Source organism: Acinetobacter sp. ANC 4805 (assembly GCF_022549495.1).
GTDB lineage: Bacteria > Pseudomonadota > Gammaproteobacteria > Pseudomonadales > Moraxellaceae > Acinetobacter.
Genome location: NZ_JAKZGD010000005.1, coordinates 57,672 through 115,342, shown reverse-complemented (window position 1 = coordinate 115,342; position 57,671 = coordinate 57,672). Strand labels below are relative to the sequence as shown.

Here is a 57,671-nt window from a genome sequence, read left to right as displayed (position 1 = left end):
CGGCATCTTGTAAATCACCGAGATCAACTGCACCTTTAGATACGTTTTGCAGTGGCGTACCATCAAACTCAAATACAAAGTTCATCGCCCATTCATCAACACGGTCTGCCATGAGCAAAACTTCAATGCCTTTTTTCTTAAACACTTCAAGTTGTGGTGAGTTTTTCGCAGCCGTTAAATTATCAGCAGTCACATAATAAATCGCTTTCTGCCCTTCTTTCATTCGTGCTTTATAGGCAGCAAAAGACGTTGTGATTTCGTCACTGGTTGACGTCGCATAACGTAATAATTTTAAGATGCGTTCGCGGTTACCTGTATCTTCACCTAAACCTTCTTTCAATACCGAACCAAATTCAGTATAGAAAGTTTTGAATTTCTCTTGGTCTGTTTCATCTTCCGACTTTGCTAAACCATCCAATAAAGTCAGTACACGACGTGCATTACCTTCGCGAATTGTTTTCACATCGCGGCTTTCTTGTAGAAGTTCACGGCTTACGTTCAGCGGTAAATCTGCACTGTCGACAACCCCCTGAACAAAACGTAAATAATTTGGAATCAAATTATCTGCTTCATCCAAGATAAACACACGTTTCACATACAGTTTAATACCTGCTTTCGCTTCACGGGTAAAGAGATCTTGTTTGGCTTGACTTGGAATATACAATAATTGCGTGTATTCCGTACTGCCCTCGACACGGTTATGTGCCCAAGCTAAAGGTGCTGTAAAATCATGGCTGAGATTCTTATAGAACTCAATGTACTGTTCATCTGTGATTTCATTCTTGCTACGCGTCCATAGCGCGCTCGCTGAGTTAATCGCTTCCCATTCATCTGTTTTGACCATTTGACCGCCTTTTGGTTCTTCACCTTCAGCGACCTCTTCCTCTTGCCATACTTCTTTCTGCATTTCGATTGGCAAGCTAATATGATCTGAATATTTATTGATGATTTGTTTAACTTTATACGATTCTAAATAATCAAGTGCATCATCACGTAAGTGTAAAATGATGTCTGTACCACGCGTTGCTTTTTCAATGTTCTGAACTTCGAATTCACCTGTACCGCCACTGATCCAGCGTACACCTTCTGCTACATCCAAACCTGCACGGCGTGATTCAACCGTAATTTTATCAGCAACAATAAAGCCTGAATAAAAACCGACCCCAAATTGACCAATCAACTGTGCATCCGCTTTTTGATCGCCACTCAATTTCGACATAAAGTCTTTGGTGCCCGATTTTGCAATTGTACCCAAGTTATCAATCGCTTCTTGTTGACTTAATCCAATTCCATTATCAGAAATGGTTAAGGTCTTATTGTCTTTGTCTAAGCTGACACGGACATGTAAGTCTGGATCATTCTCATAATATTCAGGATGATTAATCCCTTCAAAACGTAATTTATCGCAAGCATCTGAGGCATTCGAGATCAATTCTCGTAAGAAAATTTCAGGGTTAGAATAGAGAGAGTGCGTCACTAAATGCAATAACTGGGCAACTTCAGCTTGGAAACTATAATTCTTTGATGCTTGTTCGCTCATAAATGACTCCTTATTTGATGATACTGATCTATTTAGAATGATTTATGAATGGTGCATATCTATGATTTTTCAATCCTGAATCTTGATTTTTTTCATCCATCGATCAATAAAATACCATTAGAATGGTCCATGGCTGAACACACGCTCTTGTAACAATTGATCAAGCTGCTGTTGGCGTTGTAAATAAGCCTGTTGAATACATGCTGTACTTGCAGCACATGCATTCCTTTGTTTCAACCATTGAAACTGTCTATCCTTTTCCGCATCTCTTCCCCCCATAGGTAAAGCATGCAGAATAATCTGATACGTTGTTGCAAGCTTCACATCTGCATCATTTAAACCTTGATCGCTACAGACCTGTTTTTCAGTTTTCAATTTTGCGGTTTTACAAGAGAAACTGGCTGCATAGGCTTGCGAGAAAAATAATAAGGGGGTGAGTAATAATGCTGTGCTTATCAATTTTTTCATCATGGATCATTCACTTTTATTGAAGCTTATGTCTCAGCATACAAAACTCAAGTGTTGAAGCCTGTATCGGTTTTATATTGAAATTGCAAAAATAAAAAACCTCACACAAGGTGAGGTTCTTTTAACCTTACGCGAACTTAGAATTTATAGCTATAACCCAAGGTATAAACGATCGGATTAAGGTCTAAATCAAATTTAGTACCATTGGTTAATTTAACTTCAGGGCTAAGATCTGCATAACGCACATCCATATAAACACCCCAGTTTGTTGCATCAGCTGGTTGGAAATTAAAACCAAGCTGCCCTGCAAAACCGTAAGTATTTTTCACATCATCAGCAAGACCTTTTTCATGCCATGCGATAAAGGCTGTACCACCCACCCCAACATATGGAGTAAAACGAGTTGAGTTTTTAAAGTTATATTTTGCTGTAATTGTTGGTGGCAATTGACGAACACTCGCGACTTTATCACCATTCAATAAGACATCGTGGTTGATTGGGTTAGCAAGTAAGATTTCAGCTGAAAATGGTGTATCACCAAAAAAATATTCTACTGAAGGTGTGAATGCAATTTCATTATCGCCTTTGACTATAGCACCAGGCGCTACTGTTGTATCTGCTGATGGTGCAATAGCACTGGCACCGACCTTGACTTGGAAACCACCTGCAAATGCAGTTGATGATAACCCCAACAATGCAACAACTAATACTTTCTTTAACATTTAAACAACCTCTTTTAGAAAATTATGTTCTTGTCCAACATAATAAGCATGGGTTTTTACATTATGCAATACATATTAATTCCAACCTTTTTGATTGATTTTGTAATATATTGAATAATAAAAAAATATATTTGTTAAAATATGTAATAATTAATAATTCAGACCAATTCAATCGACTTAAACCACTATAAAACCTAGCATTTTTATCAAGATAAATTATTATTAGAATAAGATGAAGTTTTTAAAAAAATTAAATTTAGATTAATTTAAAAATATAACCACCTAAAATTAATACTAAAAATATATTATAAATAAAGATTAAAAAATAGACAAAAATTGTCATTTATTGATATTTTTTACAAAAAATAAAAATGGCTCATATAGAGCCATCAATATTATAAAACCATTGCTGCAATCCAGCCAAAAATAAGCAGAGGAATATTAAAATGTAAGAATGTTGGCACAACCGTATCCCAAATGTGATCATGTTGACCATCCACACCTAAACCTGCTGTAGGCCCCAAAGTTGAATCCGAAGCAGGTGAACCTGCATCACCTAATGCAGCAGCCGTCCCAATCAATGCGATTGTTGCCAAAGGTGAGAACCCAAATTGTACACATAAAGGAACATAAATCACCGCAAGTACAGGCACACTTGAGAATGAAGAACCAATACCAATCGTGACAAATAAACCAATAAACAGCATCAGAAATGCAGCAAGTGCATGATTATCACCAATGATATGTACGACACCATTCACCAAATGAGTAATATCACCCGTATGGGTCATTACTGAAGCAAACCCTGCCGCAGAAATCATAATGAAACCAACCAAAGCCATCATGCGCATCCCTTGCACAAAGACATCATCTGCCTCTTGCCATTTAAAGATACCAGATGTAGACAACACCGCAAAACCAACAAGTCCACCCAAAATCATCGAGCCTGAATATAACTGTGCAACTAAGGTTAAACCGATCGCAAGCAAAGCCATAAACATGGTTTTTTTAGAAATATAAGGGACATTTTCAGCTTCATGCTTTAATTCCTCAGCATCCGCTTTTAAATCATATTCTGCTTGTGTTGTTGCCCTCAGTGGCTTATCCAAATCAATAGTGGTGACGGGTGAAATTGAGCGATCAACGTATTCACGAGGCTTACGATAGCTAATGAATACGGCAACCAAGGTACCAATCACCATGCCTAAAACTGGAATCGCCATTCCGATTGGCATCATCCCCCGCTCAACATGCAGTCCATATGCAGCACCAATTTTGTTGATATTTCCCATCAAAATTTGTTCAAGGAAAATAGCACCAAAGCCAACTGGAAGAAAAATATACGTTCCGACTAAACCCAAAGTCAGCACACAGGCTGCCGCACGTCGATCTAGCTTTAAATGATTCATTACTTTCAATAAAGGCGGAACAAGCACTGGAATAAAAGCAATATGCACAGGGATTAAGTTTTGAGAGAAAATCGCAGCAATCAGTAAAATCGTTAATAAAAGATACTTCACCTTTTTTTCTTGGTTTTTACTTGCTTCCATGCCCAATAAACCAATCAGTTTATGGGCAAGCAAGTCAGGTAAACCTGACTTGGAAAGTGCCAGAGCAAAAGCACCCAAAACAGCATAGGCTAAAGCAACTTCAGCACCATCCCCTAAGCCCGCATTAAAGGCTTCCACAGTTTGAGAAAGGCTCAGTCCTGCAACTAAACCACCAATAATGGCTGAAATCACCAAAGTGAGAACAACAGAAACTCGTGCCAATGACAAAATGAACATCACGGCAATCGCAATTACGACAGCATTCATGAAAAAATTTAGGAGCAAAGAAAAGGCGATATTCTAGCAGATTCATTAAAATCTAGCTGAAAATACCGCCGAATTGCGATCTATCTTATGTGATTTTTATTCTGATTAATCCGCTAAACCATTAAACAGTCTGACGTTGTACAAATTGACGGATCAGTTCAGCAATTTTAGTTGGTTGACTTAACACCGCCCAATGATTTGCATCTAGCTCTACATACTCAAAATTCTCGACCCATTTTGGCATTGATTCAGTCACGTACTCAGGGCTTACAAAAGCATCTCGTTTCAATACGATCGCTTGAACAGGACATTGTGCATAACGTTGGCGTGGTTGCATCAAAGACGGAATAAAATTCGCACGGTACAAATTAATGCCATATTTACCATCTGCAACAATATTGGCATTCAATGGCAAATTCTGTTTCTTTTCTAAACCACTTAAAATCTTGCCCCATTTCTCTGGGCTAAAGAACGTCCAAACAGTTGGTGCAACTAAAGGTAAATGGAATGCGCCTATATACCAAGATTTGGTCAGCATTTTTAGTACATTGCTTGGTGCAGATTTAAATTTTTCACGTAAATACAGAGATGCATGGTCTAAACATGGGCCTGAAATCGTCGTATAAGACAATAAACGACCTTTTAATTTTGGCTCAGTCGCAGATTCCCAAGACTGTAAAGAACCCCAATCATGTGCCGCCATATGGAAATTACGGTTTGGTAGAACTTGATCAACCACTTCTTGTAAATCTAAAGACAAACGCGGCAAACGATAATCTTTAATACGCTTTGGAATCGAAGATAAGCCTGCACCACGAACATCATACGTCACAACATAATAGTCATCGACCAATTGCTCAATAATCGGTTCCCATACTTCCTGATTATCTGGATAACCATGTACCAAAACTAGAGGTATTTTCTTTTCATCGCCCCATGTTTTTACACAAAGTGTGTGTTGATCAGATGTGGTCACTGTTTTTACTTGTGCTTGCATAATTCTTTCCCATTTTGTTTTCAAACGGCATGATCAGTCAAAAAACAACCATTGCCAGCGATACAATAAAAATGATACTTATGGAGTATGAATAGAGTTGTCAGAAAAAAAATTGACCATGAAAGACTTTTTAAGAAAAATTCGAACCATTCCTGCCGTTTCTAAATTTATGATCAACCACTATTCTCCTTATCGTGGTGCAGGAATCGCGATCGAAACCATTGATCTGGACAATTATTTCATCCGAATTAAAATGCCACTCACGAGAAAAAACCGCAATATTGTCGGAACACACTTTGGCGGCAGCCTATATTCTATGGTTGATCCTTTTTATATGCTGATTTTGATGCATCATTTAGGTCATAAGTATATTGTTTGGGACAAAAGTGCCTCGATTAACTTTCTATCACCTGGTCGTAGTACAGTCTATGCCGATATTAAACTCAGTGCGAAGGAAATTATTGAAATTAAACAGTTAGCTGAAAACCATGAACCGATTTTACGTCACTACACGCTCAACATTGTAGATGAAACAGGCAATCGAATTGCTGAAGTTGAAAAAGTTTTATATATCCGCCGTAAAAAATCCAAAGCAACCTCTTAACTCATTTGACTCAACTAGAAATGCCTGCAACAAGAGCAGGCACTTTAGATTCAGCGGATAAGAAATTATCTTTTCTTCTCTTGGATTGCTGCGCCTGCCCCTCCTCCAATTGCACCACCAATCGCCGCACCAGTATCACCACCAAAAATTGCCTTACCGACGACTGAACCAATGCCCGCACCCACTGCACTACTTGTAGTTGAATTGCTATTACCACCTTTAGCATTAGCACCAACACCTGCACCCGCTGCCGCACCAACACCTGCACCTAAACCACCGCCGACATGATTACCTAAACCACCGCCCACAGCACCGCCAAGTGCTGCTGCACCAATACGTTGATCCGATGCACTCATATTCTGACAGCCTGTAAACATCACCGCTGATAACAATAGCGTCGATACTAAACCGATTGTTTTTTTCATGACCATACTCACTTTTATACCTTCTATTGAAAAGCATAATCTTATTTTTTACCCCAAATGGTCAGATTATGTAATTGCTCTGGGTGCATTCTTTGCTTTTTGTAATAACCGCTAACAGACTAAAAAATCATTTGACCTCTAAATGGTCACCTTGCTAGTTTGACGTCAACCTTAGAGAATAAGTTAAAGCCTTTAATCCAACAATCATGGCAGAAAGAATCCTGAACTCGCTGTAGCATTCACATTTGAAGGGTAAAAAGAATGAAAATATTTGTTGTTCTCTCGATGCTGATATTACTCAGCCTCAATCCATCAACACATGCAAATTTGTTCAATATCCAAACAGCAGCCAAAATGAACTCATTGAAAAATGTTGCTTATGGTCATCATCCTGAACAAATAATGGATATCTACTTTCCGTCTAAACCTCTAGCAGAAAAACAACCAGCACCATTAATCGTTATGGTACATGGCGGTGCTTGGAGTATAGGTGATAAAAATAATACTACAGTAGTCAAAAATAAAGTGGAGTATTGGGGCAAACGAGGCTGGATATTTATTTCTATCAATTATCGATTACTTCCTAATGCAACAGTACAACAACAAGCTCAAGATGTCGCAACAGCATTAATTTATATTCAAAACCACGCATCTGATTGGCATGCTGACCCTAAACAACTTGTTTTGATGGGTCATTCGGCTGGCGCACATTTAGTTAGCCTACTCAGCACACGTCCTGCTTGGTTAACATCACAACCGCAAGCTTGGCGTACCACCATTGCTTTAGATAGTGCTGCTTATGATATCGAAAAGATTATGCAAGCTCGACATGCTCGGTTTTATGATCAAGCCTTTGGCAATCAACCCTCAAATTGGAAAGCACTATCGCCTACGTTGCAACTACATCAAGCTTTACCTAATTTCCTTGCTATTTGTTCAACAACTCGCCCTGATCAGCCCTGTATACAGGCTCAACAGTTTGTTCAACAAGCGCAAAGACTCGGCACCCAAGCACAGCTATTGGCACTTCCACTTTCACATATTGAAATAAATCGGTCTTTAGGAAAAAATAATGAATATACCGAGGCTGTGAATCAATTTATACAAACTCATTAATTGATGTTATGTGCGTGTTAAAAAGCGAATCACTTTTACAGCAGTCATGCTGTGAAATTGCAATTTTTAAACATAAGAAAGGCACCCTAAGGTGCCTTTCTCAATCATTTCAAATTTAGAACTGATCTGAGTTTAATGCTTGACTAAATGCTTGATCAACTTCACTGAAATCATTGTGAAGTTCAAATTCAGCAGCTTCAGATTCTTGACGACGACGTTCTAAATGATACGCAAGACCCGTACCTGCTGGGATCAAACGACCTACAACAACGTTTTCTTTCAAGCCACGTAAATCATCTTCTTTACCTGTTACAGCCGCTTCAGTTAACACACGTGTTGTTTCCTGGAACGATGCAGCAGAGATGAATGAATCAGTAGAAAGCGACGCTTTGGTGATACCCATCAATTGACGTTCAAACTTCGCTGGGAACTTGTTCTGAGCCAAGACAGCTTGGTTCTCTTGAACAACGCGGATGTAATCCACTTGCTCGCCTTTGATGAAGCTTGTATCACCGCCATCAGTGATATCAACTTTACGCAACATTTGACGTACAACAACTTCAATGTGCTTATCGTTGATTTTTACACCTTGGAGACGGTAAACGTCTTGAACTTCGTTCACGATGTAGTTGGTTAATGCCACTTCACCTTTCAAACGCAAGATGTCATGTGGGTTTTGTGGACCATCAGAAATGGTTTCACCACGGTTCACATGCTCACCTTCGAACACGTTAATGGTACGCCATTTTGGAATCAATTCTTCGTAGATCTCAGAACCATCATCAGGGCTAATCACTAAACGGTTCTTACCTTTAGTCTCTTTACCAAAGCTTACAACACCTGATACTTCTGCAAGAATCGCGTGTTCTTTTGGTTTACGTGCTTCAAATAAATCCGCTACGCGTGGAAGACCACCGGTAATATCACGGGTACGTGAAGTTTCTTGTGGTACACGACCAAGTACATCACCCACACCAATCGTAGCGCCATCACGAACGGTTACAATCGTGTTTTGTGGTAAGAAGTAGAATTGTTCGCCACCATCTGTTGTATCCAACACAATTGCAGGACGTAAATCTTTACCAGAAGCAGGACGAGCTGTTACAGGTAAGATTTCAACAGTGGTCATACCTGTTGCATCATCTGTTTTAGAGGTTGCAGTTACACCATCAGCAATTTGGCTGAAACGTGCTTTACCTGCAACTTCGGTAACAAGTGGATGGGTATGTGGATCCCAAGTTGCTACAATACCACCAGCTTCTACAGCTTCACCATCTTTCAACAAGATGCTTGCACCGTAAGGAAGTTTATAGCGCTCGCGCTCACGACCTAAATCATCCGCAATACCAATTTCACCTGAACGTGAAACTGACACTAAGTGACCTTTGGCATGTTGTACAGTTTTCACGTTGTGGAAACGTACAGTACCTTTATTACGGACTTGAACACTGTTTGCAGCAGAAGTTCGGCTCGCAGCACCACCCACGTGGAACGTACGCATCGTTAACTGTGTACCTGGCTCACCGATTGATTGTGCAGCCATTACGCCAACTGATTCACCTGGGTTCACCAAGTGACCACGTGCAAGGTCACGACCATAACAACGAGCACATACACCGAAGGTAGATTCACAAGCGATAACTGAACGTACTTTAACTTCATCGACACCCGCTTCTTCAAGCTGAGCAGCAATTTTCTCGTCAATTAATGTACCACGAGGAAGTACAACTTCATCATCAGATGCACGACGTACATCTTCAGCAGTTACACGACCTAATACGCGGTCGCGTAATGGCTCGATCACGTCACCACCTTGAATGAATGGTGTCATGACTAAACCACCAGCCGTACCACAGTCAGATTCAGTAATAACTAAATCTTGTGCTACGTCTACAAGACGACGTGTCAAGTAACCAGAGTTCGCAGTTTTCAATGCGGTATCAGCCAAACCTTTACGCGCACCATGTGTCGAGATAAAGTACTGAAGTACCGTCAAACCCTCACGGAAGTTTGCTTTAATTGGTGTCTCAATGATCGAGCCGTCCGGCTTCGCCATCAAACCACGCATACCAGCAAGCTGACGGATCTGCGCCGCACTACCACGGGCACCCGAGTCAGACATCATATAAATCGAGTTGAATGATTTCTGTTTCTCATCTTCACCTTGTTTGTTTTTCACAAGTGTGTAAGACAAGTTATCCATCATCGCTTTCGCGACTTGGTCGTTGGTACGCGCCCAGATATCGACAACTTTGTTATAACGCTCACCAGCCGTTACGAAACCTTGCTCAAACTGCTGTTCAATTTCACGAACTTCTGTTTCAGCTTTATCGATAATCGTATGCTTGGTTGGTGGAATCAACATGTCTTCCATACCAACAGATACACCTGAACGCGTCGCTTGACGGAAGCCCAAATACATCAATTGGTCAGCGAAGATCACTGTATCTTTCAAACCAAGTTTACGGTAGCAAGAGTTGATTAACTTAGAGATGTTTTTCTTGGTCATCTCAAGGTTGATCATGTCAAAGCTTAGACCTTGTGGAACCACTTCCCACAACAAGCAGCGACCCGGCGTTGTATCAACAATAATGGTTTGCTTTTCGCGGTTACCATTTTCATCAATTACAGTTTGGTGTACACGTACTTTTACGCGTGCATGAATCGCAACTTTACCCGTTGCCAACGCACGGTTAACTTCGTGAGTGTCTGCAAACACCATACCCTCACCTTTGGCATTTACCGCATCACGCGTGATGTAGTAAAGACCCAAGACAACGTCTTGAGAAGGAACGATAATTGGTTCACCGTTTGCAGGTGACAAGATGTTGTTCGTCGACATCATCAACGCACGCGCTTCAAGCTGTGCTTCCAATGTCAATGGAACGTGTACCGCCATTTGGTCACCATCGAAGTCGGCGTTAAATGCAGCACATACGAGTGGGTGAAGACGGATTGCCTTACCTTCGATCAGAATAGGTTCAAATGCTTGAAGACCTAGACGGTGAAGTGTTGGCGCACGGTTCAACATCACTGGATGTTGACGAATTACAGAAGCAAGAACGTCCCAAACTTCCGGCGTCTCGCGCTCAACCATTTTCTTCGCAGCTTTAATGGTTGTTGCTTGGCCAGATGCTTGTAATTTCGCGAAAATGAATGGCTTGAATAATTCAAGTGCCATCTTCTTCGGAAGACCACATTGGTGAAGACGTAAAGTAGGACCAACGGTAATTACCGAACGACCCGAATAGTCAACACGCTTACCTAACAAGTTTTGACGGAAACGACCTTGTTTACCTTTGATCATATCTGCCAAAGATTTTAATGGACGTTTGTTCGAACCTGTAATCGCACGACCACGACGACCGTTATCAAGCAATGCATCTACAGACTCTTGTAACATACGTTTTTCGTTACGTACGATGATGTCTGGTGCAGCAAGGTCAAGAAGACGCTTCAAACGGTTGTTACGGTTAATCACACGACGATATAAATCGTTCAAGTCTGAAGTCGCGAAACGACCACCTTCAAGTGGTACAAGCGGACGTAAGTCTGGTGGAAGTACTGGCAGTACATTCATCACCATCCATTCAGGCTTATTGTTCGAGTCTTTGAATGCTTCCATCAATTTCAAACGCTTAGACGCTTTTTTAAGTTTCGTCTCAGAGGTTGTTTGTGGAATTTCTTCACGTAAACGCGCAATCTCAGCTTCAAGATCAATATCTTTCAATAAATCTTGAATCGCCTCTGCACCCATTTTCGCAGTGAATTCATCACCGTGTTCTTCAAGTGCATTGTAGTATTCTTCGTCTGTTAAAAGTTGGTACTTTTCAAACGGAGTCATACCAGGATCAGTAACAACATAAGATTCGAAATACAATACGCGCTCGATATCACGTAATGTCATATCTAGAAGTAAACCGATACGGCTTGGTAATGATTTCAAGAACCAAATATGTGCAACTGGAGATGCAAGGTCAATATGACCCATACGCTCACGACGAACTTTTGCAGTAGTTACTTCAACGCCACATTTTTCACAAATGACGCCTTTATATTTCATACGCTTGTATTTACCACACAAGCATTCATAATCTTTTACTGGACCAAAAATTTTGGCACAGAACAAACCGTCGCGTTCAGGTTTAAACGTACGATAGTTAATGGTTTCAGGCTTTTTAACTTCACCGTGAGACCATGACTTAATCATCTCTGGTGACGCAAGACCAATACGGATACGGTCAAATTCAACAGGCGCATGACCTTCTGAATCCGTTTTCTTACGCATGATATCGAGCAAGTCTTTCAATTTTTTTCTCCGTGTGTCGGGGAGCTACGCTCACCCGACTGGGTCACAAATATTGTTTTTACTGAAATTTGGGAATCTTAAAAAATCCCCCTAAATCCCCCTTTGTAAAGGGGGACTTTCTCCCCTCTTTCTCAAAGAGGGGTTGGGGGAGATTTCTTAGTCACCATTTTTCAGTTCAATGTTGATACCTAAAGAACGGATCTCTTTGGTCAATACGTTGAACGATTCAGGCATACCCGGATCCATATAATGGTTACCATCTACAATATTCTTATAGATGCGTGTACGACCTTCGACGTCATCCGACTTCACTGTAAGCATTTCTTGGAGCGTATATGCAGCACCGTATGCTTCAAGTGCCCATACTTCCATCTCACCGAAACGCTGACCACCGAATTGTGCTTTACCACCAAGCGGCTGTTGAGTCACAAGTGAGTAAGAACCCGTTGAACGCGCATGCATCTTGTCATCAACCAAGTGGTTCAATTTGAGCATGTACATGTAACCTACAGTTACAGGACGATCAAACTGTTCACCTGTACGTCCGTCAAACAATACTGTTTGACCTGTACGTGAAATGTCTGCTAATTCAAGTAAGTCTTTGATTTGGCTTTCTTCTGCACCATCAAATACAGGCGTTGCTAATGGAACACCTGCACGTAAGTTGCCTGAAAGTGCCAAGATTTCCGCGTCAGTCAAGCTATCAAGCTCTTCCTGCTCACCACCGACCTTGTTATAAATCTTGTCTAAGAATTCACGCAGTTCAATTACTGTACGTTGTTCTTTCAACATTTTTTCGATTTTATCGCCAAGACCTCTAGCCGCCATACCTAAGTGAGTCTCAAGAATCTGACCCACGTTCATACGTGACGGTACACCTAGTGGGTTCAATACGATGTCAACTGGTACACCATTCGCATCATGCGGCATGTCTTCAACAGGTAAGATGTTTGATACAACACCCTTGTTACCGTGACGACCCGCCATCTTATCACCAGGCTGGATACGACGTTTAACTGCAAGGTAAACCTTAACAACTTTCAATACGCCCGTTGTTAATTCATCACCCGTAGAAAGTTTACGTTTCTTCTCTGCAAACTTCTCGTCAATTTCGTAGCTCTTCTCTTTCAAGAAGACTTGAATTTGAGTTAGACGCTCTGCAATTGCTTCGTCAGTCGGTTGGATTTCAAGTAAATCAACTAGCTCTAAACCAGACAATACGTCTTCAGAAAGTTTATCGCCACGTTTAGTTGAACCACCACCGTTAGATTCTTGACCTTTCAACAAACGAACAATACGTTCACGTGCTGCTTCTTCAAAGATTTTGTATTCTTCTTTCAAGTCTTTACGGTATGCATCAAGTTGAGCTTTCTCAATAGCTTGAGCACGTTCATCTTTTTCCAAACCATCACGTGTGAAGACTTGAACGTCAATCACCGTACCTTTAGTGCCAGATGGAACACGTAAAGACGAGTCTTTAACGTCAGCTGCTTTTTCACCAAAGATTGCGCGAAGTAGTTTTTCTTCAGGGGTTAGCTGAGTTTCACCTTTAGGCGTTACCTTACCAACAAGGATGTCACCCGCAGTCACTTCAGCACCGATATAAACAATACCAGACTCATCCAACTTAGACAGTGCAGCTTCACCAACGTTAGGAATATCGGCAGTAATTTCTTCTGCACCTAACTTGGTATCACGAGCAACACATGACAATTCTTGAATGTGAATCGACGTTAAACGATCTTCTTGAAGGACACGTTCTGAAAGTAAGATCGAGTCTTCGTAGTTATAACCATTCCATGTCATGAACGCGACGCGCATGTTTTGACCAAGCGCAAGTTCACCCATATCTGTCGATGGACCATCAGCCAAGATATCGCCACGAGCAACTTTGTCGCCCAAGTTTACGATAACGTTTTGGTTGATACATGTATTTTGGTTTGAACGTGTATATTTGATCAGGTTATAGATATCTACACCCGCTTCACCCGCGATCATTTCATCTTCGTTTACACGAATAACGATACGAGAAGCATCTACGTATTCAATCGCACCACCACGGTCAGCGATCACACACACACCAGAGTCACGTGCTACGTTTGCTTCCATACCTGTACCAACAAGCGGCTTGTCAGCACGCAAGGTAGGAACAGCCTGACGTTGCATGTTTGAACCCATCAATGCACGGTTCGCATCATCGTGTTCAAGGAATGGAATCAATGACGCTGCGACAGATACAACCTGTTGAGCAGAAACGTCCATATGGGTTACGCGCTCAGGCGACATACGAACGAAGTCACCTTGATGACGTACAGAAACCATTTCTTCGGTTAACGTACCATCTTTGTCAACTGCAGAATCGGCCTGTGCAATGACAGTCCCTACTTCTTCAATTGCAGATAAGTATTCAACTTCATCAGTCACACGACCATCTACAACTTTACGGTATGGTGTTTCCAAGAAACCGAAGTCATTCGCTTTTGCATAGACAGAAAGCGAGTTGATCAAACCAATGTTTGGACCTTCAGGCGTTTCAATTGGACAAACACGACCATAGTGAGTTTGATGTACGTCACGGACTTCGAAGCCTGCACGTTCACGTGTCAAACCACCAGGACCAAGCGCAGATACACGACGCTTGTGTGTAATCTCAGATAATGGGTTGTTTTGATCCATGAACTGAGACAATTGGCTTGAACCAAAGAATTCTTTGATTGCAGCAGCAACTGGCTTCGCGTTGATTAAATCTTGTGGAGACAAGTTATCTGTTTCTGCTTGGCTTAAACGCTCTTTAACAGCACGTTCAACACGAACTAAACCAACACGGAATTGGTTTTCTGTCATTTCACCAACAGAACGTACACGACGGTTACCCAAGTGATCGATATCATCGACTTCACCTTTACCGTTACGGATTTCCACCAATGTACGCAATACATCAATGATATCATCGTGCGATAAAATTCCTTCAACTTCACGTGACTTCTGATCAGTACCCACTTCGTAAGGACGACCCAAACGACGGTTGAACTTCATACGCCCCACTGGAGACAGGTCATAACGTTCAGAAGAGAAGAATAAGTTATTGAATAAATTTTCAGCTGCTTCTTTCGTTGGTGGCTCACCCGGACGCATTACTTTGTAGATTTCAACAAGCGCTTCTTCACGGCCTGTTGTTGTATCTGCACGTAATGTATCTGCAACGAAAGAACCACGGTCGATATCGTTGGTGAATAGGATGTTGAATTGTTTAACACCACCTTCAGCCAACTTCACCATGATTTCATGGCTCAGCACGGTATTTGCAGGAATCACATCACCACTTTTCAGTGTGATGTCTTCAGCCGTAATACGCTCATATAAATATTCATCAGGTACAGAAAGCTTAGCCAAGTTAGCTGCTTCCATTTGACGTACGTGACGTGCATTAATACGTTTACCTTGCTCAACAATCACTTTACCGTCATTGTCAGCAATATCAAATTGCGCCATTTCACCACGTAGGCGATCTGGAACGAGATCAATTTGATAGCTTCCCATATCAAGATATACAGGCACTTTTTCGTAGAACAAATTCAAAATTTGTTCATTACTATAATTTAAAGCACGTAAAATCACGGTCGCTAATAATTTACGACGACGGTCAATACGTACAAAGACTAAATCTTTCGCATCAAATTCAAAATCTAACCACGAACCACGGTAAGGAATAATACGTGCTGAATACAACACTTTACCGCTTGAGTGGGTCTTGCCCTTGTCATGGTCAAAGAATACGCCTGGTGAACGGTGTAACTGAGATACGATAACACGCTCAGTACCATTAATAACGAAAGTACCGTTATCGGTCATGAGTGGCATTTCACCCATGTAAACTTCTTGTTCACGAACGTCTTTAATTGATTTCGTTTCACGATCTTTAATGATCAAACGAATTTTTACGCGCATTGGTGCTGCATAAGTTGAACCACGTAAAATACATTCACGTACATCAAACTCAGGCTTACCAAGACTATACTCAACAAATTCTAAAGCAGCATTGCCAGAATAACTTTCAATAGGAAAAACTGAACGAAATGCGGCTTGGAGACCGATATCTTCGCGATTTTTTGGAGTTTTACCGCCTTGTAAGAATGTACGATACGAATCGACCTGAATCGACAGTAAGTACGGTGCTTCCATTACATGGGGCAATTTACCAAAATTCTTACGGATCCGTTTCTTTTCGGTATATGAGTATGCCATCTGGAGTCCTCGGAAAGTAAACTAAACCCGCCTGCAGAACGGGCTTAGAAGGAATTACGCAGGCCGATATGGCCACCACTGTTTACAAATGCTGCAATTTTTAGTGGTATTAAAACGCTTAACAATATTTTTATAGGCAAAAAAATATTGGTAAGCGTTTGATTTCTTGTTATTTGTTTGAAAAACACGCAGATCAAACGTGAAACTAACAAAAAACGAGCCGATTATTGTAACGCAAAAAGGCTGATGACCCAAGAGCCATCAGCCATTTTTTGGAGCCGATTATAAAAAAATCGACTCCCTACACATTACTTAATTGTAACTGTAGCACCAGCTTCTTCAAGTTTCTTCTTAAGTTCTTCGCCGTCTTCTTTAGAAACGCCTTCTTTAAGAACTGCAGGAGCACTTTCAACAAGATCTTTCGCTTCTTTAAGACCAAGACCAGTTGCTTCACGAACTGCTTTAATTACAGCTACTTTGTTTGCGCCGAAAGAAGTCAATTCAACATTGAATTCAGTTTGCTCTTCTTCAGCAGCAGCAGCAGGACCTGCAGCTACTGCTACAGCAGCAGCAGATACGTTGAATTTTTCTTCGAAAGCAGAAATAAGTTCAACAAGTTCAAGAACAGTTTTTTCAGCAACTGCGTTTAAGATTTCTTCGTTTGTTAAAGCCATGAGAATAACTCCAAATGGATATTGAATGGTGTGAAAATAGGATTAAGCCGCTTCTGACTCGTTTTTCTCTTGAAGCGCTGTAAGTAAGCGACCCAATTTCGAAATAGGAGCTTGAAGAACAGACGCAAGCATAGTAAGCGCTTTTTCTTGGTTCGGAAGATTTGCAATTACGCTAACTTCAGCACCTTGATAAACTTTGCCATCAAATGCAGCAGCTTTAAGTTCAAATGCTTTGTTAGTTTTCGCAAACTCTTCGAACAAGCGTGCAGCTGCACCCATGTCATCTTCAGAAGTTGAGAAACCGAGAATGGTTGGGCCAACAAGGTTGTCATTTAAGATATCGAATTGAGTACCTTCTAATGCGCGCTTAGCCAAAGTATTACGCACGATACGTGTAGTAACACCCAACTTACGAGCTTCAACACGAAGTTGTGTTAATTGCTCAACGCTTGAACCTTGATAGTTAGCCACAACAACAGAAAACGCTGTAGAAGCAACTTCGCTTACTTCTGCAACAATCTGTTTTTTGCCTTCGATAAGAAGAGCCATTGTAAAACCTCCTAACGGTGATTTATGCACCTATACAGGTACACTCCCAATTCGTAAGCCTTTCGACTTACACGTGGAGGAGGAACAAATCACACCACCACGTCTACTCAGACTGAGATATTAAGAAGATCATCTAAAAAGAATCACTTCGTCTGAGGTCTTTGACGCTGATAAATATTCATTTATCAATTCAAAGTTTGCCTAAGTTTGCAAAATACGACTAAGCGTTTCTTGCGTAAGCTTTAAAGCAGTGCCTCAAAACTTACTCAGGGCTTTAAAATTCTTTCTAATTACTTAGAAACGTTGTTTACGTCAACGATCAAACCAGGACCCATAGTTGAGCTCAAAGTGATCTTTTTAACGTATACACCTTTAGAAGTTGCAGGTTTTAAACGTTTTAAATCTGCAATTAAAGTTTCAACGTTTTGACGTACAGCTTCTTCGCTAAAGCCAAGTTGACCGATTGCAGCATGGATGATACCACCCTTGTCTACACGGTAACGTGCTTGACCAGATTTAGCATTTTTAACTGCATTAGCAACATCTGGAGTCACTGTACCCACTTTAGGGTTTGGCATTAAGCCACGTGGACCAAGAATCGTACCAAGCTTACCAACAACACGCATTGCATCAGGAGCAGCAATTACGACGTCAAAATCAAGGTTTCCACCTTGAATGCTTTCAGCAAGATCATCAAATCCAACGACATCAGCACCAGCAGCTTTCGCAGCTTCAGCAGCAGCACCTTGAGCAAATACTGCAACACGTACAGTTTTACCAGTACCCGCAGGTAAAGTCGTCGCACCACGAACAACCTGATCAGATTTACGTGGATCTACGCCAAGGTTTACAGAGATATCTAAAGATTCTTTGAACTTCGCAGCTGGAAGGCTGTTAAGAACTTGTACTGCTTCTTCCAAAGTGTAAATTTTGTTTGCTTCAATAGCTGCAGCAATGGCTTTTTGACGTTTAGTTAACTTTGCCATGTCTTATAGCTCCACTTCCAAGCCCATAGAACGTGCAGAACCAGCAATGGTACGTACACGAGCGTCTAAATCAGCACCAGTTAAATCCGGTTCTTTAGTAGTCGCAATTTCTTCTAACTGAGCACGAGTCAACTTACCAACCTTAGTTTTGTTTGGTACAGAAGAACCCTTTTGAATACCAGCAGCTTTCTTAAGAAGAATAGATGCAGGTGGAGTTTTCATGATAAAAGTGAACGACTTATCGTTGTACACAGTGATCACGACAGGAATTGGCAAGCCAACTTCAAGTTTTTGTGTAGCAGCATTGAATTCTTTACAGAATGCCATGATGTTTACACCACGTTGACCTAAAGCAGGACCAATTGGTGGAGATGGATTTGCTTTACCAGCTGGAACTTGCAGCTTGATATAGCCGTCAATCTTCTTAGCCATTGAAAATTACCTCTGGGTACAGTCGCCGCTAGGCTCCCCAAAAAATTAAACAACACCGAAGTGTTAGAACAACAATGCCCGATTAGATCGGGCGCTTATCAGCCTACACAGATTAAATCGTTTTTTCGACTTGGCGAAACTCGAGTTCAACCTGAGTTGGTCGATTAAATACATTGATCGTCAACGTTAAACGTGACTTTTCGTATTGTACTTCCTCCACGACTCCTTTAAAGTCAGTGAACGGACCATCAATAACGAGTAATTCTTCACCAGGCTCAAACATCGTTTTAGGACGAGGTGCTTCACCTGTATTACGTACACGCGCAAGAATCGCATCTGCTTCACGTTGAGAAATTGGTGCTGGTTTTTCAGGTGTACCACCAATAAAACCTAAAACCTTTGGACATTCTTTTACGATATGCCAAGTATCATCATTCATTTCCATTTCGACTAAAACATAGCCAGGAAAGAACTTACGTTCAGACTTACGCTTCTTACCATCCTTCATTTCCACTACTTCTTCAGTAGGGACAAGGACTTCACCAAAACTATCAGCAACAGTGCTGCGCTGGATTCGATCATTAAGCGAACGCATCACTTGTTTTTCAAAACCTGAATAGGCATGAATAATATACCAACGTTTCATCGCACTCTTACCCGATAATTAACTTAATAAACCAACCTAACCCGTAATCAAAACACCATAAAACCAATGATGCAACAATCACAACCAAAAGCACTTGCCACGATGTCGTGATCGTCTCTTGTTTTGTTGGCCAAGTCACTCGACGCAGTTCAATTCGCGCATCTTGCAACAAACGCACAAAGCCTTTGCCTTGATGGGTGGCGTATAATAAACCTAAAGCGACTACGACACAAGCCAAAATCACCCCAACGCGCACCCAAACATCATTTGCAGGTGCCCAATAGGCTGGTAAATGTTGATTTACCAATGCTGAACCAACCAATAAAACAATTGCAATCAACCACAAGGCAATATCAAGTGGAGAACTCGCATTTATAACTTCTGCAGCATTATTTCTTTGAGGGATTGGCGCGTCGCTTAGTGCGTCACGCGATTTATCATTCGACATTTTTTTACTCGTCGTAGAATTCGCGAATTATTATATGACAACTCAGCCAGAATTAAGCTTTTTTATTAAAAAAAAGTGACAGACAAGGAGTAAATCACCCCAGCATTCGGTTTTGAGAACCGATGCTCTTGCAATTAAACCACTAGTCTATGAAGCAAATCGAAAGCCGAAGCTTCCGATTTGAACACAACATCGTATTTGGGCTTATGCAGTTACTTTAGCAACAACACCAGCACCTACAGTACGACCACCTTCACGAATCGCAAAACGTAGACCTGGATCCATTGCGATTGGGTGGATTAATTCTACTGACATTTCTACGTTGTCACCAGGCATTACCATTTCTACGCCATCTTGTAATTTGATCGCGCCAGTTACGTCAGTTGTACGGAAGTAGAACTGTGGACGGTAACCGTTAAGGAATGGAGTATGACGACCACCTTCTTCTTTAGAAAGTACATATACTTCTGCATCGAATTTAGTGTGCGGCTTGATTGTACCTGGTTTAGCAAGTACTTGACCACGTTGTACGTCTTCACGCTTAGTACCACGAAGAAGAACACCACAGTTCTCGCCCGCACGACCTTCGTCAAGAAGTTTACGGAACATTTCTACGCCAGTTACAGTCGTTACAACTGTGTCACGGATACCAACGATTTCAACTGTTTCGCCAACTTTAACGATACCAGATTCAACACGACCTGTTACAACAGTACCACGACCAGAAATAGAGAATACGTCTTCGATTGGCATTAAGAATGCTTTGTCGATTGCACGTTCTGGTTCTGGGATGTAAGAGTCAAGCGCTTCAACAAGTGCAAGAACTGATGCTTCACCGTAAGGACCATCATTACCGTTTAATGCTTGAAGAGCTGAACCACGGATAATTGGAGTGTCATCACCTGGGAAGTCATAAGTAGAAAGAAGTTCACGAACTTCCATTTCTACTAATTCAAGTAATTCTTCGTCATCAACAAGGTCACACTTGTTAAGGAATACAAGAATAAATGGTACACCAACCTGACGTGAAAGAAGGATGTGTTCACGAGTTTGTGGCATTGGACCATCAGTCGCAGCACATACAAGGATCGCGCCATCCATCTGAGCAGCACCAGTAATCATGTTTTTAACATAATCGGCGTGACCAGGACAGTCTACGTGAGCGTAGTGACGGATTGGAGAATCGTATTCTACGTGTGAAGTATTAATTGTAATACCACGTGCTTTTTCTTCAGGAGCTGAGTCGATTTGTGAGTAATCTTTCGCTTCACCGCCGTAAGTTTTTGCACAAATAGTTGCAATCGCAGCAGTTAAAGTTGTTTTACCATGGTCAACGTGACCAATTGTACCCACGTTTACGTGTGGTTTATTACGTTCAAACTTAGCCTTAGCCATTTGATTTTCCTCATTTACGTCGACACCAGTTTAGAGAAAAACAACCCTGAAAAACTTTCTTTATCGACATTCGCCTAAAAAACTAAACACCCAATACTTGAAAAGCAGACTATAATAGCCTGCTTCTTTAAAAATTTTGTAGAAATTCTACCAAGTTTTATATCTGGAGCTCTTATCGAGACTTGAACTCGAGACCTCTCCCTTACCAAGGGAGTGCTCTACCACTGAGCTATAAGAGCGACATCTTCGATTATGGAGCGGGAGACGAGGGTCGAACTCGCGACATGCAGCTTGGAAGGCTGCCACTCTACCAACTGAGTTACTCCCGCATATTGGTATTTACCACTTCAATCGAAGTTAGATGGTGGTGAGAGAAGGATTCGAACCTTCGAAACTTTCGTAGCAGAGTTACAGTCTGCCCCCTTTGGCCGCTCGGGAATCTCACCATATCACACTTACACAGTGCCATTCTTCACTTCACATACCACACTTAAGATGGTGCCGACACACGGATTCGAACTGTGGACCTACTGATTACAAGTCAGTTGCTCTACCAACTGAGCTATGCCGGCGCTTCTTAGTGTTTCGTACGTTTCGTATCGGAACGGTGTGCAGTTTAGCAAAACTCTGAATTGATGCAAGTGCTTTTTTCAAAAAAACTGTTAAAAACTCATAAAATCAATCCGTTTGACGATAATTCAACCGCTTTGATCACTGCGCGAGCTTTTATTTGGGTTTCATTCCATTCAGATTCAGGATTTGAGTCCGCAACTAGCCCCGCCCCAGCCTGAACATAAACCTTTTTATCGCGAATCACGCAAGTACGAATGGCTATCGACATATCCATTTCGCCATGCCAGCCTAAATATCCAACCGCACCACCAAAAACTCCGCGTTTTACGGGTTCAACCTCATCAATAATTTCCATCGCACGAATTTTTGGCGCACCTGACAGCGTTCCTGCTGGAAATGTCGCCTTAAAAACATCTAAGGCATCCACATCATCACGCACTTCACCCTGCACATTCGACACAATATGCATAACATGTGAATAACGCTCGATCACCATACGATCTGTAACTTGTACTTTGCCAATTTTAGAAACTCGCCCAACATCGTTACGCCCAAGATCAATCAGCATTAAATGTTCAGCAATTTCCTTTTCATCTGACAACAGGTCTTGCTCTAAAGCTAAATCTTCTTCTTTGGTTTTTCCACGTGGTCGTGTACCCGCCAAAGGACGCACAGTTGCAATGCCATTTTCCAAACGCGATAAAATCTCTGGGGAAGAACCGACGATATGAAAGGGTTTCTGATCCGTCAGTGTTTGCCCTTGCACCAAGAATAGGTAAGGTGATGGATTTAAATGGCGTAAGGCACGATAGACTTGCAAAGCCTCACCATCAAAATCAGACACCATACGCTGACCTGGCACAACCTGCATCACGTCACCCGCACGAATGTACTCTTTCACTTTCTCGACGGTCTCAAGAAACTTTTCTTTTCCTGTAATCGACTCAAAATGTGGTGCAGTATGTGGCTTTGCTTGCAAACTGACAGATACCGCTAGCAACTGTTCAAGCTGATCAAGCTTACGCTGTGCTATGTTATAAGCATCAGGCTGACTCGTATCTGCATGATGGATCAAAAAGAGCGTGTCTTTTAAATTATCAAATACAATGACGGTTTGTGACAGCATCAACCAAAGATCAGGTAGGCTCACAGGATCAGCCATTGGAACGTTTTTGAGTTTTGGTTCAATATAACGAACTGCGTCATAACCCAAATACCCCACCAAGCCACCTGTAAAATTTGGTAAATCAGGCAGTTCCGCTTGAGTTGGCACTTTAAATTGACTTTGAAACTCTCGAATATATTGAAATGGATCAGCACAATCTTTTTGAGTCACCGTGCCATCTGCATCTTGAATAGTTAATAAACCTGCATTGCAGGAAAAAACCGTAGACTCACCCAACCCAATCATGGAGTAGCGTGCCCAATTCTCTCCACCCTCAACGGATTCAAAGAGATAAGCTTGTTTTTGTTCTTTAAAACGTGCAAAAACAGATAACGGCGTTTCAGTATCCGCTAAACGTTGGCGGTACACAGGAATCGTGTTATAGCCTGCTGATTTCAACTGTTCAAATTGTACTAAGGTCGTCATGAATCTTCTCTATGGTTTTTAATTTCTGTGCGTTTTTTCTTAGTGCTGTCTCAAGCTCGCCATCGAAAAACCATAACCATCTTCATGCTTGTCTCCTTACCAAATCATCTTCTATCAATTCTTCTAGACTATCCACCACTTGTTGCGGCTGACAGTCATAGATACTTTCTCCATGATTATAGCCATAGCTGACCACAATACAATCAATACCTGCACGTCTTGCAGCTTCCACATCATTACTTGAATCACCAATCATCAAGGTTTGTAATACTGTGGTATTTTGCTGTTGCACACAATGTAACAAAGGTAATGGATGCGGCTTGCGTTCCGCTAAGCTATCACCACCAATCACCATATTAAAATATGGACTCAGTTGCAAAATATCAAGAATGCCTTGTGCTAAATGCTCAGGCTTATTGGTGACACAAGCCATTGTAATATCATGCGTTTGGCAATAGTCCAAAAAGGATAAAACCCCCTCATAAACTTGGGTATTTACACAAAGTTCCTGAGCGTAGACCTCAACAAATGTATTGAGGAGTTGCTCTTGTTGCTGAGCATTCACCTGCCCAAACAAATGCTCCAACACCGTTTCACATAATTTTGCTGCGCCCTTACCCACCCAAGCCCTAATTTGAACTTCAGTCACCAATGGCAGCGCTAGTTTTTCCAAACTTAGATTCATAGCTCGATATAAATCAGCCGCTGAGTCCACAAGTGTTCCATCTAGATCAAATAAAATCAGGTTACGATTTTGCAAATGTGCAACAGACATATCTTTACTCAAAAAATAAAAAAGGCACGCCCAAGCAAAACCTAAACACCGCTTTCATTGCAGTGAGAAGTAAAGCTCAAGGCATGCCTCGATTGTAAAAGTTTAAAGCAATTATTTAAAGAATAACCAAGCAATCACAGCTAAAATGATCAGTACAACAATTGAAATCAATCCAACTGAAGCATTTTTCTGTTGTTCAATTTCTTGCTGTACACGTGAAACAGGCTCTTCACTTACGGCTGGCTGTTGTTCGGCTTGAACATCCACACCTTCAGGAATTGGCGCTGGTTTAGGAATACCAACTTGCTGTGGCATCCCATCCCGATTAATCGAAGTTTCCGCTGCTCGTTCGGCAAGACTAGGCATACCTGCATCATGTGCAATTGAGCTTACAGGCTCAACCTCAATTTCTGGTAATTCTTTTTCAACTGGAGCAGCAAGTACTGAAAACATAAAACTTGCAAATTGCAAGATATCACCATCATGCAATGCTGTTTCTTGCTCAACTCGCGTATCATTGACGAAGGTACCATTTGACGAGTTTAAATCCTGCACCCATAGCTGCTGCTCTTTCAACAACAGAGCTGCATGACGACGTGAAATATCCGCAGATTGCAATAAGATATCTGCATCTTGATGTCGCCCTACCAACATATCACGCTCAATACTAATCTCTTGCCCTGTAAATTCACCTGTAATGGCTTGCAATTTCCAAGTCATAGATGCCTATCCTTATCATAATTTCTTTCAATCATAGCATTGTGACATAAGCGCTTCTGTGCATCTACTGTGAAGACGCAGAACGTATCGTTGTTGTTGTCACTGTGCTCTTGCTTCGCTCAGTTGCTTTTGCTGGAAGCTGTACCGTTTTTCTTTGCACTTGAGGCTCAACCACAGCAACAGGTGTTGTCACAACCACAGCTTCTTTTTGCGTCGTTGCTGGGACTTTCTGATATGGCGAAGTACTTAGTGCAGGTTGTTGACTGTAAATATCCGCAACATTCTCTGGCAATTTTGCGAAATTACCATTCTTATCCATCGATAATTGCAAGCTATACAATTGGTTATAGCGTTGCTGAGATAGACGCTGTACATCCTCAGCATCACCAACAATGGTTGGGTGAATAAACACAAGCAAGTTGCGTTTTTCATTACCACGACTATCTGAACGGAATAAACGTCCTAGATAAGGAATATCCCCCAGAACAGGTAAACTTTGACGACTGACATCCGTTTGATCAGTAACCAAACCACCTAATACGACTGTTTGACCATGATCAGCTAAGACCGAGGTTTTAATCGCACGTTTACTTGTGACTAAGTCTGCTGCCTGACCTTTGCTATTTTCAACATTCGAGACTTCCTGTTCCACTTCCAATCGAACAGAACCACCTTCGCCAATATGCGGAATGACCTTCAGAGTAACACCCACATCTTTACGCTCAACCGTGGTGTAAGGATTCACGGTACTATTTCCTGTCGTCGCAACTGAACCTGTCACGAATGGAACGTTTTGACCCACCACAATATAAGCTTCTTCATTGTCCATGGTCACAATAGAAGGCGTAGACAATAGATTTGATTTTTTATTTTCTTTTAATGCCTGAATCAATGCACCATAAAGTTTGCGCGAACCATTCGCACCCTCTTTATATTCACCCAAAATAATAGACGAACCCGTACCAAGTGCCGAACCCACACCAGCACCACCGCCAGTTAAATAACCTGCTGCAAGCTTAGATATACTCGAACCGACATTCGAGAAATTAATTAAACCAACCCCGCTATTTAGATCACCCAATGCCCATTGCACACCGAGTTGATCAGCATCACTGCCCACAATCTCAATAATCGCCGCTTCAATCAACACTTGCTGACGACGCGTATCTAATTGTTTAATTGCTGCTTCAATTTCACGCATTAATTGAGGTTCAGCTTTAACCACCAAAGCATTCTGAGTGCCGTCTGCAATAATGCTTACACCGCCACTGTTAAAGCTCGTCACACCACTATTTTGACTATTATTGCTGTTATTATTGAGATTAATTGACGATGTGGAAATTGAAGATGACCCTGTCGATGAACCTGAATTTTGGTTATTCGAAACCAAATTATTGACTGAATTTGATTTACTACCACTATTACTATTTGATGATGAGGAAACTGATTGCCCTGTCACCAAGCCTTGTAAAATTTCAGCTAAATTCTTTGCACTCGCATATTTCAAACGAAATACTTTTAAACCACCTAAACGGTCTGCTGACGGAACATCCAGCATCTCAATCATCTGACGCAGGCGTTTACGTGAATCAGGATCACCCTTAATCAAAATACGATTGGTACGATTATCTGCAATAATTCGAACTCGTGAACCAATAAAATCTTTGGATGCGCCTGTCGCACTCATGGTCTCAAGCAAGCCAATCACTTCCTCAGCTTGGCTCGATTGCAAACTAACCGCTTCAATATCATTTTGTCCCGTACCATCCAAATTACGAATGATATTTTCTAATTGATAAATATTGGTCGCACGATCTGAGACGATTAAAGCATTGGTTCCAGCAACTGCCGCCAAATGCGCAAATTGCGGCATCAATGGGCGTAATGCGGGAATTAAGTCATTTGGATTGGTATTTTGCAACCAAATCACACGAGTCACAATTTGATCCCCACCCGCACGACTACGTGCATCGTAAGGAATCCCTGCATTTTTCGCATTACTATCAGGTACAAGCTTTACGGTATTGCCAGAAGGAAGTGCAACCACACCATTCACATTAAGCACACCCAAAAATAGGTCATAAACCTCATCTTTATTTAATGGCTTATTGGAAATAACCGTAACGTTACCACGTACACGAGGATCAACCGCAAAATTCTTCCCCGTAATATCAGCAACTTCATTAATAAATGCCGTTAAATCCGCATCACGTAGATTAATCTTCCATGTTTGTGCTTGCACATTGGTACTGATGCTCGCAACTAAAGGTGCGGCAGCAAGTAGTGCCCAAAGTGGACGTTGATGATTCAAAAAAGCCATAACCTGCACTTATTCCTAACTAATGTGATGACGTGTTATCACTAAAAACTTTGTTGTATGGTCATCACTTGATCACCACGTTTTATTTCTATTTTGGCATGTCCTTCACGTCGTACTTGCTCTAATAATTGTACTTCGCTCAGTCCTTGCCCGACTGTCTGACCGTTGATCGATAGAATACGATCACCAGACCGCAAACCCAAGGTATTTTTTAGATTCGTTGGCGTTCGATCTGAGATCTCATAACCATCTGAACCACCACCACTCACCCCCATATTTTTTAAATACTGTTCACGGTTATCCTGCATTTGCTGGATCGCTTGCCCTAACGCAGATTGTGATGAATTCTGAGTCGGTGCCGCAGCTGGAGGGGGGGTATTATTGTTGCTGTTCAATACAGGTGCAATCGGTTGATACAAACCATTATCCAAGCCCTTAAATTTGACTTCTTTGGTCGCACCATTGCCTTGCTTCAAGATCACATGATCCCAATATACTTCAGCCAATTGGTAAGAAGTTGAACCGACTGTTTCACCAACACGATAGCGTTCTGCCGTATCATTCAGTTTAATCACAGCAGAAGATAAATAACTTGGATAACCTAACAGCACACCTTGTAACTCTAAGTTGATATTATCTTGTGCTGTTGTTGCAGCAGGCTCATTGAACAATGCAAAAGCACTAATATTAGGAACTTGTGCTTGCTGTGAACCCAACTCAACACGATCAAATTGCATCGGTTGTGGCGGTGCAATTACCCACCAAAATAATGAAGCCAGTTTCCAACATAACCATAAAATCAATAATGCGAGAATGAGCGCACTCGACTTATCTAATTGCTGCCAGCGGAACTGTTGTACTTTTTGCGCAATTGTTTTCATTAAAAACCACCTTGCAACAACGGTTGACGTGAACTAATTACATACGTATCCAGCCCCGCTTTCCCTTGATAAGATGGAACATTGAGTAACATTCGTTGCGTCAATTGAACATCAAGCATTAGATTTGCATCTAAACTGAGATTTGCCATTTTCTGGCTACGTTGATCACGAACATCTATTTGTAATTGCCCATTCTCATCTTTCATTTCTGCAATTAAAGAAGGCATATTCATACGATCTTGACGTTGACCAAAAGTATAATTCAACTCGCCTCCACCCCAATGCAATTGCCCTTCTGTGGCAGTAAATCCTTTTTCTTTTTGATAGTTGAATTGCACATCTTTGAGTTGAATAGCATTTTCAGGCCACTGCCAATTGGCAAAATATTTTAAGGTCTCAGGAGAAATTTCACCTTGTAGATCTTTGATCAGAATTTTTTGCCCTAAACCATAGCCCATTACACCACTGAATTGTGTATTACCACTATGAATCTCAAGGTTGGCACCTAGTCTCAACAAGAGCAAATCTAAAGGACGAGTTTTCCAATGCACGGAACCACGTAATTGACCCTTTTGCCAATCCGCTTGCCCTTGCCAAATGTTGCCGCTGACATTATGTAATATTTGATTATCTTTTGAAAATTTCGCAATTAACCATGTTGCTGGAATTTGTAAAATAATAAAAATTAAAAATGCAAAAATGGCGAAAACCCACCATTTCCATTGCTTGGTTTTTTTCTTCATCCCACCCTTACCAACATGCAAAATATCATCCTTTTCGAGACACTCGCCCCTCAATGACATTATGCATACTTTTTCAACATCGCCAATTCTCTCATATAAAAAAACCAAGCTTTTTAAGCTTGGCTTTTGATTAAGCATAAAATCATCGTATGACAAAACGATGACTGCTAAAACTTGCTTAGATTAAGAAATCTTCAAGTTTTGCGCCTTTCTCTAATTCAGCAACTAACCAACGTGGTTGCTTACCACGACCAGTCCAAGTTTCTTCAGTGTTGTTTTTATTACGATAGCGTGGCTCGACTGCTTTGCGTGTAGTTTTCTTACGCTTTTGTTCGCCCAACTCTAATAATTCTTCAACGCTAAAACCAACGGCTTCAGCAATCGCAATAATTTGATTATAAGCATCTTCAATTGCTTGATCTTTTTTACTTAAAATTAAAGCTTCCGCTTCTACCTGTAAACGTTTTAAATCTTCTACAGATAAATCACTAATATCTGGTTTCATGAGAACCACTCCAACTCAAAAAGAAATATATCACTCAAAATAAAAAATGAATTCAAAAATTCAATTCCATATTAATTTATATACAATTAAATAATCAATATTAAATTAGTCAACTTAATCACAATATAACCATAAATCATCTTATATTTACAATAAAACAAAAAACCTCAGCATTATTTGATCAATCAAGCTCTATTTAATTTCAATTCGATTATAAAAAACAGTTCTTACCAAATCTTATCAATATTAATTTTTTCTTAATTTTTGATGGTTTTATGACAATAAGTTTTATATAAAAAGCTTATCTTATTTTGAAGTTAACCCTTAAATAAGAAAGCCAATTATATAAAACCAAGCATTCAATGAATTAAAATAGACATAATAGTCTTTATAATAAATTATTATTTAAATATTAGATTATGCCCAACACTTTGTTCAAGTTGAATAATATTCAGTCGAACTAATTCTGGAATCGTCTGCTTTTTTGATGTCACTTTATCAACACAAACCATCACCGCTTCACCTACAGCAACCATCTGGTTTTGTGCCTCACTCCATAAAACATAATGCATACGAAAAGCGCTATTTCGCAACTCTTCAATCCGCGCACCAACATGCAACACATCAGGATAGAATACTGGACTTAAATATTTACATTGGCTAGAAGCGACCACAGTCAGTATATCTTGATCAAATATATTTAATGCCATTAAATAAGCAATTCGCGCGCTTTCAATATATCGGTAATACTGCACATTATTTACATGCCCAAAAGCATCCATATCTCCCCAAGCAACAGTTTGCTGATGAATAACAGGATAGACAGACAGTTCTTTCATATTTCACTCATATCTTAAAGTTAAGAAAATTAACATCATTTTCAAATATTAAATTCAACTGTCTGATTAAATCAGGATTATCTCCAAGCGTCGATTTAATCCGCAAATAACTCATCAAAATATTATCTGGATATAGAGTTAATAGCTGCCCAGCCTCATCTGAACGTAAAGTAGCCACATAAACATGCCACTTCGCAAAAGTCAGCATCGGAACACTGGTATAGCGCTGCTCAAGTTGCATAATTCGCTGTTCAACGTAGGCATAATCTGGAATTTGCTTTAACAATTGCTGCTGAAACCACAAATAAAATACTTCTGGATCAAAATGTTCTTGAAGTAAATGTAGTGCTAAATCTTCGTGTTGCAGACTCATTTCAGGCATACGAGCCAATAATTTCAGCCACAGTACCTTACTGCTATAAGGGCGTGTTTGTATTTCACTTTGCAATGCGATATAGCGTTGCTGTAGAGCAGCCAAATCATCGACCGAAGCTTGATCAAAATGTATTAATAACTGCTGTAACCAGAGATCCCGATGCTCTGCACTCAGCAAACCATGCTGAATGGATTGCAGAAATAACCACGGTTTCTGTAGCGCAAGCTTCCCCCACAGAACCGTAATACGCTGTTGATAGGCGGTTTCAATTTCGCTCAACCAAGGGGAAAGCTGGTGTTGTGCCAAGAACTCTAGATGTGTTAAGGCTTTTTCTGCCTCATGTTGTTCCAAAAAAATATCAATGCGTTGTAGCTCTGCGAGTTCAAATGCCATCGGAGCTGATTTTTCGAGTGTCTGTAAGGCAACGTCATAATCACCATTTTTATAGTCAAATTGCGCAGCAACAATATGACTTAATAAACCTGATTGAGTAAAAACTCGCTCAATAAATACTTGTTGTTCTTTTGCAGCATCAAGCAACCAAACAATACCGAGTTGCTCATAAGGATGTAGGTCTTGGAATTGAAAAACCGTTTCTTTTTTACGTTGCTCACGCGCAAAATAGCGTCGACTAGAGAACCACAACAGTTGTGCAAATAAACTAATCACAATAAAGAGTGCGATTAACCCCCACAAACTACTTTGAAACTGCCAGTCTCTCCAATAGATGTAAACATAACCATTGCCATAGCCATAGCTCAACATGGCAAACAATGCGAAAAATAATAAACTGAGTAACAAATAAACCAATACGAGTTGTTTCATAACTTCATTATCCCAACAGACCCAGTGTGGTTAATTTCGGTGTTGGTACAACAGGAAGATTTAAAATCTTTTCTAGACGCTGCTTGATCGCCTGACTATTTTGATCAGGTAACTGTGTCAATAACTGCATCACCTCTTGAATCGATTTTCGATATTCCGAAACCTGACCTTGATGCAATGCTTGTGAGGCAAGGAGCAATCGTAATTGCGCTTCTTTTAAAATAAGATGACGATTGATTAAATCTGGCTGCATCGGCTGAATTTTTTCCAGTCTAAACCAATGCCACCATGCATTACTTTCTGCTTTTTGAGTTTTAAGATTTGGGGTTTTAATTTCTTGTATAAGCTTCTGATCAAGCTGTTGCAATAAAGTATCGAGTTGTTGCTGTTGCTGTGTTTGAACAAGCACATAATGCTGAATCGCATGCTTATCTTGTTCAATCGCTTTCATCAAACTATGCTCTAGCGCAGGCGATACTGTATATTGAGCAAGTTGCTGCTGTACTTGATTCAAATGATCAAGTGCATAAATAAATTGCTGTTGATCCAATGAAAACTGAACCAGCTGTAATTGCTGTTTAATTAAAATAACAGGCGCTATACCTGTAACAATTGTTGGTGGGCTTGTTTTCGATTCTGAAGCATCAGCAATAGTGCCATCCTTTAATTGGCGCTGTACTGCGACAAATTGATCATTCAATAAGGTATAACGTTGCTCTGTTTTGGCAAGCTGTTGCTGAAGTTGAGGAACGATTTGAGAATATTGTGCAACATCATAACTGAGTTTGGCTAACCACAATAAACTCAGCAATAAGATCAAATAAACAATTTTTCTCATACCTTTCCTTGCCAAGCATCCACACATTGAATAATCTCTGATACAGATAAATTATCAAGCTGAATAATGTTAATTACTTTACTTGTTTGCATCTGTGCATTTTTTAATATTTGCGCCAACCGCCCACCCAAAACGAGATATACACATTCAGAATCCACCTCACTTTGAGCACGAAGTTGCTGCCAATGATTCCAGCTCGCCTCACTACTGATCAACACTGCGGCTGGATGGTTTAAGCTTATTTTTTTTAATATTTCAGGAAATATAATCGCACTCTGTTTTGGACACTGGCGAGAATAGAGCAGAAAATTCAAGATTTCGACCCCCTGATGCTGCAATTGCTGCATCATGAATTGTCGCCCCCCAAAACCACGCCAAAATGCGATTTTCTTTAAGTGTTGCTGCTGTTTTAAAATCGGAAGATCCAACATCCCTTCCGAACTTTCAACTTCAGGCACATGGCTTACAACACTCAACTTTGCTAAGGCTTGAGCGGTCGCCTGCCCCACAGCAATCCATTGAACATGTTTAAGCTGATCCAATGAAATACCCGCTTGTTGTAGATAACGCATACCCACTTCAACAGCAGTCGGACTGACAACAACGATGACTTGAACCTGCTCAAGTTGTTGATATAACTGCTGTAAAGATTCCAAAAAAGGTTCAGCGACCAATTCCAATAATGGCAAGGTCTCAACCTGATAACCCACTTCTTGTAACGCTTGCGTTAAGGTAGAAGCACGATCTTCGGGGCGGGTATTAATAAAAAGCATCAATGCAACGCTTTTAAAAGTTCACCAGCGCCTTGCGCCAATAAACGTTGCGCAAGTTGTTCACCCAATTGCTCAGCATTTGCTATCTCACCAACAAGCCGCTCTTTAAGCAACGTCTGACCATCTACGCTCCCCACTCGCCCTTCAATCTGTAGTTGATCATCATTCAGCAACGTTGCATATCCAGCAATAGGAACTTGGCAACCACCTTCCAAATAGGCATTAAATGCGCGTTCAGCACGAACACAAATTGATGTTTCTTCATGTTGAAGTGGGGTAATTAACTTTAATAGTTCAGCATCATCTGAACGACACTCCAACCCTAACGCCCCTTGCCCTACCGCAGGCAAACTCATGATTGGTGCTAAACAATGACGAATACGATCCGCTAGACCTAAACGTTTTAAACCTGCACTTGCTAAAATAATGGCATCATATAAACCATCATCTAATTTAGATAAGCGAGTTCCAACATTACCGCGTAAATCTACAATTTCTAAATCTGGACGTAATTGTAAAATCTGACATTTACGACGCAAACTTGATGTCCCTACTTTTGCACCAAGAGGTAGCTCATCAAAATGCATATAATGATTCGAAACAAATGCATCTAAAGGATCTTCACGCTCACAAATCACCGCAAGTGTTAAACCTTCAGGTAAGTGCATAGGTACATCTTTCATAGAATGCACCGCCAGATCAGCACGACCATCTAACAAAGCTGCTTCTAATTCTTTTACAAATAAGCCTTTGCCACCAATCTTTGCTAATGGCGTATCGAGAATTTTGTCACCTTGGGTCACAAACTTCACCAATTCAACCGTTAAATCTGGATAAAGCGCATTTAAGCGAGCGCGAATATGCTCCGCTTGCCAAAGGGCCAAAGGGCTTTGTCGAGTCGCAATTTTTAAGGTTTTCATAAATTCAAGTTAAGTATTGATCAAAGCAATTGTTCCAAACTTAACTTGATCACCTAAAATTGCAAGTAAAAAATCATAAAGTGAGCATTCATCTCACTAAAATACGGCATTTATAATTGATGCATACATTCTCTTAAACTTGGCAAATGACGGCGACTCACAGATAAACGTTCATCAAGTTCACGTAATCGTACTTGGTACTGTCCCGCCGCAATTAACTCAAGCCCTTCCAAATAATCAAGAGAAACTAATGCATTACGATGGATTCGAATAAAGCGATCCGAGAATTCAGACTCCAAATCTTTCAATGTTTCATCAATCAGAACACTGCCATTTTTGTGTCGAACAGTGACATATTTCTGATCTGCTAGAAAATAATAAATGTTCTCTATAGGAATCAGTTCGACCCCGCGATAAGTCTTCGCAGCAATCTGATGGCGTTGAGTCTTCGTATCGTACATATCGTCTTGTTGTTGTAAACCAGTCATTTGTGCTTGTGTAAGTTGCGTTAGACTATTGAACACCTGTTGTAAATCTTGTTGTGCAATAGGCTTAAGCAAATATCCCTGTGCTTGAAATTTAAATGCTTCCAGTGCATGTTGATCATATGCCGTACAAAAAATAATTGCAGGACGCGGATTAAAATGGCTAATCTGCTCAGCACATTCCAAACCATTCATCCCTGGCATTTGAATATCTAATAAAACGACATCGGGCGAATCGTTTTCAATATGGTTTAACACATCTTGCCCATGATGCGCCGTCGCAATCACTTCATGCCCCATTTGGGTCACTAAACGTGACAAACGCTCTACTGCGAGAGGTTCATCATCAGCAATCAGAACTTTCATCCTCTCCTCCTTGTCACCGTTAACTTCATCCATCATTTTTATGGTTAACTTAACTTATTATTTTACTCGATAGTGGTAACTCACCACTGTTGTATATAACGATGCTCCTCCATAAACCTGAAACTTCACGGTCTGACCATAATGAGCCTTTAGGCGTTGCTTCACATTTTCTATCGCAATACCATTCCCTTGCGCCGATTTTATTGTATCGTGAGAATAAGGGTTAGTAATGACTATACTGACCTGATTTTGCAATATTTCAACCAATACACTGATGGTTGAGGGTTGCAAAACTTTTTCTACCCCATGAAAAATACTATTCTCTAACAAAGGTTGCAATGTTAATAGTGGTATTGTGACCCGTTTTAATTCTATAGGTGTTGCTTGTATGTTCCATTCTACCTGTAAACGCTCACCTAAGCGCATCTTTTCTATACTTAAATATTGCTGACATAAATCAATTTCTTCAGCCAAATTAACCAACTTCAGCTCTTGAAAACTAGCACGAAATAAACGTGACAGACTAATCAACATATTTTCAGCTTTATCAGGATCAATCGCAATCAAACTCACCACACTATTTAAGCTATTAAATAGAAAATGAGGATGAATCCGTGCCTGCATGGCTTGGATACGTGCATTCAACTCACTGTATTGCTGATTCATCCATTGCTCACGCATATATAAATAACGCAAACAGAACGCACCCAACAATATGCCATAACTCAAATGCAAACTCACACCTTGAAATAGGATATCGTGAGAAAAATCATTTGACCGTGTCGCCCAATATTGAATTATATTAACGATACAAGTCGTAAGTAAAACAATAAGTTGAAGTAAAACAAAACCTAAAATTAATGCCATTTTCTGACTAAATTTGGCAAAAAACTCTTGAAAATAGTCAACAAAAGCGGAAAAAGATAAAATTACCCAATTGATAAAGAACATATATTGTAAAACATGAATGCCGTCTAATGCTTGCCATGAGTGAGCTTCCGCTAGTGCCAAGACCATTGCCAAGACATTGCTTGCAACAATTAATTCCAATAAATGTTGCCATTGCCCGATTTTCGTAAAAAAATAGGACCCTGATGAATTCATTTGACGAGTTTGCGATAACTTCTTGCGTCGAATTTCAGCAACTGCGTTTGGATTTGCTATACTCTTTTTTATTTTACTGAGCTGCCATGACCACATCTTCTCAATCCTCTTCTTCAGCAAGCCCTAACCAAACCTCTGGTATGTGGGGCGGTCGCTTCGCGGAAGCAACAGATGCATTTGTTGCAGAATTTACCGCATCTGTGCAATTTGACCAACGTTTTTATAAACAAGATATTGCAGGTTCGATTGCACATGCAACTATGCTTGCTAAAGTTGGCGTTCTGACTGAAGCTGAACGTGATGACATTATCCAAGGTCTAAGTACGATTAAAGCTGAAATTGAAGCAGGCAACTTTGAATGGCGTATTGACCTAGAAGATGTACACATGAATATTGAGTCAAGATTGACTCAACGGATTGGCATCACAGGTAAAAAATTACATACGGGTCGTAGCCGTAATGACCAAGTTGCGACCGACATCCGCCTATATCTACGTGACGAAATTGATGACATCTTAGGTTTATTATTACGCCTGCAAAAAGGCTTATTGGGTCTAGCAAGTAAAAATACCCACACCATTATGCCTGGCTTTACCCATTTACAAACAGCTCAACCTGTGACTTTTGGTCATCACTTGTTGGCATGGTTTGAAATGTTGGTACGTGACACTGAACGCTTACAAGATTGCCGCAAACGTGTAAACCGTATGCCATTAGGCTCAGCAGCATTGGCAGGAACAACCTATCCTATTGATCGTGCTTATACCGCAGAATTACTTGGTTTCGAAGCTGTTTCAGAAAACTCTCTTGATGCTGTTTCAGATCGTGATTTTGCCATTGAGTTTAATGCAGCAGCATCTTTGATCATGATGCATTTATCACGTATGTCAGAAGAGCTCATCTTATGGACGTCAGCACAATTCAAATTTGTGAACATCCCTGATCGCTTCTGTACTGGCTCTTCAATCATGCCACAGAAGAAAAATCCAGATGTTCCTGAACTTGTTCGTGGTAAATCAGGTCGTGTTTTTGGTGATTTAATCAGCTTATTGACCCTCATGAAAGGTCAACCACTGGCATATAACAAAGACAACCAAGAAGACAAAGAGCCGCTATTTGATGCGATTGATACAGTGCGTGGTTCACTCATGGCATTCGCTGACATGGTGCCTGCCCTTGTTCCAAATATTGAAATTATGCGTGAAGCAGCACTTCGTGGTTTTTCAACTGCAACTGACCTTGCAGATTATCTTGTGAAAAAAGGTGTGGCTTTCCGTGATGCACATGAAATTGTGGGTAAAGCGGTTGCACTAGGTGTCGCAGAAGAAAAAGATCTATCTGAACTAACACTCGAACAGCTACAACAATTCTCTGATTTGATCACAGCAGACGTATTTGACAAAGCCCTCACCTTAGAAGCTTCTGTTAACGCGCGTGATCACATCGGTGGAACATCACCAAAACAAGTTGAAGCAGCAATTGTACGTGCGCACACACGCCTAGAACAGCTATATTAATCTCCCTCAATCCCTCTTGATGAAAGAGGGACTTTTACTGGATGTCGTGATGACTAGACAAGTACTTTGCCGCAAATACAAACAAGAACTTGAGGGCTTAGACTTTGCTCCATTTCCAGGGGCAAAAGGTCAAGAGTTCTTTGAAACTGTTTCAAAACAAGCATGGCAAGAATGGTTAAAACACCAAACCACATTGATTAACGAAAAACGTTTGAACGTGTTTGAACCTGATGCAAAAAAATTTCTTGAAGAACAACGTGAGAAATTCTTCAACAATGACGAAAGTGTTGAAAAAGCAGAAGGTTGGACGGAACAAAAATAAATCGTTTCAGCTAACGCCACTGAATAAAAGAGAGCTAAATATAGCTCTCTTTTTACGTGACATTTACATAAGTAATAAAGCATTACAGAGTATACACAGTTGTCTACATGACAAAGCTCTATCACAAAGCTATATTGAATAACAGAAACACAAAGAGATCATTTGATATCTCAAGCGGTGCATGATATTTCTCTCCCAGACTTTCCCCCTAAGTCTGGGATTTTTTTATTCTTCAACAGTAAAATAAAAAAACAGATTGAAATTCACTAGGTATGATTGTCTTCTCAAAGACGCTGCCTACAGGGCAATGGAATAATTAATTCATCACAGTGGGCAATAGTATTTACATCATAAACAACCATGTTATTTGCATTATTCATATACTCATCAGATTCCAAACTTGGTAGGAAACGCCACACTATCCACTCATGTTGATCAGTTAAGCGTACTTTCATTATTGCTGATCGATCAATCTCCCCTAACCCCTCTTTGAAAAAAGGGGGAACACCATTGAATTCAATACCATATTGAATTTCGAAACACTCCCTCCTTTGAAAAAGGTGAGAAGCATTGCTTCGTAAGGGGGGATTAAAGTTGCTTAACTGACTGGCATTAACACGATCCACATCATTATCAGGGTATTCACAATACATAAATCTGACCAAATTACCGTCAACTGTGATTTTATCCGTAGTAAAACAAGCACCTTATCCTTCTGCCAAACATTTAATTGGCTCTGGTTTTAACTAAAAGTGCTTATTCATTTATTTTCCCCATTTAATCCATCAATAAAAAACCGCCCATATTCGAGCGGTTTAAAATTATTTTATTTTTACCATTATTTTTGGTTCACTTTTTGTTCAATTTCTTCAATACTGGTATGGCGAACATCCATGCCTTTTGCCATATAAATCACTTGCTCTGAAATATTACGGGCATGATCACCAATTCGCTCTAAAGAACGCAGCACCCACATTACATTAATCACACGTGAAATATGGCGTGGATCTTCAATCATATAGGTCATTAAGGTGCGTGTTGCCGACTGATATTCACGATCAATATCTACATCTGCCATCACCACTTTTAAAGCTTGATCAACATCTAAACGCGCGAAAGCATCCAGAGCATCGTGGATCATTACTCGTACTTGGTTCCCAATATGGCGTGTTTCCATATAACCACGTGGTGACTGACCTTCTTCGCATAAATTTTGGGCAATGCGAGCAATCTTTGATGCTTCATCACCTATACGCTCTAAATCGGTATTGGCTTTACTCATGGCGATTACCATACGTAAATCAATTGCAGCTGGATGACGACGCGCTAGAATTAAAGTTAAGCCTTCATCAATATCACGTTCATATTGATTAACAACGTTATCTTTAAATTGCACATCAATAGCCAAATTTTCATCTGTGTCTAATAAAGCATGAATTGCATTCGCAACCTGTTGCTCTACCAAACCACCCATGGTCATAAATTTAGTATGTACATCTTGCAAGTCTTCATTAAATTGTGAAGAAATATGGTGACTTAACACAGGATTGCTTGGACTCACAGTATGCCTCCACTAGACACATGGACAAATGATTGATGATTAGAACACAATAATGATGAAGCTTTTATGACAATAGCATGTATTTGCGCATTATCGAATAGTATTAATAGCGACAACAAAAAAGTTAAAAATCTGTTAGTCTAAACACCTAGCTTGACGGAGCGCAGTTAACCAACTGCTGAGATTATCTTAATCAAAAAAGATTTAAAGATAAGTACCGTTGAACCTGATCAGGTTAACACCTGCGTAGGAATCAAGCCCAGCAAAAACCTAGCTTCTATTTATCATAGAGATAAATCCGCCATCGTTTTTGATCGTGCTTGATTCGTTAATGTTTTATATTAGGATCATGTCATGAACCAATTAACGAATCTTCCCTCTACTGATATTTCTGCTCAACATGAGCAAGATGCCAAAGATTTAACACGTATTTTGCCCGCATCAAAAAAAGTCTATGTAGAAGGTTCTCGCCCAGATATCCAAGTTCCATTTCGTGAAATTAGTTTAACGGAAACGCCGACAGGCTTAGGCGGTGAATATAATCCCCCTGTCATGGTTTATGACACATCTGGCGTATATACTGATCCGAATGTACAAATCGATTTAAATAAAGGTTTACCTTCAGTTCGCCAAACTTGGATTGAAGCACGTAATGACACTGACGTACTATCAAGTTTAAGCTCAGATTTCGGTCAAGCTCGTTTAAAAGATATTCGCACAGCTGAAATTCGATTTGCGCACATTCAAAACCCACGTCGCGCCAAAGCGGGCAAGAATGTCACGCAAATGCATTATGCTAAACAAGGCATTATTACACCTGAAATGGAATATATTGCGATTCGTGAGAATCAACGCCAAGGTGAAGGTGTTGATATGCGTCAACATGCGGGACAAAACTTCGGTGCGCAAAATCTAAGAGAAATTACACCTGAATTTGTGCGTCAAGAAATTGCTGCTGGACGCGCTATTATCCCTGCCAATATTAACCACCCTGAAATCGAACCAATGATTATTGGTCGTAATTTTTTGGTTAAAATTAATGCCAATATTGGTAACTCTGCACTTGGTTCTTCAATTGATGAAGAAGTCGCTAAAATGACATGGGCAACCCGTTGGGGCGCTGACACTATCATGGACTTATCAACAGGTAAAAATATCCATGAAACCCGTGAATGGATTATCCGTAATTCCCCTGTTCCAATCGGTACTGTACCTATTTATCAAGCTTTAGAAAAGGTGGATGGCGTTGCCGAAAATTTAACTTGGGAAATCTTCAAGGACACACTGATTGAACAAGCTGAGCAAGGTGTTGACTATTTCACCATTCATGCAGGTGTATTACTACGCTATGTCCCAATGACCGCAAACCGCTTAACAGGAATCGTCTCTCGTGGCGGTTCAATCATGGCGCAGTGGTGTTTAGCTCATCATGAAGAAAATTTCTTGTATACACACTTTGATGAAATCTGTGAAATCATGAAAGCCTATGACGTATCATTTAGTTTAGGCGATGGTTTACGTCCAGGTTGTATTCAAGATGCCAATGATGAAGCGCAATTTAGTGAACTCAAAACTTTAGGCGAGCTCACTCACCGTGCGTGGGAACATGATGTCCAAGTGATGATTGAAGGTCCAGGGCATGTGCCAATGCATATGATCAAAGAAAATATGGATCTACAGCTTGAAGTCTGTAAAGAAGCGCCTTTCTATACCCTTGGGCCATTAACTACCGACATCGCACCAGGTTATGACCATATTACTTCTGCGATTGGCGCTGCAATGATCGGCTGGTACGGCACAGCAATGCTTTGCTATGTCACACCAAAAGAACACTTAGGTCTACCAAACAAAAAAGATGTAAAAGACGGCATCATCACTTATAAAATTGCAGCCCATGCAGCCGACTTAGCCAAAGGTCATCCAGGGGCACAAGTTCGAGATAATGCCTTATCGAAAGCACGCTTTGAATTCCGTTGGGATGATCAGTTCAATTTAAGTCTAGACCCTGACACAGCACGCAGTATGCATGATGAAACGCTTCCAAAAGATGCGCACAAATCAGCACACTTTTGCTCAATGTGTGGACCAAAATTCTGTTCGATGAAAATCACCCAGAATGTGCGAGATTATGCCCAAAACCAACACAATGCCAAGCAATCAAATGATGCTGAAACAGATGTTGAAGCAGGTCTCAATGCGATGAAAACCGCTTATCAGGAACATGGTCAAAAATTGTACCACAAACTGTAAATCGACTAAAAAAAGATTTGACCATCCATCATTCTCGGTTAGGATGAGATATGTACAATCTCATCCTGATTGAAGATGAATATTCTTGACCGCGCCAGCTATTCAGCATCAGACGTTACGATAGAATCTCGAGAATTTTTATTTCGGGGATTCATTCAAGTTGAGAAAGTGAGTCTTTCACATCGACTATTTAATCGATCTGATTATTCACCACGCATTCAGCGAGAATTGATACATCGCCCAGAGGCTGCTGGCGTTTTACTCTATAATGATCAACAACAACGTTTTGCACTGATTGAACAGTTTCGTGTAGGTGCATTGAATGATCCAGAGTCAGCATGGCAACTTGAAGTGATTGCAGGTGTGCTTGATGGAGATGAGTCTCCTGAAACCTGTATTCGCCGAGAAAGTTTAGAAGAATCTGGCTGTCAGGTTGAGACATTACAGCATTTGTTCAGCTTCTATCCTTCAGCAGGTGCATGCGCTGAATTCTTTCATTTATATGCAGCTGAGGTCGAATTACCCATGCAAGGCGGCATCTTTGGCGTACCCGATGAAGGTGAAAATATTCAACTGCACTTATTTGATTATTCTGAACTTGCGATGTTATTCCAAAATGGGCGTTTGAGAAATGCCCCTGTAATTATGGCATTACAATGGCTTACTCAACACATACAACAACGATAATAAATCTGGAGGGGTAAGACGGTGGCTTTTCAAGTCTCAACATTATCACAAAAAGATTTTGTGATCATACAAATTACAGATACGCATTTATTAGAGTATCCACATTTAGAATTTGTCGGGATGCAACCTGAGCAAAGCTTTCGTGCAGTAATTGACTTGATGCGCCAACAACATCCACAGATTGATATGATCGTACACACGGGTGACTTGGCACAAAGCCCAACGCCTGTGACATACCATCGCTATCTTGAGCATATGCAAAGCCTAGGTATTCCATTTTTTCAAACACCAGGCAATCACGATGACATCGCATACTTTCCATTTCATGAATCAGATCCAAATCAACCTACCGTGGTTGAAATAGGTGACTGGTGTATTATTTTACTCAATAGTGCACAACCTAAACGAATTGATGGAAAGATTGCCGCTGTTGGTCTTGAGCAATTAACTGATTTATTAAAACAATATCATGATCGCCATATCATCATTGCTTGTCATCACCATCCATTTGCGATGCAATCGACATGGATTGATCAGCACAAACTAAAAAACTCGTCTGATTTATTAGAAACGATTCAACCCTTTTCAAACATCAAAGCAATTCTCTGTGGTCATGTTCATCAGGATTCTGTGAATACTTGGCAAAACATTATGTTCTTATCAACACCATCAACATGTATTCAGTTTAAGCCTCAGAGTGAAAAATTTGCGCTTGACGAAGAACACCCTGGTTATCGCTATATTTGCTTAAAAGCAAACGGCGAGTTTGAAACAAAAGTCTATCGACTCCCAACCTCACAAAGAACAAGTAGCTCTGAAGTTTTGGGATATGATTAAACTTTTGATTACAAATCACATTGTTGATTTCTCACAAAATCTGGACAGGAATGACTACCATCTTGCTCAAAAACTCTATATGATGTCGACCCTTGATGGAAAAAACCATCTTAGGTTTCTATAAAAACACTTGCATATCACCATATTTTTTGCGTATAGATAGTACGTGTAAGATGAGGAATGCCCTATATGGCGAATGACAACCAAAATCAAGTCTTGGACGAACACACAGAAGTGATCGACGATCAAAAGTCAGCTGTGAAACGCGTACGTAAAACTAAACCAAAGGCTTCAGAAAGTGGTACAACTGCTAGCTTGTTTGGAATTGCGCCTTATCAGCCAAAGAAAAATGAAGAATATATGTCTGAAGGACAACTTGAGCATTTCCGCCAAATTTTGAATGCATGGAAAGCTGAGTTAATGTCTGAGGTTGATCGTACATTGAATACAATGCAAGATGAATCAAGCGCACTTCCTGATGTCAACGACCGAGCAACGCAAGAGGAAGAGTTTGCGATTGAATTACGCACACGTGACCGTGAACGCAAACTCATTCGCAAAATCGAACAATCACTTGAAACAATTCAAAACGAAGATTACGGTTTCTGTGAAACATGTGGTATCGAAATTGGCTTGCGCCGTTTAGAAGCACGTCCAACAGCGACTTTATGTATCGATTGCAAAACTTTGGCTGAAATCAAAGAAAAGCAAAATAACGGTTAAGAATCCCTCCCAACCTCCCTTTGAAAAGGGAGGAGTACTACGAATTGAAAGACTTACGATATTCGGGTATTCCCCTCCTTGATAAGGAGGGGCTGGAGAAAGATTAAAATACACAACCATAAAATCTTTATGCCCTACATCGGACGATTTGCCCCCTCTCCAACTGGCCCATTGCATTTTGGCTCCCTACTCACCGCAGTCGCAAGTTACTGTGATGCCAAAGCCAACCACGGCAAATGGCTAGTTCGAATTGAAGATACCGATATTCCTCGTATCTATCCCAATAGTGAAAACCATATCCGATCTTGTATTGATGCCTTTCAGTTTGAACCCGATGCAGAAATTATTTGCCAAAAAGATCGTTTAGATATTTATGCACAAGTCCTTGAGCAGTTAAAACACTTAGATGTGATCTATGCCTGTCAATGTACCCGTAAAATGCTCGGTTCAAATCATATCTATGTTGGTACTTGCCGCGATTTACATCTGGACTTCAATGATCAAGCCATTCGCCTGAAAGTCGCTGATCAATTGATTTGTTTTGAGGATCGTTTACAAGGTCAGCAATGTTCCAACTTAAAACATGATCTAGGTGATTTTGTGCTCAAGCGCCGTGATGGCATTATGAGCTATCAATTGGCTGTGGTCGTAGATGACGATCTACAAGGCATTACTCATGTGGTACGTGGTGCAGATCTATTAGATAACACCGCTCGACAAATCTGGTTGGGTTCTTTACTCAATTATCCTAGTCTCAGCTATATGCATTTACCGCTTGCAATGAATGATCAAGGGCAAAAACTGTCTAAACAAAATCTGGCACAAGCACTAGATATCAGCAAAGCATCAAACCTATTACAGCAAGCCATTTTAGCTTTAGGGCAACCTTTGGTTGAACTAGACCAGCCACGTATCATGCTGCAACAAGCTGTTCAACAATGGGATATCAATTTAATTCCTAGAGGCATCCATCTCACGGGTACTTTCTTATAAGCCATAAAAAAGCCCTACTTAAAGTAGAGCTTTTTATTTTCGATACGATTAGAAATTTGATTCTTCTTTAACTGGATTTAGTTCTTGCGTTGATGCATCAATTTTCAAGATTAGACTAATCATTGCAGCACACATCATTAAAGATGTACCTCCATAACTAATAAATGGCAAAGTCAAACCTTTGGTTGGCATCAAGCCCATATTCATCCCCGCATTTACCAAAATCTGCATGAGAAAAATAATACTGATACCGTATGCCAAATAACCTGCACGCAAGTAATTATGTTGCAAAGCACGATGTCCTATTCGAATACAGCATGCCAGCATAGTAAAAGATAAAACCATCACTAAGGTCACACCAACAAAACCAAACTCCTCACCAAGGACAGCCAACATAAAGTCCGTATGTGCTTCAGGAAGATAGGAAAGTTTTTGTACACTATGACCTAAGCCTGTTCCAGTCCACTCCCCCCGTCCAAATGCCATCAAAGCATTTGATAACTGATAACCGACTCCTAATGGATCTGCCCAAGGGTTTGTAAAAGAAATTAATCGCTGGAAACGGAAAGGCTCAAATAAAATAAGCGCTGTAATCCCTGCAAGGATTGCTCCTAACATAATTAGGAATTGTGTTGCGGGTGCGCCTGCTAAGAAAAACACACCAACCATCATGAGTACAATTACAACTGTTGCCCCTAAGTCTGGTTCTGCAACAATAAACCCAACCGTTAATGCCATTACTCCACTCAAACGCAATAAACCTTTCCAATGCGTTCGAACTTCTTTAGCACGGCGAACCACATAATCTGCGGTAAAAATTGCCATCACAATTTTAGCAATCTCTGTTGGCTGCAATGTAAAACCACCAACCTTAATCCAACGGTGAGCACCATTCACTTCTGAGCCAACAACCAGTACAGCCAACAACAAGACCATCGTTACTAGCCATAAAGGAAAAGCATTCTTGAACCATAAATTCAAAGAAATTCGGTAGGTTAAGATTGCGACCACTGACGCAACCAAAATTGAGATCCCATGACGAACCACGAAATAAAATGGGTTCTCATGAATATATTCGGCATATGGCATCGATGCGGATGCCACCATGACCGAACCGAAACACAGCAAAGAAATGACGCAAAAAATGAGAATATTACGTGCTGTCATTTCCGCGGGAAGCTTGGGCAACCGACTCAATAATTGCGAAATCTTTTGTACCGTATTTTGGGCTAAATCAGCCATAAATCTGTTCCTAATTTTTATTTTCATTCAGGGCATGTACACATGCCACAAATTGCTGTCCGCGATCATTATAGCTTTTAAACATATCAAAGCTCGCACAGGCAGGTGATAATAAAACCACATCTTCAGCTTGTGTGCCATTCTGAGCGAGTGCAACGGCTTCTTTTAAACTTGCTGCATGTTGAATCAAGGTTGTACCTTGAATTGCTTGTTCAATTACAGCAGCATCTTCGCCAATTAAAATCACTGATTTAACATATTTTTGAATTGCACCACGTAAAGCTTTGAAGTCTTGCCCTTTGCCTTGCCCACCCAAAATCAATGCCAGTTTGCCTTTTTTCACCTCAATTGCAGCACCTAGACCATCAATTGCAGCAAGAGTCGCACCGACATTGGTTCCTTTAGAATCATTGTAATAACGTACCCCAGCAACTGTTTTGACGTATTCGCAACGATGTTCCAAACCTTTAAAGTGTTTAAGTGTTTCTAACATAGATGCCGTTGCTAAACCAATCGCCTCACCTAGTGCCAAACATGCAAGCGCATTGGCAACGTTATGCATGCCTTGAATGTACATTTCAGAGGTTTGAATCAAACGCTCTCTGCCACGCGCTAACCACATCGTGCCATCTGCATCACGAAGCACACCATATTGATTTAAATCAGGCGCATTCAGACCAAAACTTTGCATTGGTGTAACATCAGGTACAAGCGGACGACTCAAATTATCATCACGATTATAAACAACCTTTTTTACACCTTGGAAAATTCGATGTTTGGCTTTGTGATAGCCAAACATATCACCGTGACGATCTAAATGATCTTCACTCATATTCAACAAAACAGCCACCTCTGCATTTAAATGTGAGGTTGTTTCTAACTGAAAGCTCGATAACTCTAAAACAATCAACTCTGGCTGATCTTTGAGTAAATCCAATGCTGGACGTCCAAGATTGCCTCCAACCGCCACTTTTTTACCTGCATCCTGCGCCATCAACCCAATTAGAGTGGTTACGGTGCTTTTTGCATTTGAGCCTGTAATCGCGACAATGGGTACTTCTGTAGCACGGCGTAGCAGTTGAATATCACCAACAACTGGAATACCTTTTTCTATCACCTGTTGAATTTCAGCAAGCTGAGGTGCAAGTCCTGGGCTAAGAATAATTTCTTCTGCTTGTAATAAAAGTTCTGTATCTAATTTCCCAAAACTGGTACGCACACCTGTAGGGATTTGATCATGCCCCGGCGGCGTTTCACGAGAATCGGTCACTGCAACTTGGTAGCCTTGTTCATGTAGGAAGTTGACTGCTGAAACACCCGAAATTCCCAAACCAGCCACAACTTTTAATCCACCACGTTGTATTAACATTTTTGCCCCATTTTTTGCAGATTACAGAATGGCAAAAATGTTAGCACTTTACTGTTTTAAATGCTTTTTCAGTTTTCGTTTTATTCAGGCTTTTTTGTGTCAGTGCGTAAAAGTGAATCTATATCGTGTATAGGGAATTGTTCACATTCAACAGATGTTTGCAATATGAACCGTATAGCGCAAAATTTTTAGATAAAAATACGTTTCACGAGATTTAGTCATTCTGAATGAAGAAAGATAACGCAGTGACAACAACAATGGTTCTCTGTAGGGCTGTGACTAAAATACTCACCATTCCCAATTAATCAGGAATAAAATAAGAAAATACCCATAAGATGACCGCAACATACATTACCTCATCAATTTTCTTGGCTGTGGCATTTCGTAGCTGAAAATGAATAATCTCAGGTCTTAACCATAAATACATAAAACAGAGATTAGAACCTAGGCAAGATAAAATTGCTTTTAAATGATGAGTTTCCGACCAATTCAGAATAGCAAAAATATTCAGCAACACGATGAAACCAAACAAAATTAACTTATGTTTAAGGCTTAATACTTTTGTTTCTATATTTTCTAGTTGATTCATTCAATGACTCTTTATTTTAATTCTTAGGTCATTAAAAAATTGTTCATACCCTAGAATATGAACAATCATTATCTTTTAACGCCATTTGACCGCTTGAATGGTTTCCTGTTTCTTGGGTTCATTGTTATCATCGACAGCACAGCCGCAACCTCCGCCACAACCCACCACGATTTTAGGCTTTAACCATGTTGCCAAACGGTGCCAACCCAAACGCTGACAGAGATTCGATAAGGCAAGAAAGCTCGAACTTGCGGTTTTAGGGAACACTTTTTTAAAGACAACAAGAGCGCTCCACAGCACCAATACAGCGATAATCAAGTACTCAAACATAAACCACTCTCCAATCATTAGCTCCCTTTTTTTAAAGGGATGAGCTGCCGTTATGGCAACTCACGGTGAGATTGCTTGCTTAACCCCAAATACGTGATGCAATCTGGTAAGTAAAGAAAGACATTAAATACGCTAAACCAAATAAATAAGTCGTCATCACTGCCACATGTTTCCATGAACCCGTCTCACGGCGTACCGTTGCTAAGGTTGCCAAACAATGTGGCGCATAAATAAACCAAACCAACAAAGATAAACCCGTTGCTAGCGACCAACCCGTACCATCCATACTGATTAGATGTGATAAGCCTTGTGCTACTGCATCATCATCAGCGCCAGATAAAGCATAGACTGTACCTAATGCTGCAACGACTACTTCACGTGCTGCCATTGCTGGAATCAATGCAATACAAATCTGCCAGTTGAAACCAATTGGGGCAAAAATTGGTTGTATCAAGTGACCTAACATCCCCGCAAAACTATAATCAATTGCAGGTTGTGTCGCACCCTCTGGCGCTTGTGGGAACGTACATAAAAACCAAAGTAAAATCGAAAGGGCAAAAATAATCCCACCCACACGTTTTAAAAAGATTTTGGCACGATCAAGCAAGCCAATCCCAACGCTCTTTAAATCTGGAATACGATAACTTGGTAACTCAAGTAATAGCGCATGTTGTGATTTATCTTTTTGTAGAAATTTCATCACAATCGAAACACATAATGCACTCACGATCCCTGACATATATAAACCAAAGAGTACCAAGCCTTGTAGATTAAAAATCCCCCATACCATTTGACTTGGAATGAAAGCAGCAATCAATAAAGCATAGACGGGTAATCGTGCTGAACAAGTCATTAATGGTGCAACCATAATCGTGGTAAAACGATCACGCGGATCACTAATACTACGTGTTGCCATAATGCCTGGCACTGCACACGCAAAGCTTGAAAGTAAGGGAATAAACGCACGACCACTTAAGCCTGCTTTAAACATTAATTTGTCGAGCAAGAAAGCTGCACGTGGTAAATATCCAGACTCTTCCAACACTAAAATAAAGAAGAACAGAATCAAAATTTGGGGCAAGAACACAACAACGCCACCTGCACCCGCAATAATCCCGTCAACAACTAAACTATGAAGTAAAGGTTGTGAAATATGGGCACCAAGTGTCGTACCTAACCATCCAAAAAAGCTTTCTATCCCATCCATAAATGGTGCAGCCCAAGCAAATACGGCTTGGAACACAATAAACATCATCAGCGCAAGGCTCAGTAAACCTAAAACAGGATGCAAAAATATTTTGTCGAGAAAGTCAGTACGCTTATCTTCCTGATCAACAAAGTTAACGACATCTTTAAAAATAACTTGGATTTTCTGATGATGCTCACCTGTTAATCCACTCAGCTCAGTGTGCGGTACTGCATATTTTTCTTGATCCAAGGCATGTAGTAGATTTTCAATACCCGAATTACGTACTGCAACCGTTTCAACAACGGGAACACCTAATCGCTCTGATAATTTTTGAGTATTGATCTGAATACCACGACGACGCGCCTCGTCCATCATATTCAATACAACAAGGATTGGACGACCTAGCTCAATGATTTCCAAGACTAAGCCAAGATGAAGCTTTAAATTGGTGGCATCAACAACACATAAAAATGCATCTTGCTGCCCTTCCTCAGCAATCTTACCTTGGCATACATCACGGGTAATTTCTTCGTCAGGACTCGTTGCCTGCAAACTATAAGTGCCTGGCAAATCCAGCACACGTACAGCTTTTCCAGAAGGGAGTTGAAAATGCCCAACCTTACGCTCAACCGTAACGCCTGCATAATTGGCAACTTTCTGACGTGTTCCTGTCAGATGATTAAATAAAGAGGTCTTACCACAGTTTGGATTTCCCACAAGGGCAACACGTAACGCATCACTCATGCAGGTGCTCCTTCACGTTGAATTTCAATTTTATCGGCCTCAGCTTTACGCAATGCAAAACGAGTAAAACCAATCTGGATTAGAATCGGGTCGCCACCAAAAATACCTTTGGTAATCACCTGTACTTGTGTACCAGGCACAAAGCCTAAACTCTCTAAACGAATAGCCACAAGATCTGGCTGTTCGGCATCATCTACTAAGCGATTCACTTTAGTAATCATCGCCGTTTGCTTGACTTTTAATGCTGACAATCGCACCGCTTCTAACCCTTTACTCTTTTACGCTAGTATACAAGCAAATGAGAATAATTACCAAAAGCAATCTCAGTGGCATTCGCTTCTGTGACAGATCGACAACAATTCATTTTTCTTTTACAGTGCAGTTGAATGAAGGACTTTTCTGATTATGTTAAATAAAAAACCTCGTATTCCAACTGCGGTCACAATTCCAGAACATCTCAGTTTTTTACACGGTTTCCGTGATTATTTAGTGGCGCAAACCGTGAGTCCACACACACGTAACGCCTATTTGTCTGACTTAATTCAATGTAGCGACCTACATAAAATATCATCACTGCCACTTTGGTCGAGTGATGATATTGCTGATGTCTTGATTGCGCTCACCAAGTCAGGTAAAAGCCCTCGTTCAATTGCTCGTTGTTTATCGGCTTTACGCCAATTTTATAAGTTTCTGAGAGAACAGAAACTCAGGGAAGATAATCCTGTTGCAACCCACCGTTCTCCTAAAATTGGACGAGCCTTACCTAAAGACTTATCGGAACAAGATGTCGAGGCTTTGATCAATGCACCTGACATCAATACTGCACTAGGTCTACGCGATCGTGCCATGTTCGAAGTATTATATGCCTGTGGCTTACGTGTATCAGAATTACTGAATTTACGTTTAGAACTGATTAATCTAAAACAAGGTTTTTTACGGATTACAGGTAAAGGCAATAAAGAACGGCTTGTCCCTCTTGGACAACATGCTTGCGACTGGATTGAAAAATATTTAACTGAATCACGTCCACAACTCTATAAAAGTAGTACCGATTATTTATTTTTAACACAACATGGCGGCATTATGAGTCGACAGAATTTTTGGTATGCGATCAAACGCTATGCATTACAAGCCAATATTCTTGCAGAGTTATCGCCCCATACCTTACGCCACGCTTTTGCAACCCATCTACTCAATCATGGCGCGGATTTACGTGTTGTGCAAATGTTACTTGGACATAGTGATTTATCAACCACTCAAATTTACACCCATGTTGCCCAACATCGGATGCAAGAATTACATAGCAAATACCATCCAAGGGGATAAAACCACCTTTTATCTATCAGCTTCATTTCGTTCACAGAGCATCAGCAAGATTTAACGAAGTCAATTTAATTTTTTGGTATGCTTGGGCAAGCTTATAAATACATATGAAAAGGTTGTTTATGTTGTTTACTCGGTCTCAGTTGGTGGTTGCTTGTGCATTAGCCTCAACATTATTCATCAGTGCTTGCTCAAAACAAAATTCAGCACAAAAACAAGATGCACCTACAACAAGTACCTCTGCAACAGGTGAAGCATCAACTTCAAATGATCACGATACACAACAACGTTTGGTGAGCGCCTTAGAAAAGCACTTTAAAACAGCCAATATCAATACCAAAATTCTTACAATTAAAAAAACTGAAGTACCTAATTTATTTTGGGTGAGCCTAGAAGGAATGGGCTCAGTTTATGCAACCAGTGATGGTCAATACATTATTCAGGGCGATGTTATTCGTCTTGGGGAAAAGCAATTACATAATGTGGGTGAAAGCTTACAAGCGGGTGAAAATAAAAAGCGTTTAGCTACCCTCAAAACTGAAGACCTCATCGTTTATCCAGCACAAGGTGGTAAAGCCAAGCATGTGATTTACGTCTTCACCGATTCAAGCTGTCCTTATTGCCATAAACTGCATGAGCATCTTGCTGAAATTAATGCAAAAGGCATTGAAGTCCGTTATATCGCATGGCCTCGTGGCGAACAATTTATGCCAACCATGCAAGCGATTTGGTGTAGTGAAGATCGTAAAGCTGCATTTGATCAAGCTGCACAAGGTCTACCTGTCGCATCGGCTGAATGTAAAAATCCTGTCCGTGACCAATATCAATTAGGTTTAAATATGGGTGTGAATGGCACACCTGCAATTTATAATGTTGAAGGCGTCTATTTAGGGGGTTATATGACCCCTGATGAAATCGTTAAACGTTTAGAAAAATAAATCATTCTCCACACTCTATCAGAACGACTCGGGCGACAGATTAAAGATGATCTTAGCCCTAGTGTCTGCGCACTTTTTTAGCTATGATCAAGCTTCATTAAAATGATTGAATAAAATGGAGTGTGACGTGAAACCAGTTCGTCTGGCGATACTCGGTCTTGGTACTGTTGGTGGTGGAGCCCTTAAATTACTACAAGAAAATGCTGCTGAAATTAAACGCCGTACCGGTCGCGAAATTCAAATTACACACGTAGGCACACGCCGTCCACGTCCAGATTTACAACTCGAAGGCATTCAACAAAGTGATGATTTCATGGAGATCGTACGTCAACCTGATGTTGATGTCGTAGTCGAAGTGATGGGCGGTATTCATCCTGCCTATGAAATCATCATGGAAGCAATTAAGCATGGCAAGCAAGTTGTCACCGCGAATAAAGCTTTACTTGCTGAACATGGTAATGAGCTTTTCAAAGCAGCAGAAGATAATGCCGTCCAAATTGCGTATGAAGCAGCTGTTGCTGGTGGTATTCCAATTATTAAAGTAATCCGTGAAGGTCTGGCTGCGAACCATATTCAATGGCTTGCAGGCATCATCAATGGTACAGGCAACTTCATTCTGACTGAAATGCGTGAAAAAGGTCGTGCATTTGATGACGTACTTAAAGAAGCTCAAGAGCTCGGTTATGCTGAAGCAGATCCAACTTTTGATGTAGAAGGGATTGACGCTGCACATAAGCTGACGATTTTAGCGTCTTGTGCTTTTGGTATTCCATTACAGTTTGACAAGGTCTATACGGAAGGCATCAGTAAAATTACTGCACAAGATGTGAAATATGCTGAAGAATTAGGCTTCCGTATCAAACATTTAGGTATTGCACGCCGTGCAAGCAATGGTATTGAACTACGTGTCCATCCAACACTAATTCCAGCAGAACAACTGATTGCCAATGTGAATGGTGTTAAAAATGCGGTATTGGTACAAGCACATGCTGTAGGCCCAACTTTATATTATGGTGCTGGTGCTGGTGCTGGTCCAACAGCTTCTGCGGTTGTTGCTGATGTGATTGATATCGTACGTGATATTTCTTATACCGAAGATGGTGCAGGAACGATTCCACAATTGGCATTTGAAGCATTGACCAATATGCCAATCCTCAGCCGCGAAGAAATGACAACTGGATACTACATCCGCCTCAATGCTGAAGACCAAACAGGCGTATTAGCAGATGTCACCACGATTCTCAGCCGTGCGGGTATCAGTATTGATGCCATCATGCAGCAATCTCGCTTAAAAGATTTGATTCCTATCGTGATTTTAACAGACCCAATTGTTGAATCTAAAATGGATGAAGCACTTGCTCAAATTCAAGCATTACCTGCAATTCGTGGCGAAATCGTAAGAATTCGTTTAGAATCGCTCGATAGTTAATCAGGTTTTTGAATCCCCCTAAATCCCCCTTTTACAAAGGGGGAGTTATACCTCATATTGGAACACCATCATGTCGAATGCCAATCGTTATACTGGTCTTGTAGATCGTTATCGTGACCGTTTACCTGTGTCTGCAACTACACGCGCAATTTCTTTAGGTGAAGGTAATACTCCACTGATTAAGCTAGAGAACATTCCACGTATTATTGGCAAAAATGTTGAAATCTATGTGAAGTACGAAGGTCTTAACCCAACAGGTTCATTTAAAGACCGTGGTATGACGATGGCTGTAACCAAAGCTGTTGAAGAAGGTTCAAAAGCGATCATTTGTGCGTCTACAGGAAACACATCAGCAGCAGCAGCAGCATATGCAGCACGTGCAGGTATCAAAGCGTTTGTATTGATCCCAGAAGGCAAAATTGCAATGGGTAAAATGGCGCAAGCGATGATGTATGGTGCGATTACCATGCAAATTCGTGGTAACTTCGATGATGGTATGCGTTTAGTAAAAGAAGTTGCAGATCAAGCACCTGTGACGATTGTAAACTCAATCAACCCTTACCGTTTGCAAGGTCAAAAGACCATCGCTTATGAAATTGTAGAAGCTTTAGGTCGTGCGCCTGACTATCATTGCTTGCCAGTCGGTAATGCAGGAAATATTACGGCTCACTGGATGGGTTATACAGAAGCTGTTGCAAACCAACCTGCTGATCAGTTTGAACAAGTGATTTATGATGCTGCAACAGATCAATTCACTGGTCCTAAACCAGAAGGCTTGCCAATCATGGTCGGTTATCAAGCTGATGGCGCTGCACCTTTCTTACGTGGTGCACCAGTCGAAAACCCTGAAACGGTTGCAACAGCGATTCGTATTGGTAATCCACAAAGTTGGAACCATGCAAAAGCAGTCGTACGTGATTCTAAAGGTTGGTTTGATGAACTTGCGGATGCTGAAATCTTAGAAGCTCAACGCTTACTTTCAATGTATGAAGGTGTGTTCGTAGAACCTGCTTCAGCAGCGTCTATTGGCGGTGCAATTCGCGATATTAAAGCGGGTAAAATTGCTGAAGGTTCTGTAATCGTATGCACAGTAACAGGTAATGGCTTAAAAGACCCAGATACTGCAATCAAGCAATGCGCTGATGCCGTGATGCTGTCAATTGATGCAACAATGGCTCAAGTGAAAGATTCAATTCTTTCGAATATGTAAGCATAAATTTTTACAATAAAAAAACCAGTTGCAAGCAACTGGTTTTTTTATTCACAATTATAAAAATAAATGTTACTCGTAATCATCGTAACTATATTGTGCCGATAGATCTTTTTCAATTTTTTGAATTTCGTCTAAGCCGATTACTTTGATTTCAAATAAAGGCTGCTTTAATAAAGAATTAACCGCATATAAACCCTCTTCCTCCCAACCCTGTAGAATGGTTAACGTTTGACTTTTATTATTATATTTTAATGCTTTATTATTTTTTATTAAGGCTTGTAATAATACAGGTTGTTCCGATAAATCTTCAAATGAACCTTTCAATTCAATATCATCATAATCGTAATCTGCAAAAATAGTTCTGACATTCGTTTTTAATTGTTCAGGTTGATCTGCATACGCTAAACCTGCAAAAAACTCATCATGCTCTTCCACCCATGCTTGTTTTTTCACTGACCATAAACCATAGAATTTAATGTCTTGATCAAAATGAATTAATTGATAACTTTGCATGTTAGCAAGCTGAATAAACTCAAAAGTATCTTCATCATTTAAGCCTTCAGGCAACGTTTCTCGAGAGATACCTCCCTCCTGATAAATATGTTCACCACAACGTGAAAAGACAAAATCATCCAATTTTTTTAATAATGCCTCATCTGCATCAAATAATGATTCAACTTCATATAAAAAAAAGTTACGTGCAGCTTTAATTTCAAGTTGTTTATAGACCGCTTCAGCTTGCTTTTTATTATCAAATACATTGCTCATACGATGTCCTATTACATAAAAAACCTCGTCGTTATAACCAAAGCTTTTTTCACGAATAACATAGTTTGTCATTTTAATTCCCCCAATTTCAGTGTGTAATTTTTAAATATTTAGAATCATAATTTAACAAAAAATGCTCAAAATAGAAGTAATAACGGATTTCTCACGTCATGAAATGTCGTCTTATTATATAAAAAAGCTCCTCAAATGAGGAGCTTGACGTTCGTAAGCAATTAAATTCTTTTCGGTAAAGTGCTGAGCCAAGTCAATAAGTTGGTTGCATCATTGGTACGTGCCTGAGAAGTTGAAGCTCCCAATAGAACAACAACTGCTGGACGTGAATTAACGGTTGTATGCATCACCACACAACGACCTGCTTCATTGATATAGCCTGTTTTAGATAAGTTAATATTCCAACCACCATTACGCACTAAAGCATTGGTATTATTTGACTTAAGCACACGATAACCTAAATTAAAGTCATAGGTGGGCGTGGTTGAAAATTGACGAATTAAACCATACTGAGAAGCTGCAGTGACTAGAATACCCAAATCACGTGCAGAAGAAACATTATGAGGATCTAAACCTGTTGATTCCGCATAACGTGTCGAGGTCATACCTAATTGTTTTGCTTTTGCGTTCATTGCTGCAATAAATGCGGGACGACCACCAGGATAAGTACGCGCTAAAGCCGCAGCCGCAGGATTTTCTGATTTCATCAAAGCAAATAGCAAAGCCTCTGCACGATTCATTGAATCGCCAACACGTAAAGTCGAGCTTGAATTTTTCCCACCTGCACCCGCAAAATCTACTGATTCAAGCGTAATTTCTTGCGACATATTTAAACGTGCATCCGCCGTCACTACTGCTGTCATCAATTTCGTAATCGATGCAATCGGTACCGACATATTACTGTTCTTACTGAACAGCACTTCGCCTGTTTGTGCATCCATCACTAAAGCAGCACGTGCATTTACAGATGGCTGACTACTATAATGCGACGTGTCTCGAATTTGGATACTTTTCTGCGGTGCTACAGAAGAACTTATGTTTGCTGAGCCGCCACTACGCAAAGTCGTTGTGACTGAAGTTGAGCCTTGTGGACTAATCTCTAAGGAATCATCATCTTCCATCAATTGGCTCGCATCATTTGCGGACCAATTTAACGAAGCTGAGGAATTATTCGCATTCGAAGAAGCCGAATTGCTATTTACAACCAATTCAGCAAAGCTTGTTGAACTGAAAGCCAACAAAATAGACATGCTTAATGCATGCATGACAGATTTTTTAGAATTTTTCACGACACAATACTCAACTCAACACGCTGCACATTTGCGCTTACTACCATTATGCCTTACATTTAAACAAATCGGGTAAAGCTTTTATAGACACAATTGTGTACAACTATGCTCTAAAGATGAAGAATAGGATTGCTAATTTTGTCGTTTCATTGCAAGCTCATTTTGCTTTATGTAACAAAAAACCAGTTTTTTGAAAAAAAAGGAGGTCTTCTTGATCACTGTTCTTGTTGTTGATGATCATGAACTCGTACGTACAGGTATTTGTCGTATGTTGGAAGACCATCCAGATGTAGAGGTCATTGGACAGGCCGAATCTGGAGAAGAAGCGATTGCTTTGGT

At 40.5% G+C, this 57,671-nt stretch carries 53 protein-coding genes, 4 tRNA genes and 1 riboswitch (2 of these 58 cut by a window edge); of the genes, 14 read left to right on the top strand and 43 right to left on the bottom strand.

The window, feature by feature from the left end; genetic code table 11:
* The 5 genes from htpG to MMP60_RS08375 form a co-directional block, all read right to left on the bottom strand.
* Positions 1 to 1,540 carry the 5' portion of a molecular chaperone HtpG gene (gene htpG, locus MMP60_RS08395; protein WP_241335836.1) on the bottom strand. Its footprint begins 380 nt before the window's first position, so 1,540 of the gene's 1,920 nt are visible here — the first part of the coding sequence; the start codon lies at positions 1,538 to 1,540; the stop codon falls past the left edge of the window.
* Positions 1,541 to 1,657: 117 nt separating this feature from the next.
* Positions 1,658 to 2,008: a hypothetical protein gene (locus MMP60_RS08390; protein ID WP_241335980.1), complete on the bottom strand. Its 351-nt coding sequence runs from the start codon at positions 2,006 to 2,008 to the stop codon at positions 1,658 to 1,660.
* A 137-nt stretch (positions 2,009 to 2,145) separates the two neighbouring features.
* Positions 2,146 to 2,730 carry an OmpW family outer membrane protein gene (locus tag MMP60_RS08385; protein WP_241335835.1) on the bottom strand — a complete coding sequence of 195 codons (585 nt, stop codon included), beginning with the start codon at positions 2,728 to 2,730 and terminating at the stop codon, positions 2,146 to 2,148.
* Between the two features lie 395 nt (positions 2,731 to 3,125).
* A complete protein-coding gene (locus MMP60_RS08380; RefSeq protein ID WP_241335834.1) occupies positions 3,126 to 4,547 on the bottom strand; it encodes a Na+/H+ antiporter family protein in 1,422 nt (473 codons plus the stop codon).
* Positions 4,548 to 4,668: 121 nt separating this feature from the next.
* Positions 4,669 to 5,544 (bottom strand): alpha/beta fold hydrolase, encoded by an 876-nt coding sequence (locus MMP60_RS08375; protein WP_241335833.1) that lies wholly within the window; start codon positions 5,542 to 5,544, stop codon positions 4,669 to 4,671.
* Between the two features lie 118 nt (positions 5,545 to 5,662).
* Here MMP60_RS08375 and MMP60_RS08370 point away from each other — a divergent pair, with 118 nt between their 5' ends.
* On the top strand, positions 5,663 to 6,148 hold the full coding sequence (locus MMP60_RS08370; RefSeq protein WP_241335979.1) for a DUF4442 domain-containing protein: 486 nt from the start codon (positions 5,663 to 5,665) through the stop codon (positions 6,146 to 6,148).
* A gap of 65 nt (positions 6,149 to 6,213) precedes the next feature.
* Here the strand turns inward: MMP60_RS08370 and MMP60_RS08365 are convergent, their stop codons facing one another.
* A complete protein-coding gene (locus MMP60_RS08365) occupies positions 6,214 to 6,573 on the bottom strand; it encodes a YMGG-like glycine zipper-containing protein (RefSeq protein ID WP_241335832.1) in 360 nt (119 codons plus the stop codon).
* Positions 6,574 to 6,834: 261 nt separating this feature from the next.
* Here MMP60_RS08365 and MMP60_RS08360 point away from each other — a divergent pair, with 261 nt between their 5' ends.
* Complete coding sequence (locus MMP60_RS08360; RefSeq protein WP_241335831.1) at positions 6,835 to 7,689, top strand: alpha/beta hydrolase; 855 nt, start codon at positions 6,835 to 6,837, stop codon at positions 7,687 to 7,689.
* 115 nt (positions 7,690 to 7,804) lie between these two features.
* Here the strand turns inward: MMP60_RS08360 and rpoC are convergent, their stop codons facing one another.
* The 27 genes from rpoC to MMP60_RS08225 form a co-directional block, all read right to left on the bottom strand.
* The gene (rpoC, locus tag MMP60_RS08355) at positions 7,805 to 11,998 is read right to left on the bottom strand and encodes a DNA-directed RNA polymerase subunit beta' (RefSeq protein WP_241335830.1); all 4,194 of its coding nucleotides are present in this window, start codon (positions 11,996 to 11,998) and stop codon (positions 7,805 to 7,807) included.
* A gap of 156 nt (positions 11,999 to 12,154) precedes the next feature.
* Positions 12,155 to 16,243: a DNA-directed RNA polymerase subunit beta gene (gene rpoB, locus MMP60_RS08350; RefSeq protein WP_241335829.1), complete on the bottom strand. Its 4,089-nt coding sequence runs from the start codon at positions 16,241 to 16,243 to the stop codon at positions 12,155 to 12,157.
* A gap of 308 nt (positions 16,244 to 16,551) precedes the next feature.
* Positions 16,552 to 16,917, bottom strand: a complete 366-nt coding sequence (rplL, locus tag MMP60_RS08345; protein ID WP_241335828.1) for a 50S ribosomal protein L7/L12 — start codon at positions 16,915 to 16,917, stop codon at positions 16,552 to 16,554.
* A 42-nt stretch (positions 16,918 to 16,959) separates the two neighbouring features.
* Entirely contained in the window at positions 16,960 to 17,466 is a 507-nt protein-coding gene (gene rplJ / locus MMP60_RS08340) for a 50S ribosomal protein L10 (protein ID WP_241335827.1), read from the bottom strand.
* Positions 17,467 to 17,756: 290 nt separating this feature from the next.
* On the bottom strand, positions 17,757 to 18,452 hold the full coding sequence (gene rplA / locus MMP60_RS08335) for a 50S ribosomal protein L1 (RefSeq protein ID WP_241335826.1): 696 nt from the start codon (positions 18,450 to 18,452) through the stop codon (positions 17,757 to 17,759).
* A gap of 3 nt (positions 18,453 to 18,455) precedes the next feature.
* Positions 18,456 to 18,884, bottom strand: coding sequence for a 50S ribosomal protein L11 (gene rplK, locus MMP60_RS08330; RefSeq protein WP_004637639.1), 429 nt, complete (start codon positions 18,882 to 18,884; stop codon positions 18,456 to 18,458).
* A 112-nt stretch (positions 18,885 to 18,996) separates the two neighbouring features.
* A complete protein-coding gene (nusG, locus tag MMP60_RS08325; RefSeq protein ID WP_241335825.1) occupies positions 18,997 to 19,530 on the bottom strand; it encodes a transcription termination/antitermination protein NusG in 534 nt (177 codons plus the stop codon).
* A gap of 7 nt (positions 19,531 to 19,537) precedes the next feature.
* Positions 19,538 to 19,978 carry a preprotein translocase subunit SecE gene (gene secE / locus MMP60_RS08320; protein WP_241335824.1) on the bottom strand — a complete coding sequence of 147 codons (441 nt, stop codon included), beginning with the start codon at positions 19,976 to 19,978 and terminating at the stop codon, positions 19,538 to 19,540.
* A gap of 204 nt (positions 19,979 to 20,182) precedes the next feature.
* Positions 20,183 to 21,373, bottom strand: a complete 1,191-nt coding sequence (gene tuf / locus MMP60_RS08315) for an elongation factor Tu (protein WP_241335133.1) — start codon at positions 21,371 to 21,373, stop codon at positions 20,183 to 20,185.
* Between the two features lie 164 nt (positions 21,374 to 21,537).
* A tRNA-Thr gene (locus tag MMP60_RS08310) sits at positions 21,538 to 21,612 on the bottom strand.
* 14 nt (positions 21,613 to 21,626) lie between these two features.
* Positions 21,627 to 21,702: transfer RNA gene (locus MMP60_RS08305), tRNA-Gly, on the bottom strand.
* A 33-nt stretch (positions 21,703 to 21,735) separates the two neighbouring features.
* A tRNA-Tyr gene (locus MMP60_RS08300) sits at positions 21,736 to 21,819 on the bottom strand.
* Between the two features lie 50 nt (positions 21,820 to 21,869).
* A tRNA-Thr gene (locus tag MMP60_RS08295) sits at positions 21,870 to 21,945 on the bottom strand.
* Between the two features lie 98 nt (positions 21,946 to 22,043).
* Positions 22,044 to 23,537: an anthranilate synthase component I gene (gene trpE / locus MMP60_RS08290; RefSeq protein WP_241335823.1), complete on the bottom strand. Its 1,494-nt coding sequence runs from the start codon at positions 23,535 to 23,537 to the stop codon at positions 22,044 to 22,046.
* Positions 23,538 to 23,619: 82 nt separating this feature from the next.
* Positions 23,620 to 24,312 (bottom strand): phosphoglycolate phosphatase, encoded by a 693-nt coding sequence (locus MMP60_RS08285; RefSeq protein WP_241335822.1) that lies wholly within the window; start codon positions 24,310 to 24,312, stop codon positions 23,620 to 23,622.
* Positions 24,313 to 24,423: 111 nt separating this feature from the next.
* Positions 24,424 to 25,032, bottom strand: a complete 609-nt coding sequence (locus MMP60_RS08280; RefSeq protein ID WP_241335821.1) for an FHA domain-containing protein — start codon at positions 25,030 to 25,032, stop codon at positions 24,424 to 24,426.
* 64 nt (positions 25,033 to 25,096) lie between these two features.
* Positions 25,097 to 27,352, bottom strand: a complete 2,256-nt coding sequence (gene gspD / locus MMP60_RS08275; RefSeq protein WP_241335820.1) for a type II secretion system secretin GspD — start codon at positions 27,350 to 27,352, stop codon at positions 25,097 to 25,099.
* A 41-nt stretch (positions 27,353 to 27,393) separates the two neighbouring features.
* The gene (locus tag MMP60_RS08270) at positions 27,394 to 28,233 is read right to left on the bottom strand and encodes a type II secretion system protein N (RefSeq protein WP_241335819.1); all 840 of its coding nucleotides are present in this window, start codon (positions 28,231 to 28,233) and stop codon (positions 27,394 to 27,396) included.
* Positions 28,233 to 28,976, bottom strand: a complete 744-nt coding sequence (gspN, locus tag MMP60_RS08265) for a type II secretion system protein N (RefSeq protein WP_241335978.1) — start codon at positions 28,974 to 28,976, stop codon at positions 28,233 to 28,235. The genes MMP60_RS08270 and gspN overlap by 1 nt, the downstream gene beginning before the upstream one ends.
* Positions 28,977 to 29,154: 178 nt before the next feature.
* Positions 29,155 to 29,481: an H-NS histone family protein gene (locus MMP60_RS08260; protein WP_018679168.1), complete on the bottom strand. Its 327-nt coding sequence runs from the start codon at positions 29,479 to 29,481 to the stop codon at positions 29,155 to 29,157.
* 401 nt (positions 29,482 to 29,882) lie between these two features.
* Positions 29,883 to 30,320 (bottom strand): thioesterase family protein, encoded by a 438-nt coding sequence (locus MMP60_RS08255; RefSeq protein ID WP_241335818.1) that lies wholly within the window; start codon positions 30,318 to 30,320, stop codon positions 29,883 to 29,885.
* A 7-nt stretch (positions 30,321 to 30,327) separates the two neighbouring features.
* The gene (locus MMP60_RS08250) at positions 30,328 to 31,521 is read right to left on the bottom strand and encodes a heme biosynthesis protein HemY (protein ID WP_241335817.1); all 1,194 of its coding nucleotides are present in this window, start codon (positions 31,519 to 31,521) and stop codon (positions 30,328 to 30,330) included.
* Positions 31,522 to 31,528: 7 nt separating this feature from the next.
* Complete coding sequence (locus MMP60_RS08245) at positions 31,529 to 32,359, bottom strand: hypothetical protein (RefSeq protein WP_241335816.1); 831 nt, start codon at positions 32,357 to 32,359, stop codon at positions 31,529 to 31,531.
* Complete coding sequence (locus MMP60_RS08240) at positions 32,356 to 33,132, bottom strand: uroporphyrinogen-III synthase (protein WP_241335815.1); 777 nt, start codon at positions 33,130 to 33,132, stop codon at positions 32,356 to 32,358. Before MMP60_RS08240 ends, MMP60_RS08245 begins: the two co-directional genes overlap by 4 nt.
* Positions 33,132 to 34,052 carry a hydroxymethylbilane synthase gene (gene hemC / locus MMP60_RS08235; RefSeq protein WP_241335814.1) on the bottom strand — a complete coding sequence of 307 codons (921 nt, stop codon included), beginning with the start codon at positions 34,050 to 34,052 and terminating at the stop codon, positions 33,132 to 33,134. The genes MMP60_RS08240 and hemC overlap by 1 nt, the downstream gene beginning before the upstream one ends.
* A gap of 110 nt (positions 34,053 to 34,162) precedes the next feature.
* Entirely contained in the window at positions 34,163 to 34,903 is a 741-nt protein-coding gene (locus tag MMP60_RS08230) for a LytTR family DNA-binding domain-containing protein (RefSeq protein WP_241335813.1), read from the bottom strand.
* 57 nt (positions 34,904 to 34,960) lie between these two features.
* Complete coding sequence (locus MMP60_RS08225) at positions 34,961 to 36,103, bottom strand: histidine kinase (protein ID WP_241335812.1); 1,143 nt, start codon at positions 36,101 to 36,103, stop codon at positions 34,961 to 34,963.
* On the opposite strand from MMP60_RS08225, the gene argH reads away from it, so the two are divergent.
* Both argH and MMP60_RS08215 read left to right on the top strand, forming a co-directional pair.
* Positions 36,094 to 37,524, top strand: coding sequence for an argininosuccinate lyase (gene argH / locus MMP60_RS08220; RefSeq protein ID WP_241335811.1), 1,431 nt, complete (start codon positions 36,094 to 36,096; stop codon positions 37,522 to 37,524). The two genes, MMP60_RS08225 and argH, sit on opposite strands and share 10 nt — an antisense overlap.
* 49 nt (positions 37,525 to 37,573) lie before the next feature.
* Positions 37,574 to 37,846 (top strand): oxidative damage protection protein, encoded by a 273-nt coding sequence (locus MMP60_RS08215; protein ID WP_005154766.1) that lies wholly within the window; start codon positions 37,574 to 37,576, stop codon positions 37,844 to 37,846.
* Positions 37,847 to 38,130: 284 nt separating this feature from the next.
* Here MMP60_RS08215 and MMP60_RS08210 read toward each other — a convergent pair whose 3' ends face one another.
* Both MMP60_RS08210 and phoU read right to left on the bottom strand, forming a co-directional pair.
* Entirely contained in the window at positions 38,131 to 38,499 is a 369-nt protein-coding gene (locus tag MMP60_RS08210; RefSeq protein WP_241335810.1) for a DUF2185 domain-containing protein, read from the bottom strand.
* 185 nt (positions 38,500 to 38,684) lie between these two features.
* Complete coding sequence (gene phoU / locus MMP60_RS08205; RefSeq protein WP_241335809.1) at positions 38,685 to 39,407, bottom strand: phosphate signaling complex protein PhoU; 723 nt, start codon at positions 39,405 to 39,407, stop codon at positions 38,685 to 38,687.
* Between the two features lie 147 nt (positions 39,408 to 39,554).
* Positions 39,555 to 39,677, top strand: a riboswitch (TPP riboswitch).
* 84 nt (positions 39,678 to 39,761) lie between these two features.
* Between phoU and thiC the strand changes: the two genes are divergently transcribed.
* The 5 genes from thiC (at position 39,762) to gluQRS (ending at position 44,897) form a co-directional block, all read left to right on the top strand.
* The gene (thiC, locus tag MMP60_RS08200; protein ID WP_241335808.1) at positions 39,762 to 41,657 is read left to right on the top strand and encodes a phosphomethylpyrimidine synthase ThiC; all 1,896 of its coding nucleotides are present in this window, start codon (positions 39,762 to 39,764) and stop codon (positions 41,655 to 41,657) included.
* A 75-nt stretch (positions 41,658 to 41,732) separates the two neighbouring features.
* Entirely contained in the window at positions 41,733 to 42,344 is a 612-nt protein-coding gene (locus tag MMP60_RS08195; RefSeq protein ID WP_241335807.1) for an NUDIX domain-containing protein, read from the top strand.
* A 21-nt stretch (positions 42,345 to 42,365) separates the two neighbouring features.
* Positions 42,366 to 43,181 carry a 3',5'-cyclic-AMP phosphodiesterase gene (gene cpdA / locus MMP60_RS08190; RefSeq protein ID WP_241335806.1) on the top strand — a complete coding sequence of 272 codons (816 nt, stop codon included), beginning with the start codon at positions 42,366 to 42,368 and terminating at the stop codon, positions 43,179 to 43,181.
* Between the two features lie 189 nt (positions 43,182 to 43,370).
* Positions 43,371 to 43,904, top strand: coding sequence for an RNA polymerase-binding protein DksA (gene dksA / locus MMP60_RS08185; RefSeq protein WP_241335805.1), 534 nt, complete (start codon positions 43,371 to 43,373; stop codon positions 43,902 to 43,904).
* A 129-nt stretch (positions 43,905 to 44,033) separates the two neighbouring features.
* Positions 44,034 to 44,897: a tRNA glutamyl-Q(34) synthetase GluQRS gene (gluQRS, locus tag MMP60_RS08180; protein WP_241335804.1), complete on the top strand. Its 864-nt coding sequence runs from the start codon at positions 44,034 to 44,036 to the stop codon at positions 44,895 to 44,897.
* A gap of 48 nt (positions 44,898 to 44,945) precedes the next feature.
* Here gluQRS and ftsW read toward each other — a convergent pair whose 3' ends face one another.
* From ftsW to MMP60_RS08150, 6 genes are all read right to left on the bottom strand, one after another.
* Entirely contained in the window at positions 44,946 to 46,139 is a 1,194-nt protein-coding gene (gene ftsW / locus MMP60_RS08175; protein WP_241335803.1) for a putative lipid II flippase FtsW, read from the bottom strand.
* A gap of 10 nt (positions 46,140 to 46,149) precedes the next feature.
* Positions 46,150 to 47,508, bottom strand: coding sequence for a UDP-N-acetylmuramoyl-L-alanine--D-glutamate ligase (gene murD / locus MMP60_RS08170; protein WP_241335802.1), 1,359 nt, complete (start codon positions 47,506 to 47,508; stop codon positions 46,150 to 46,152).
* 301 nt (positions 47,509 to 47,809) lie between these two features.
* Positions 47,810 to 48,097 carry a hypothetical protein gene (locus MMP60_RS08165; RefSeq protein WP_241335801.1) on the bottom strand — a complete coding sequence of 96 codons (288 nt, stop codon included), beginning with the start codon at positions 48,095 to 48,097 and terminating at the stop codon, positions 47,810 to 47,812.
* A gap of 75 nt (positions 48,098 to 48,172) precedes the next feature.
* Positions 48,173 to 48,427: a DUF6587 family protein gene (locus MMP60_RS08160; protein WP_241335800.1), complete on the bottom strand. Its 255-nt coding sequence runs from the start codon at positions 48,425 to 48,427 to the stop codon at positions 48,173 to 48,175.
* Positions 48,428 to 48,506: 79 nt separating this feature from the next.
* Complete coding sequence (locus tag MMP60_RS08155; protein ID WP_241335799.1) at positions 48,507 to 50,360, bottom strand: ferrous iron transporter B; 1,854 nt, start codon at positions 50,358 to 50,360, stop codon at positions 48,507 to 48,509.
* Positions 50,357 to 50,617 carry a FeoA family protein gene (locus MMP60_RS08150; protein WP_018679148.1) on the bottom strand — a complete coding sequence of 87 codons (261 nt, stop codon included), beginning with the start codon at positions 50,615 to 50,617 and terminating at the stop codon, positions 50,357 to 50,359. The genes MMP60_RS08155 and MMP60_RS08150 overlap by 4 nt, the downstream gene beginning before the upstream one ends.
* 148 nt (positions 50,618 to 50,765) lie before the next feature.
* On the opposite strand from MMP60_RS08150, the gene xerD reads away from it, so the two are divergent.
* The 4 genes from xerD (at position 50,766) to thrC (ending at position 55,260) form a co-directional block, all read left to right on the top strand.
* Entirely contained in the window at positions 50,766 to 51,686 is a 921-nt protein-coding gene (gene xerD / locus MMP60_RS08145; protein WP_241335798.1) for a site-specific tyrosine recombinase XerD, read from the top strand.
* 119 nt (positions 51,687 to 51,805) lie between these two features.
* Positions 51,806 to 52,621 carry a DsbC family protein gene (locus MMP60_RS08140; protein ID WP_241335797.1) on the top strand — a complete coding sequence of 272 codons (816 nt, stop codon included), beginning with the start codon at positions 51,806 to 51,808 and terminating at the stop codon, positions 52,619 to 52,621.
* A gap of 127 nt (positions 52,622 to 52,748) precedes the next feature.
* A complete protein-coding gene (locus tag MMP60_RS08135) occupies positions 52,749 to 54,050 on the top strand; it encodes a homoserine dehydrogenase (protein WP_241335796.1) in 1,302 nt (433 codons plus the stop codon).
* A 70-nt stretch (positions 54,051 to 54,120) separates the two neighbouring features.
* Positions 54,121 to 55,260 (top strand): threonine synthase, encoded by a 1,140-nt coding sequence (gene thrC / locus MMP60_RS08130; RefSeq protein ID WP_241335795.1) that lies wholly within the window; start codon positions 54,121 to 54,123, stop codon positions 55,258 to 55,260.
* 72 nt (positions 55,261 to 55,332) lie between these two features.
* On the opposite strand, the gene MMP60_RS08125 is transcribed toward thrC, so the two are convergent.
* Positions 55,333 to 56,103: a hypothetical protein gene (locus MMP60_RS08125; RefSeq protein WP_241335794.1), complete on the bottom strand. Its 771-nt coding sequence runs from the start codon at positions 56,101 to 56,103 to the stop codon at positions 55,333 to 55,335.
* A gap of 161 nt (positions 56,104 to 56,264) precedes the next feature.
* Positions 56,265 to 57,332: a D-alanyl-D-alanine endopeptidase PBP7/8 gene (pbpG, locus tag MMP60_RS08120; protein ID WP_241335793.1), complete on the bottom strand. Its 1,068-nt coding sequence runs from the start codon at positions 57,330 to 57,332 to the stop codon at positions 56,265 to 56,267.
* Positions 57,333 to 57,543: 211 nt separating this feature from the next.
* Between pbpG and MMP60_RS08115 the strand changes: the two genes are divergently transcribed.
* Positions 57,544 to 57,671, top strand: partial view of a response regulator gene (locus tag MMP60_RS08115; RefSeq protein ID WP_241335792.1) — the 5' portion only. The gene runs 508 nt beyond the window's last position; only the first 128 of its 636 coding nucleotides appear in the window; it begins with the start codon at positions 57,544 to 57,546; its stop codon lies off the right edge, out of view.

Bases quoted from the DNA above. Each gene is read 5' to 3' on its own strand.
- MMP60_RS08270 (WP_241335819.1), bottom strand. From the start codon at position 28,233: ATGAAAACAATTGCGCAAAAAGTACAACAGTTCCGCTGGCAGCAATTA.
- MMP60_RS08215 (WP_005154766.1), top strand. From the start codon at position 37,574: ATGACTAGACAAGTACTTTGCCGCAAATACAAACAAGAACTTGAGGGC.
- MMP60_RS08260 (WP_018679168.1), bottom strand. From the start codon at position 29,481: ATGAAACCAGATATTAGTGATTTATCTGTAGAAGATTTAAAACGTTTA.
- MMP60_RS08380 (WP_241335834.1), bottom strand. From the start codon at position 4,547: ATGAATGCTGTCGTAATTGCGATTGCCGTGATGTTCATTTTGTCATTG.
- MMP60_RS08255 (WP_241335818.1), bottom strand. From the start codon at position 30,320: ATGAAAGAACTGTCTGTCTATCCTGTTATTCATCAGCAAACTGTTGCT.
- secE (WP_241335824.1), bottom strand. From the start codon at position 19,978: ATGTCGAATGATAAATCGCGTGACGCACTAAGCGACGCGCCAATCCCT.
- MMP60_RS08360 (WP_241335831.1), top strand. From the start codon at position 6,835: ATGAAAATATTTGTTGTTCTCTCGATGCTGATATTACTCAGCCTCAAT.
- MMP60_RS08280 (WP_241335821.1), bottom strand. From the start codon at position 25,032: ATGACTTGGAAATTGCAAGCCATTACAGGTGAATTTACAGGGCAAGAG.
- MMP60_RS08225 (WP_241335812.1), bottom strand. From the start codon at position 36,103: ATGTGGTCATGGCAGCTCAGTAAAATAAAAAAGAGTATAGCAAATCCA.
- MMP60_RS08140 (WP_241335797.1), top strand. From the start codon at position 51,806: ATGTTGTTTACTCGGTCTCAGTTGGTGGTTGCTTGTGCATTAGCCTCA.
- MMP60_RS08250 (WP_241335817.1), bottom strand. From the start codon at position 31,521: ATGAAACAACTCGTATTGGTTTATTTGTTACTCAGTTTATTATTTTTC.
- MMP60_RS08285 (WP_241335822.1), bottom strand. From the start codon at position 24,312: ATGTCTGTTGCACATTTGCAAAATCGTAACCTGATTTTATTTGATCTA.
- rplK (WP_004637639.1), bottom strand. From the start codon at position 18,884: ATGGCTAAGAAGATTGACGGCTATATCAAGCTGCAAGTTCCAGCTGGT.
- MMP60_RS08160 (WP_241335800.1), bottom strand. From the start codon at position 48,427: ATGTTTGAGTACTTGATTATCGCTGTATTGGTGCTGTGGAGCGCTCTT.
- gluQRS (WP_241335804.1), top strand. From the start codon at position 44,034: ATGCCCTACATCGGACGATTTGCCCCCTCTCCAACTGGCCCATTGCAT.
- thrC (WP_241335795.1), top strand. From the start codon at position 54,121: ATGTCGAATGCCAATCGTTATACTGGTCTTGTAGATCGTTATCGTGAC.
- MMP60_RS08365 (WP_241335832.1), bottom strand. From the start codon at position 6,573: ATGAAAAAAACAATCGGTTTAGTATCGACGCTATTGTTATCAGCGGTG.
- MMP60_RS08155 (WP_241335799.1), bottom strand. From the start codon at position 50,360: ATGAGTGATGCGTTACGTGTTGCCCTTGTGGGAAATCCAAACTGTGGT.
- murD (WP_241335802.1), bottom strand. From the start codon at position 47,508: ATGTTAATACAACGTGGTGGATTAAAAGTTGTGGCTGGTTTGGGAATT.
- gspN (WP_241335978.1), bottom strand. From the start codon at position 28,976: ATGAAGAAAAAAACCAAGCAATGGAAATGGTGGGTTTTCGCCATTTTT.
- xerD (WP_241335798.1), top strand. From the start codon at position 50,766: ATGTTAAATAAAAAACCTCGTATTCCAACTGCGGTCACAATTCCAGAA.
- rplA (WP_241335826.1), bottom strand. From the start codon at position 18,452: ATGGCAAAGTTAACTAAACGTCAAAAAGCCATTGCTGCAGCTATTGAA.
- tuf (WP_241335133.1), bottom strand. From the start codon at position 21,373: ATGGCTAAGGCTAAGTTTGAACGTAATAAACCACACGTAAACGTGGGT.
- dksA (WP_241335805.1), top strand. From the start codon at position 43,371: ATGGCGAATGACAACCAAAATCAAGTCTTGGACGAACACACAGAAGTG.
- rplJ (WP_241335827.1), bottom strand. From the start codon at position 17,466: ATGGCTCTTCTTATCGAAGGCAAAAAACAGATTGTTGCAGAAGTAAGC.
- ftsW (WP_241335803.1), bottom strand. From the start codon at position 46,139: ATGGCTGATTTAGCCCAAAATACGGTACAAAAGATTTCGCAATTATTG.
- MMP60_RS08385 (WP_241335835.1), bottom strand. From the start codon at position 2,730: ATGTTAAAGAAAGTATTAGTTGTTGCATTGTTGGGGTTATCATCAACT.
- MMP60_RS08375 (WP_241335833.1), bottom strand. From the start codon at position 5,544: ATGCAAGCACAAGTAAAAACAGTGACCACATCTGATCAACACACACTT.
- nusG (WP_241335825.1), bottom strand. From the start codon at position 19,530: ATGAAACGTTGGTATATTATTCATGCCTATTCAGGTTTTGAAAAACAA.
- trpE (WP_241335823.1), bottom strand. From the start codon at position 23,537: ATGACGACCTTAGTACAATTTGAACAGTTGAAATCAGCAGGCTATAAC.
- gspD (WP_241335820.1), bottom strand. From the start codon at position 27,352: ATGGCTTTTTTGAATCATCAACGTCCACTTTGGGCACTACTTGCTGCC.
- MMP60_RS08165 (WP_241335801.1), bottom strand. From the start codon at position 48,097: ATGAATCAACTAGAAAATATAGAAACAAAAGTATTAAGCCTTAAACAT.
- thiC (WP_241335808.1), top strand. From the start codon at position 39,762: ATGAACCAATTAACGAATCTTCCCTCTACTGATATTTCTGCTCAACAT.
- MMP60_RS08390 (WP_241335980.1), bottom strand. From the start codon at position 2,008: ATGAAAAAATTGATAAGCACAGCATTATTACTCACCCCCTTATTATTT.
- MMP60_RS08230 (WP_241335813.1), bottom strand. From the start codon at position 34,903: ATGAAAGTTCTGATTGCTGATGATGAACCTCTCGCAGTAGAGCGTTTG.
- MMP60_RS08245 (WP_241335816.1), bottom strand. From the start codon at position 32,359: ATGAGAAAAATTGTTTATTTGATCTTATTGCTGAGTTTATTGTGGTTA.
- hemC (WP_241335814.1), bottom strand. From the start codon at position 34,052: ATGAAAACCTTAAAAATTGCGACTCGACAAAGCCCTTTGGCCCTTTGG.
- MMP60_RS08210 (WP_241335810.1), bottom strand. From the start codon at position 38,499: ATGTATTGTGAATACCCTGATAATGATGTGGATCGTGTTAATGCCAGT.
- rplL (WP_241335828.1), bottom strand. From the start codon at position 16,917: ATGGCTTTAACAAACGAAGAAATCTTAAACGCAGTTGCTGAAAAAACT.
- MMP60_RS08240 (WP_241335815.1), bottom strand. From the start codon at position 33,132: ATGCTTTTTATTAATACCCGCCCCGAAGATCGTGCTTCTACCTTAACG.
- argH (WP_241335811.1), top strand. From the start codon at position 36,094: ATGACCACATCTTCTCAATCCTCTTCTTCAGCAAGCCCTAACCAAACC.
- rpoB (WP_241335829.1), bottom strand. From the start codon at position 16,243: ATGGCATACTCATATACCGAAAAGAAACGGATCCGTAAGAATTTTGGT.
- MMP60_RS08370 (WP_241335979.1), top strand. From the start codon at position 5,663: ATGAAAGACTTTTTAAGAAAAATTCGAACCATTCCTGCCGTTTCTAAA.
- MMP60_RS08125 (WP_241335794.1), bottom strand. From the start codon at position 56,103: ATGACAAACTATGTTATTCGTGAAAAAAGCTTTGGTTATAACGACGAG.
- MMP60_RS08195 (WP_241335807.1), top strand. From the start codon at position 41,733: ATGAATATTCTTGACCGCGCCAGCTATTCAGCATCAGACGTTACGATA.